Origin of the sequence: Singulisphaera sp. GP187, assembly GCF_900129635.1 — a bacterium.
GTDB lineage: Bacteria > Planctomycetota > Planctomycetia > Isosphaerales > Isosphaeraceae > Singulisphaera.
In genome coordinates, this window is record NZ_FSRB01000002.1 from 2,710,563 (window position 1) to 2,768,233 (window position 57,671).

Sequence of the window (57,671 nt, forward strand, 5' to 3'; positions counted from 1 at the left end):
CATGGCGTAGTTCCAGCCGTAGCGCAGTTGGTCTTCGTTCGCGCCGGCCGTGCCCTGGATGGTCAAGGCACTCGAGCCGCTGATGGCCGCGGCCAGGAGTTCGCCGATCATGCTCTTGGCGGTGCCCGGCTGCCCCACGAGCAGCAAGCCCCGCTCGCCGGCCAAAGTCACCACGCTACGTTCGATCAGCGCACGCCCGCCGACGAACTTCGGCTCGATGACCATGGACCTGGGTGCGCCGGCCGGCAATTCGGCCGAACTCGGTGCCCGGATCGCTTCCCCATGCGTGCCGCACAGGAAATCGACGACGAGGCCCGGAGACAGGAGCCAACCTTGCGGCCGCGAGGACGTATCGACCGCGCGGAGGAAGGCGAGTTGGTCGGCGTACCGTTCCTCTGCAGGGGGCTGCTGGACCTGCGCCGGCGGCCTGCCTTGCAGTCGAGGTGGCTGAGCTTCGATGCCTTCGCTGGTTTTTTTCTTGGCCATGGTTATTTCGACTTCGCCTTCCGTTTCACTTCCTCATAACGCGGCTCGTCGCCAGCGACGACGCGTTGCCAGGCCGCGGCGAACAGGTCCTCGAACGGCCTGAGCACTAACGGACCGCCGCCGGGACAAAGCTCGGGCAGGTCCATGTCGAGTTCCACAAGATGGGCGAGCTTCCAGCGTTCGATCGGCAGCCAAGGGGCCTTGAGCTCGACCCATTCGCCCGGGAGGAAGTGCGAGCGGCCGGCGCGGGCGCGCGAGGCTTCCAGGACCAGCTTGCGGCCGACGAGCTCCACCGCCGCTTTCTTGAACCGCCCGGCAGTCCAGCCGTTCCAGGCACAGACCTTCGCCGTGGTGGGATCGGGCAGGGTGAGCAACTGGGCGTAGAGCCCGGCCGCATCCTCGCCAAGCTTGTGCTTCTCCTGGATCCCCTGCACGACGTCCAGGGCCGTGTGACTCGGGTTCTGGGGCCATTGGCCCTGCGGGACGGCCTTGGCAAGGATCGCCTTGGCGAGTTTTTGGAACCCGGGGCTCTTGATGACGACGCGGGTCGGAAGCGTATCGTGGGGCACCTCGTAGCCTTCTCCGATTTTGATGGCAACGAGGCCGAGGAGGCGGGCCAGGTCGCCACCATCCTTAAGCTTGGCGGGTCGAAATGCAAGGAGAGCCTGATTCTGACCCTCGAGCGTCGCCGCGACGATCAGGCCGTCGTCGACGCCAACGGTCCCGGCTTTCGCGTCGGCCTTGGTCTTACCGACGTGCTTGTTGAGCCACTCGACCGGATTCAACGGCTTCTTGCTGCCGTCGTCGTAGAGGTGGATCTCGCGCAACTGGAGCAGCGTGCCCGGATGGTCGAGCAGCTTGGTCACCTGCTTGATCAGGGCCGGCATCTCGGCGCGCGACGGATGTCCCGCGGGGGTTTCCGCGAGGACCAGGGCGACCAACTGAACGAGGGACCGGAGAAAATCCCCTTCGACGAGTGGCTCCTTCTTCGGGGTGACCAGTTCCAGACTTGGGGAGTTCCGGTCCTTCGCGACGCCGATCCGGATCTCCCGCGGCTGGAGCAACGGATGCTTGGTCGGATCGGCGGCGACGGCAAGGAGCTCTCCATGTTCGACCCGTTGCCAGCGCGACGATCGGCCCAGCGTCGAGAGCCGTGCCTGCAGCGCCGCGTCGAGCTGCAAGCGTTTGGGCATCTTGGCGCGCCAGGCGGCTTCGAGGAGGCGCAGCACCGGTCCGCGATCGTCCGCGAACGGGGCCGCACACCCCTCGGCCACAACGGTTTCGCAGAGGTGCTCGAGAAGCGACGGATCGAGATTGCGCAAGGCCTGCCGACCGACGTTGGCGTCCGCGGCCTTCCAGCCCAGCTCGGTGCGCAATGCGGCGGGCAAGAAGTTGTGCTCATAGCTGTCGATGTTCAAGCCGCCCATCCAGACCAGGCCGATCTCCGCGGGAGCAACGGCGAGAGACTCGGCGGCCTCGTCCAGCTCCTGTTTCGAGGGCAGAGGTGGCTTGGTGCAAGACTCGGCCGCCGCGATGAACGCTGCAGACTCGGCGGGGTCGTGCTTCGCCTTGATCTTGCGGACTTTCTTGATCTGGTATCCGGGTGGCGTGCCGGGCGTCTTGGCCGTGGAATAACGGAGGAATTGATAGGGGAACTGATCCTGATGGTACGTCTCGTTCTCGACGACGATGAACCGATCCTCACCATTCTTGACGGCAAAGGACGTGCCGCCCTCGATCTCGACGTCGTATCCGCCCCAACTCCGCTTCTTGGCCCCCTCGGGGTATCCCTCCAGGATGTCGAATTGCCCGGGCAACGCGGCGATCCCCAGGTCATGCCACAGCTTCAGGAACTCGAGCCAGGGTGTTTCGCCCCCGTCCTTCTGGGACAACTTCGCCGCCAGGGTGCGCCAGTAGGTCTGCCAGCAACGCACTGGCAGCTTCTCGAGCATGGAGAACCAGTGGTATTTCGTCCTCGGGAGATGGCCGGGCTCGGAATCGCCTTTGAGGAACTCGGCCGCGGCTTGCAGGTGCTCACTGACGGACGTCGACCCGTCAGCACCGTACGTGCGGTATGCCGGCAGTCCCCAATGAGCGGCGGCGAGATCACTCTTGCGATTCAAGACGATCGCCGCACTCGTCGTTTCCTTGGTCGCGTCGGCGCTCGCTTTGTCCCTGAGGGCAGCGAATGCCGCGGCCCGCTGCTCGGCCTGTTCGATCGTGCGTGCGACTCCGATCACCAGACGCTCTGGGGCCGTGGGCAGCACTTGCTTGACGGCCGGGAGGAGGCTTGTCAGCGGATTCTCGGGCGGTTCCTTGCCGCCGCCGGCGCGGGGAGCCTTCTTGCGCGCTCGATCCTCGGACGCCGCGTTGAACAGAGTCGCGCAATCGTCCCGGCTGATCCCCCGCAACTGACGCGACGAGGCTTCATCGCGCACTTTCAGCAAGTGCCAGAAGAGGAGTGGCAGGACGGTCACCTGGCCATGCGCGTAGGCAGAGTCGAAGTTCTCCAAGGTGGCGACGACCACCGAGCCGCTCGGATCCCAGAGCCAGTAATTGTCCCCGCGACCGCCGGTGGTCGTCACTGGGAGGTACTCCTTCGTCGCCGGCTGACGCAGCAGGGCCACCGGGACCGCGTACGAGCCGTCTTGCTTCCGCAAGGGCCTGTCCCAACGACGGCCATCGATCCCGATCCCGAAGTAGCTGCCGTCACGGCGCTTGACGGCCTTCCAGCCGAGCATGCCGTCTTTCATGCCTAAAGGCGAATGCTCGGCGCCTGCCGGTGCCTGCATCAGCTCCGATGCACCCGGTTCGAGAGTGCCGCCTTCGGTCTCCTCGAACCAGGGCGGGATACTCTCGCGGACCTGCTTCCCGGTTCGCGGGTCCACTTCACCGATCTTCCAGCGGTAGTCACGGGCCACTTGATCGTACTCGTGACTCATCCGCCAGAACCGTGTCCCGTCGTGGACATACGTCTGTGTCTGAGGCAATAGCTTATCGCCGGGGCGGACGGCTTGCTGGCCCAGGAAGATGGTGCCATCCTCCAATGGGGTGGCCATCCGGTCGGCCGCGTGGAAGTGGTAGTAGAAATGGGAGGTGGCTTCATACTTCTGCGCCGGATTGCTGACCCAGAAGAAAAGGCCCTGATGCTTCTCGTCCCGATAGGCCACCGCCAGATCGTCGCCGATTGCGATGATGGTGCCGAGTTCGCACTTCTTCGGCAGGCGCAGTTCATGCTCCTTGACCGTACCGTCGCCGCTGATGGCATAAGCACGCACCTTGTCGGACACGACGATGCTCGGAAATGTTAAATGGAGATTTGAGCCAGAATAATCCCTCTGGGTCTTGATGTTGTGTTCAGCGACGACCTCCTCGAAGCTGAGGAGGCCGTATTCATCGAAGACGCCGGCTCGAAGTGTCCGTTGCAGCATGACCACGGGTTCGACGCCCCGGAGCCGTTCCGCAATATCCGGGAATAGCCGTAGCGTATCCGGCCAGAGAGTCGACTCGAGTCGCGCTTGCGCCATCTCGAAGCTGGCGAGTCCACTCTCCTCCAGGAAGGCGATAATTCTCGATGCGTGCCGGTGCCACAGCCCCTTGATCCCCGGGCGATCGCCCGCGGCCAGGGGGAACGCCCGCTGCTCGAGGCTGGATTGCCGATAACCACGCTCCATCGCACCGCCGCGACAGGTCAGTGCCTGATCCAGCGCCTGGGATATTGCGGACTGGAAGCGTTCGTCCTTGGCGGACTCGATGATGTCCTGGTTACGGAACGGATGGTCGGCGATCGCGGACAGCCAACCCGAGAACGTCACCGACGATTCCTGTGACGGATCCGCGACCTTGATCCCCAGGACGAGGCACGCTTCCAACACGTCGATGTCGATGTCCGTGGAGCGATATCGCTGGGCGATCGACAGCGCCAGCGGCACTCCCTCTTCCCGCAGTCGCGGCGCGAGCTTTCCGAGCATTAGCAAGGTGCGAGTCGGCGCCGGGACTTCATCGCGCACGACCCGGCCGAACCATTCTGCGATCGGTTCTCCCAGGGGTGGTGCTCCCCGATGCTCGTCTTCCCAGAGGTACTCGAAGACGCCCCACTCTTCGAGCAGTTCGAACCAAGGGCCGAGCTTACTTTCGCCGTAGAATCGTGGCTCGGGCCTGGTATGTCGCAAGAGTGCCACGGCGAAGGCCGGACTACGGGCCACGATCCGCTTGCAGTGGGCGCCGCACGTCTTCCAGAACTGGTGCGGCGGCCGGCCCATCGCGGGCGAGTCGATCACCTCCTCCAGCCACTTCTCGAGTTCTGCGTCGCCCTCAAGTCCTGCCGCTTTCGCCAGCTTGATGAAGTCTTTGGGCATCGTCGCCCAGGGCGCCATGCCGCCTCGCGTCCGGCGAGTGCATAAGTCGCGGAAGATCGCGAACGCGTCTTGCGGCGAATAGTGGCTCTGCAAATCGTTGCCGTATTCGGACAGCGCGTTGCCCGAGAGGCAACCCGAGAGCACGAACTCCAGGACGACATCGCGACGGCGTGCGCGGTCGGCCTGAAGCGCATGGACCCGCTCGGCTTCCAACGATTTAGTGAGCGCCCGACCGGCGTAGGTCGGATTGCCGAGATCCTTGAACGCCCGGCCCGCCTCCTCCCAGAATGGTGGCAAGAAGTGGGCCGCGGAGCGACCGAGGTCTTTGGCCATCTCCGTGTAGGCATCCCAGGCGTGGCCCGGCTTCGACCGGGCCTGGCGGGCCGCGGCCTTCATGCGCTTGACCAGCTCCAGCGCAAAGTGGGCGTTGCCCGGGTCGTTGATCAGGGCCCAGGCGGCGAAGCCCAGGCTGCGGCGTTGCTGCACCGCGATCGACTTCGAGACCACCGGCGGCTCGAAACCGAGGAATTCCATCGCCAGGTCTTCCGCCGCGCCCAGGCGATCCGAGGCCAGGCGAATCACCGGCCGCTCTCCCAGCGCCGGATGATGATAAGTCCGCGCGACGACCTGTTCGGTCGCGTCCGCGTCCACCCTCGTCTTGGAAAGGAGCAATCCGCCGGCATCAAGCTGGATCGTGGCCGTGCTCATGCGTCACCTCCGACCACTTCCTTCTCGACCTTGCGCTTTGCATAGATCCGCGAGGCCATCCGCACACCCTCGCTGAACGTCACGCGGCCCACCTCGGCGATCCGCAACGGCTTCTGGTCGCCCCCCACGAAGATCAGCTCTCCCGTGTACGTCTCCGACTCGGGGGAGTCGTCGCCGATCCAGTAACGAGCTTCCAGGGGAGTGGCGTCCTCCCAGATCTTGCTGCAGGCATAGCCGCCGCGCACCGGATAGCCGAGCTGACGGCAGGTCGAGCTCGCGAAGTTCAATTGCTCGAATCGGCCGCCGTTGAAATCCATGACTCGGGACAGATCGGCTTGCTCCTTGGTGGCTGCGAACGTCGGGCGGAAGAGTTGTTCGATCGCCTGGGAGAATCCCAGATCCGCGGCGATCTCGCGCAGCTCGACCAGGCCGTCAATCAGGATGGGATGGGGGATCAGGAGCTGCGCGTCCGCGATCCACTGCGTCTCGCCGTCCCGATCGACCACGCCGATTCCCTTTTTCGCGTCAATGTCGCGCAGGAGCCCCGTCCGCGTCGCGTCGCCCCTGCCCTGGGCATCGGCGGGCGTGACGACAAGGTTGCGGAGCATGTCGCTCCAGTCCGGATCGGGCCAGACCGCGCGCACGACATCGCAAGGCACCGGGAGCGACCGCAACATCCACAACTCGACGCGGCGCAGACACTCCGTCCGGTGGTCGGCCAGCCAATCGCAGAGCGCCTGAAGCTGATCGGCCAATTCGGACTCTTTGAGCTCCTTCGGGACCGAGGCCAGCTTATTGCCCGCGGGATTGCGGCACACCAACTTGCCGGCCTTGATCCCGAGGGCATAGTTCTTGCCCACGTCGATCCAGGGCATTTCCTCGGTTCCGGATCCGCCTGGCTGTTTCGCTGGTGGGGCGCCCATGGTCATGACTGACTCCATGTGATGCTTCACAAGTCTTGAAAAGGCACACGACTTCGAGGCGAGTGGTGCACCGATGAACCAGGTTTCCTTGACCGGGAGGGAGGTTTGGCTGATCGACTACCCTCCGGAGGCCCGATTGCACGGGCGATTCTATCAGGAGTCACCGACCCAGGCATTGAGTTTTTGCGATTGCGGTGGATTCGAGTCCGCGCCCCCCAATTCTACACTCGAGTGGGAACCTCGGCCCTTGACGGTCCCTCCTCTGGATCCGCAAAATTCAGTTATTAAAAACACTACAGCGACACATTACAATTATAATTCTTTATCTATCAGACAAGCATCTGTTCACAGACTGAGGGTGGCAACAGCATCGCGAGTTCGAGGCCAGGGCCGCGCCCCTCGTCTGCGGCAGAATGGCTGGCCTGCGAGGCGAAATCACCCAACTTGAGACGACGAGATGAATCGGGAAGAATCCGCAATCATCGCGGCGCCACCAAAGTCGATGGCTGCCGCGGCCGATCCGACCGAGGCAGCCTCGCTTGAAGTGGACTGTCGCTTCGAGAGCGCCCGGGTTAGCGACTCAAAGCACCAGCGATTAATCTCTGATTCATCGTTCACGCGAGGCGCACGAAGGAATACATCCGGTCCGTTCGGCCCCCCGTTGTCTCCGCATTGAACGCTCATTTTCTTGACCAAGACCCGGGACACGCCCAGGTAGAACGGCTTGGTGGCGAACTAGGGATCGTCGTCCAGCCGGCTCATCCGCGCGCTCCTCCCGGAAGAGTTCATCGCGCTGTTCCGAGTCGGCTGCCGCGCCGCCTTCCGTCGCGACTCATCGAGTTGATGCTCCAGCACGAACTCAGGGTGGCTCGCCGCCCAACGGTCCGGCAGGAACGCCTCCAGGTCGGTCTCGCACGGGCTCAGTCGCAGGAGCACCTCACGAACATAGGCCCACAGCTCCAGGCGATGACGCTTCGCTCCCGCCAGGATCGTGAACAGTGCCGCCGCACGAGGGCCTGCTGGAACTCCTCGGTCAGATCAGGTTAAATTAACATGGCGACGGATATTCCCATGCTTCCGATCGGACCTTGAACGAGAGTGCGGCCCGTGCAACGTCCACTCGAAAAACGCCGGTTTGGTCTGCGTCCCCTCTACCAATGCGGGCTGGCCGGGGTCTTGCTCTTCCTGGCAGTCAGCATGGTCCGTAGCTATTTCCGCCCCCCCGCCCCTCCGCCATTCACGCCGAGCAAGCCGACTCCACCGGTGCGGACGATCGCCGTCCAGATCACCGAAGGCCAGCCCATGACCATCAACCCGACCGAGTTGTCGCGTGCCGGCGAAGAGCGATCCGACAACGTGCTGGGGATGCGTCTCTGCTGGTGTCCTTCGGGGAGGTTCTTCATGGGAGGTGGGCCGAAGGGGCCTTCCGGGAGATACCTGGGCGGCGAACCATTCCCCGTGGTCATCGGTCGCGGGTTCTGGATCGGGAAGTTCGAAGTGACACAGGATGAGTGGCAGCAGGTCATGGGCAAGACGCTCCCGCAGCAGCGAGCCATGGACCCGCGGCAGCCCCGCCCCCTGGGCGACAACAGCCGTCGCGACCACGCCGGGATGGGTCAAGATCATCCCATCTACTTCACGAGCTATCGCGAGGCGGAGGAGTTCTGTTACCGGCTCAGCGAGATCGAACGGGACGCGGGCCGGCTCGAGCCCGGTTGGGTCTACCGGCTGCCGACCGAGGCGGAATGGGAGTTCGCCTGCCGCGCCGGGACGACGACCGCCACGGCGTTCGGCGACGAGCTCGGGAGCGCCCGGGCGAATTTCGACGGGACCGCCCCCCTCAACCACGCGCCTGCCGGCCCTTTCCTCCGCATGACGAAGCCCGTCGGCAGCTATCCCGCGAACGCGTGGGGCATCCACGACATGCACGGCAACGTCTGGGAGTGGTGCCGCAAGATCGATCGACCGGGGCTCGCCCGCAGACCCTTGGCTGCCATCAAGAAGTCGACCCCGGAGCAGTCAATCCGCGGCGGTTGCTGGTATGAACCGGGCCACCAGTGCCTGTCGACGACGCGCCTTCCGTTGCAGGTCAACGGCCGCGGCTCGGGCCTGGGCTTCCGCGTGGCGCTGGTCTCCACTGAGCTCTGGAAAGAGGCGGATCATTCGCGGTGACTTGGCGAGCGGCCGTCGAGCACGTCCGGCCGTCGCGGGGAATTCGCCGGCCGGAAGGCATCCTCCATGCTCCGCGAACGCCTGCGCGAACTCCGCGGAGCGCGCCCTTCACGGCGCCACGACACGCGGCCGACCTGGGCACTCGTCGACGGCCGCCCAAAGTGCTTCCACCCCCGTCTCCCTGGCCGAGCTGACGCGCACGACCGGGACCGACCGACAGCCGGGCATGTTGAGTCGCTCGCGGAGCTGCGACTCGACGCGCTCCGCGCCCGAGAGATCGGCCTTGTGGACCACCACGATGTCGGCGATTTCGAGCAGGCCGGCCTTCTCCCATTGCAGTTCGTCGCCGGTCTCCGGTTGGACCAGGACAATGACGACATCGGCCACATCACGGACAGCCGTGTCCCCTTGCCCGGCACCGACTGTCTCCACGATGACAGTGTCGAATCCGAAGCGGCCGAACAGCCCGATCATGAGTTCAACGTTCGGCGCGACCCCCGAACGACCGCCCGGCGTGGCCAAGCTTCGGATGAACACCGCATCGTCGGCTGGCCGATTCGGCATCCGGATGCGATCGCCGAGCAGCGCTCCGCCGGTGAGCGGACTCTGCGGATCGCACGCCAGGACCGCGACCGACCGCTGCGACCGCCGGATCACCTCGATAAGCTTCCCAATCAGCGTGCTCTTTCCTACGCCGCCGCTGCCCGTGACGGCAATCACCTGCGGCTGACCGCGCGCTCGGTCCGCGGCCTCGCCTTCTTTCTCCCCGCTCCCCGTCGCGAAGCAGGGCTGGGGGTGATCGCTCGCGGTGGGCCCCGCAAACCCGCCGCGGTTCGTCTGCGCGCCTTCCCCTCGCGCCGCCTGCGTGAGCAATCGGCTCAACGCCCGCCGATCGCACCACAGGGATCGCGCGAGGAGTTGTTCATGGCCTCCCGCGTCCTGCTCGCGGAGGAATGCTGCGATCTCGTGGATCACGGTGCCCGGACCAAACACCCGCCCCACGCCAAGCTGAAGCAGTTTCGGCACATCCGCTTCCGGAATGATCCCACCCACCAGCAGGCCGACGTCCCCCAGCCCGGCCTGCCCCATCATCGTCAACACACGCGGCACCAGCGTCATGTGCGCCCCGCTCAGGAGGCTCAAGCCTAACCAAGCCGCATCCTCATCAACCACCGCGCGCACGACCGCTTCGGGCGACTGCCAGAGCCCCGCGTAGATCACATGAAACCCCTCATCGCGCAGCCCTCGCGCCACGACTTTGATGCCGCGATCGTGGCCATCGAGGCCGACCTTGGCGAGGACGATACGCGCCGGCGTCGTCATGCCCATTGATGATTCCCCGCTCCCCGGAGGGCCCTCACGCGCCCTTCGGTTCGTACCGACCGAAAACGTCCGCCAAGGCGTCCATCATCTCTCCGACGCTGGCGCGGGCATGGGCGGCCTGGAGTAAGGGCCCGACCAGGTTTTGGCCCATGGCGGCCGCGCGACGAACTTCGTCCAGACATCGCCGCAGTTCGCCGGCTTCGACCCGGCCCCGAGTCGCTCGCAGCGTGGCGATCTGGTCGCTCTCCACCCGGTTGTCCACGGTGAGGGTCTCCATGGGCTTCTCTTCCGCCTCGACGAACGCATTCAGGCCCACGATCAGCTTCCGTTTCGCGTCCACCTCCCGTTGATAAGCGAACGCGGCATCGGCAATCTCGCGGCGGAAGAAGCCGGCTTCGATGGCGGAGATCATGCCGCCGACGGATGCGATGCGGTCAAAGTAACCCCGGGCGTCGTGTTGCATCGTGCGCGTGAGGGCTTCGACAAGGTCGCTGCCCCCGAGCGGGTCCGCGGTATGGGTGACCCCGGTTTCGTAGGCCAGGACCTGCTGGGTTCGCAAGGCCAGCGTGACGGCGTGTTCCGACGGCAGGGCCAGCGTCTCGTCCATGCTGTTGGTGTGTAACGACTGGCAGCCGCCGAGCACTGCGGCGAGCGCCTGGTACGCGACGCGGACCAGGTTCAGTTCCGGCTGTTGCGCCTGGAGCGAGCAGCCGGCGGTCTGGGCGTGGAACCGGAGTTTCCAGGACGCCTCGTCGGTCGCGCCGTAGCGATGGCGCATCGCCTCGGCCCAGAGCCCGCGGGCGGCGCGGTACTTGGCCACCTCCTCGAACAGGTCATTGTGCGCGTTGAAGAAGAACGACAGCCGCGGGGCGAAGGCGTCCACGGCCAGGCCGCGGGCCAGGCATTGCTCGACGTAGTGGTACCCGTCGGCCAGCGTGAAGGCCAACTCCTGGGCGGCGGTCGAACCCGCTTCCCGGATGTGGTAGCCGGAGATCGACACCGGGTTCCACTGCGGCACGTGCCCGGAACAGAACTCGATCACGTCGCACACCAACCGCACGCTCGGCTCCGGCGGGAACACGAACTCGTTCTGGGCATGGAACTCCTTGAGGATGTCATTCTGGATCGTCCCGCGGAGCTTTCGGGAGTCGAAGCCTCGTTCCTGAGCGGCGGCCAGGTAGAACGCCATGAGGACGATCGCCGGCGCGTTGATCGTCATCGACACCGAGGTCGATTCCAGGTCGATGCCGTCGAAGAGCACCATCATGTCGTCAAGCGTGTCCACCGCGACGCCGAGCCGACCGACTTCACCCGCCGCGCGCGGGTGGTCGCTATCGAGGCCCATGAGCGTGGGCAGGTCGAACGCGGTCGAGAGCCCGGTCTGCCCCTTTCCCAGGAGGAACTTGAACCGCTCGTTCGTCTGTCGGGCCGTACCAAACCCGGCGAACTGCCGCATCGTCCAGAGTCGCCCGCGGTACATGCTTGCGTGGATGCCGCGCGTGAACGGGTACTGGCCGGGAGATCGGTCGTCAGACGCGCCGCCGCGGCCGTTCCGATCGTTCGGAGGATCCCGTGGTTCGATCGGCCGACTACTCACCGTCGGGGGCGGCAGCTCGCGGCCCGGCGACTTGGCCGGCCCTTCTGCCCGGCGTTCCGACTCCGCGCGATCGGTCCTCAGCGACCGGCTCATGCTCGAATCCTTCCCCAGGGGATTGATTCAGCCGCAATCCCCCGAAAATGGTGAACCGCGCGGGTTTGGTCTCCCTGGCGCGCTCATCCGCAATATCGATCACGCCTTATGGCATAATACCACCGAGGGGAGCCGGCCCGACACGGCAGGAAGAAAAAAACTAACCCAGAGACGCGCGATTGCGAAATTGCAGCGCCTCACCGGGGCGTGGACAGCGAGGCGGGCCGGTCGCGTCGCCTTCCAATGGCTGCCGGCCGGTCCTGGCCGCGGAGCAATCGGCGGCCAGGCACGTATACTGGGCATAGCCGGGGTTCTAGGTCGTTCCTTGGAGACGGGAGCGTTGCAGTCGTTTCTCCTAAACCTCCCAAGGCATCCCTTTGAAGTGCCTGGCCATGACTCCCTGGAAAAACCGCCGTTTCCGTGATTGTGAAAACATAAGGAGGCGAAGCTGCAATCAAGCTGACATGGTGGGAAACGGTTCATCAGTAAAGGAAAACCGCTACAGCATACTGGAGGAAACTCCGGGAAACCTGGTGTCTGAGACGCAATTCTGTTAGTCGCGGAGAGCTCCGTGGGAATCCAGGCTAGTGAGTGAAGCGAGGGGCTTCGATGGAAGCCAGAGCATTTTGCACGCGAAGGCGGATTGAAGGTCACCCCCCCTCTTACTTTTCGACTCGCCTCGCGCTCCTCTATCCTGAGTAGCATTGCGTGCCGGTTCGGGCTTGGGACGGGGAACCACCTCAGCCTGAAGTTGACGCTGGACCACGCCTTCCGAATTCGCCTTCTCTCCACTAGCCAGTTTTGCGAGCGTACTGATTAAGGGCAGCTGACTAAGTATGATCCCGAGCCCAGCGAGCAAGCCTTTCTCAGAGATTACCCCGCTTCGAGACGCTTCCATGATGGCCACGCCGAGGACTATCAGCAAAGACATGACCGCTGCAATGGCGAAGGTATAAAAAGGGACAGTGTGTCCTACAAGCCCTAGGCCTGCAAAAACCACGACTAGACCTGAACCAAGCGTACTTGGTTGGGGATTTTGGCCGATTTTGCAGAAAAGCTCGAAAGCCTCCTTGTTTTCAGGGATAATGAAGTTGTCGAGACATCATAATTCCTGAGCGCAAAAGAGGCTTTCGAGTGACTCCTACTGTCCACACAGAAGTCCCAGCAACGCAAGCAGAGAATTCGCCGACGTCTCAAGAAGCGGGCGATCCCCGAGCTGGATCGACCGATGATGACGGCCACCAACATTCACTATGAACTGTCCGATCGTGTCTCGGGACTGGCTCCCGGCGGCATTGGAGCCATCCATCTGCTCGCGCACAGGACCGGCTTGATCCGCGACATCGACGCCCGGCTCCATCTCCTCAAAGTCCATCTCCCCTATCACGAATCCGACCATGTCCTGAACATCGCCTACAACATCCTCGCGGGCGGAAAACGGATCGAGCACCTCGAACTACGACGCAACGACGAGGTCTACCTCAATAGAGGCTCAGTAGCCATGTACTTCAGTAGGGAGACCTGGGGGGTTCAGTGAAGATGGATTGCCTCGATAAAGGCCGTGCTGTGAGGAAGGCCCCGGCATCTTCCTCCGAAATCTGAGGACGCGCCTCGTGCGGCGGGGCTTGCGGAGCGGGGACGAAGCGGTGGTGACAGCCGCCAGCGAGCGGGGCGGGAACTCGAAGAGGCCGTCGGCACGGCGTGCAGAGCGATCGACGGGGTCAGCAGGCGGCCGCACGGATCGCCGGGCGCGGCGGGGGCGACCGGAGCGAGGCCATCGGCGCGACGGCAAGGGACGGCTACGGAAACGGCCCAGGCGGGGGCGGTGAAGATCATCGAGGGTCGCTCGCCAGCGCGAGCCGTCCAGGCCCAGGTGGGCAAAGATCGACACGGCGTCGGCCGGCAGACTCGCCTTGCCATTGCGTTCGAGTCGACCCGCGGCGTCGACGAGTCGCAGGCAGCACGAGAGCGTGAAGCCGTGCACCAGGCCCACACGCCCAGGCTAGGCCTCGCGCCGGTCGTTCACCAGGGCGAGCCAGAGCCCCTCCTCCTGTCCGGGGTCGTCGGTCCGGGTCGACAAGTCGTCGCGGAGCGTCGATGAGGCACCATGAACTTGGACGTGGTCGAGCCGCTCGCGGAGCGAGGTGGATTCCGAAGGCCATTGCCACGCTCTTCAATGGGACAGTCTGGGAGATTTAGGCTGAGCTTCGGGCTAGCTCGCACTGTCGATGGGTTACCTAAGACCCCTAACTTGCTCAGCTTGGGTGCCTGGCCACTGTTGCCCGGCCACTGTTGCCCGAGGAGTGTTGGGTCGTCGCGGCAGCGGTCACAGGGCGGGCTGGTACATCTGGTCAACGGATGCCGCGGCGACGCCGAGTTCGGTGGTGACCGCGTCGACCGCTTGCTGGGCGACGTTGAGGTCTACCCGACCGTCGGAGGTGAAGTATGGGCCGATGTAACGCTCGTAGTATCGCTGAACTTCATCACGGGTCAGCCGGCCGAGGAACGAGGCGATGTAGTCGACGGCCAACTGGGGTTGTTCGGCGATCGTGAGAAGGGCTCGCTGGTTGGCCCGCACCAGCGCCTGCAGCGCGGGGTTGTCGAGCGGGATACGAGTGGGATCCACGGCGATTCCCACCGTGGGGATCTGGAAGTGGTCGCCGACCCAGGAGAGGACTGAAAAGCCCTCCTCGCCGGCGACCTGTTCGGGCGCTAATGTGCTGCCCACGTAGGCCGCATCGATCGAACCGTCGCGAAGGTGCCGCAGATCCATCTGGTAGTCACCCGGGGCTCGTACGACGCACTGCAGGTCGCGATCGGGGTCGAGACCGTGCTTGCGCAGCACGATCCGCGCGAAACAGCCGGGTGCGGTGTGGGGTGGGTGGATCGCCAGTCGGCGTCCGCGAAGATCATCCATGGATTTCACCTCGCCACGCCCGAGGAACCAGAACAGCGGACGATGGGTGTTGACGGCCAGCACATTCCATTGGATGCCCTCGGTCAGCCGCGACAACAAGACTCGGCCCAAACCGATGGTTGCGCCACCGCGCAGGCGCTCGGTCTTCCACCTGATTCCGTCGCGGACGGCGACGTGGACACCCTCATCCTCGAAATACCCCTCCTGATCGGCCACGTACGCGATCAGTTCTTCGTGGATACCACGCCCGACGTAGGTCAGATCAATCGTGTGCATTGGCATAGCCTTTCTCCCACTCTCGGACAGTGCGCTCGCGCTCGTTGCGTTCAGTCCATTTCAAGGCCCCCGTTGACCGGAAGGTAGTGGCCGGTGGTGAAACCGGAATCCTCACTTGCCAAGAACGCCACCGTCTTGGCGACATCGTCGGGACGGGCCAGCCGTCGCATCGGCGCGGCCGCGGCCAACTCGCGCAATCGCTCGGCTGTGACTTGCTCGGCTACCTTGGTTCCCTCCACAGTGGCCGGTGCGACGAGGTTGGCGGTGATCCCGTGCGGTGCCAGCTCCAAAGCGACGTACCGCACGAACTGGTCCAGGGCCGCCTTAGCGGTGCCCAGCGTGATCATCCCCTCACGCGCACGACGCGACAGCCCGGTACTGAGATAGATCAGCCGACCGTATCCGCGCGAAACCATTCCCGGCACAACGGCCTTCGTTGTCAGGAACGCGGCACGCAGCTCGCTGTCCAGCTTGCCGCCGAGCTGCTCCCAGCTCAACTCGGCGAACGAGGTGATGGCAAACGGCGTCAACGCGTTGTGCACGAGCACGTCCGTCCCACCCCACCGCTGATCGATTTCATCAACCATGGCGGTGACGTCGTTAGGCACGGTGACGTCGGCTTTAATCGCCACGGCTTCGCCGCCGGCTGCGGCGATGGTCGCCACCACCTCCTCGGCCTGTGGTGCACTGGCGCGGTGGTTCACGACCACCCGGTACCCGTGTTCGGCCAGTACCAATGCGGTTGCCGCACCGATTCCCCGGCTCGCTCCCGTGATTAGGGCGACTCGTACCATCGTTCTTACCTCCACATAGGGCTGGCCTCCGTTCTGTCGGGGCCGCGCGGGCTTGCTGGCCGTATGATGTGCATCCGGAACGTGTTTGAGTGAATCGCAGCAAATCAGACGCCAGACTGCAAATACGGAGGCCTCAGACGAGTCTGATCGCTGTAACTCATTTTGAATCAGTAACTTATCGAGTTCAAATCCAGTTGCCATTTTCGCCGCAGTCGGTTGACGAACGGCGCGCAAAATGCGGTTTAGTACTTCGGTCATAGGACTTGTCATTCAGGACCGTCAAAAGCCAGGAGATTTACCATGAAGCTCGTCGTGATCGGCGGCACCGGGCTCATCGGGAAAAAGGTCGTGATGAACCTTCGTCAGCACGGCCATGAGGTGGTGGTGGCATCACGCTCAACGGGTGTCAACACCGTCACTGGCGAGGGACTGTCGCAAGCGCTCGCCGGCGCTCAGGTGGTCGTCGATGTCGCGAATGCGCCCTCGTGGGAGGACAACGCAGTCCTGGCGTTTTTCGAGACATCAGGTCGCAACCTCCTCGCCGCGGAAGCTGCCGCGGGCGTCGGCCATCATGTCGCGTTGTCGGTCGTCGGCACCGACCGCCTGCTCGCGAGTGGTTACTTCCGCGCGAAGATGGCCCAGGAAAAACTAATCAAGACTTCCCCGATTCCTTACACGATCGTGCGTGCCACGCAGTTCTTCGAGTTCGTCGGCGGAATGGCCCAATCGGCGACCGAAGGGCAGACGGTCCGGGTTCCACCGGTTCTGATGCAGCCCATTGTGTCGGATGACGTCGCCGCCGTCGTGGCCGATGTGGCCCTCGCTGAGCCGTTGAACGGCACGTTCGATCTGGCCGGTCCCGAACCGATCCGGCAAGATGACCTCGTGCGGCAATTCCTGAATGCAACCGGGGACGCACGGACGGTAATCACCGATCCCAAGGCGCTTTACTACGGCATCACGGTGAATGATCAAAGCCTCACCCCAGGCGATCACCCGCGCCTCGGCACGACACGTTTCGAGGACTGGCTGTCTTCTCGGTCGATGGCGGTGGCCCGCTGAAGCCCACAAAATCGCTCCGCCCGCAGCACGAAGGACATCGATCAGCCCTTTGGCCGGTCGCCTTGTTTCTCCGGGAAAAGTCGTCGCATCCCCGATTCCCAGCCCCGAACGCCGGCCAGAAAAAGTTCAATAGACGTCTTGTCGCCCCGACTTTTTTCAGAAATCTGCCCTTCGGCGAGAACGTTGAACGGCTTGTTTCTGTGATTTCTGATCGTGTCTCTACATTTGTGCTCGGATCAAAGGGAATCCCGTTTTACCAGAGTTTTTTTCGGCAATTCACGCATTCCTTTGGCTGATAGAGTATTCGACGGTTCAAACCTACACATACATCGCCGCGGCAATCGAGTCAAAGATCTCCGTGCCATCCGGCGCGGCTGGGGCATGGGGGACGCCGCAGTGCTCGCAGGCATCGCGGGTGACCACGCGGGGCTTGCCGCACTTGGGGCAGGCGACCCGCGCGGGCCACTCCTCCACGGCCAGCATGAGCAGCAGGCCGGCCGGCCCGAACAGCAAGCCGCACAGCGTCCAGACGAGGCGACCGGCGCGGGAGGAAGAAGCGCGGCGTGCCAGCAGGAAGCAGACCAGGGCACAGGCCAGTGCGGACAGCAGGATCAGACCCCGGTAGGCGAGAATCGTGCCGCTGCCCGGCGCCACGCCGGCGCCCAAGGGGTTAAACCACTGTCCCAGTACGACGAGAAGGAACAGAAGAGGCTGGACCTCTCTGCCGCCGTTTTGCCGGGCGGAGTCGATGGAGTGTTCCGTCGCCCAGGTGAGAAGGGCGGCCTCGGCCGGCGGTGTGATCAGGCCGAGCAGCGCCTGGGCGTCAGACGGTTCGTGCATGGGGGTGGGCGGCAGGGGCCCGCGAGCCACCTCGCGGCCGGCGGGGTCGTACTCCACCAGCTGGCCCGAGGTTATGTTTCCCAATTCGCTGAACATGAACCAGGAAGGCTCATACCGGACCACCCACCGCTCCGGGTTCTCGAGCTGGGCTACTCGCGCGACCCCGTAGTTGTCCGGGTCCACGGCAAAAGGTGCCGAGAATAGCGTTGTGCCCGAGCGATGGATCACGCGGGCCGACTTGTCCGTCAGTACGAACGTCCGCCCCTCCCCCACCGCCGACGCCGCCCCCAGCACGGTTTCTCCTTCCGCGGGGCTATAGAACTTCCGCACGGTGCGGCTCCCAAAATCCACCAGGTACACGCCCTCCGGAAAACTCAGCCGCTCGGCCGCCTTGGTCTGCAACAAAAAGCTGTGCTGGTACGGCTCGCCTTCGAACCGCGCCGCCGGCTGCTTGCCGGCCGGGACGAAGCCGTCCGGGCCGCAGGTGCCGATCACGTGCGAAGACCGCACGTCGTAGCCCACGAGGAGCCTCTGGTCGGAGACGTAGAACCAGCGCTCGCCGTCCCGGCTCGTGTTGTTTTCGCAACCCATGTAGAACCGTCCGGCGTTGCGGTAACTCTGGAACCCGGGACTGACATCTGCAGAGAATGGGGCGCACATATCTTGGAGCGCATAGAAACTCAGGGGTTTGCCCTTGAGCAACGGTGGCTCTCGTCCTTCCAGATCGGTCAGGCTTTCGATCTCGCCTTGCCGGAAACGCACGATCAGCACGCGGCCTTCGCGGTCTAGTTTGTAGCGAGTCATGTTGGCACGGGGCGTTGGTAGTCCGATGAAGCGCATGGGGAGCCAGACAAACGGCTTGACGACCACGCCCAGAGCCAACAGAGCGGTAACGCATGTGACCGCCAGCGCGACCTTGCTGAGCCGTGGCAGGGGCGCGAACGCGCCGCCTGTAAGGAAGCTGCCCCACACCGCCACTGCCAGGGGGGCGCCCAGGATCACGATGGCCAGGACAGCTTGCCAGAACTCGGGCAGCACCCAGACGAAGAACGAACACAGAAGGGCCGCGACCAGGGGGAGGCAGCGGCTGGCGTACCAGCGCGCCTCCCGTAACGCAATGAGCATGCCCGCGAAGTAGTAGGCCACGCCCGTGAGGATGTCGGCCAGGCCGGGAAGTGCCATCTGCCAGCGGAATGGCTCGGCGACGTGGCCCGGCGTCGCCACCCATGCCACGTAGGAGGCGAACGGGATTCCCATCGCCAGCAGGTACAGCCCCACGCCCGCGACCGCTTTGCCCAGAAAAATCCGCGAAGGGCTCATCGGCCGATGCAGCAGCAGAGAACGTTTGTCGCCGTCCGACTCATAGTACACCTGGAGGAAGCCCAGCACCGCGCCGGACACGGCGGCGATGGGGCTTAGGAACAGGAGCAGCGCGGGGTTCATGAGGGTAGGGCGTCCCACGAATATGAGTCCGCCGAGCCCCAGGGCGGCGAGGGTGGCCCACTTGAGGTTCTCGTGGCATTCTTTCCAGATCAGCGATTTCATGATGCGTCTCTCGAAGCGTTCAACAGGAAGGTCTTTTCGCCGCTACGGCCGACGTAGGCGATCAGGGCGTCTTCCAGGCCGATGGGCTGCTCGTCCACCGACAGGGCCCCGAGAGCTTCCAAGTCCCGTTCGGTCCGGCCGTTCAGATTGGCCACGACGAGGGTAAGTTCGTTCTCGGCCCGGGTCACGCGCAGCAGGCCGGGAACGGGGGGCAGTTCGCGGGGCGGATCGCCGGGGAAGCGCGCGACAAGCCGGCGCACCCGCTCGCAGAACGTCTCGACGCTGCAACAGGCGCGCAGGACGCTGTAATCCATGACTGCGACGTAGTCGGCGACGCGTTCCACGTCGTCCAGCAGGTGGGTGGAAAAGAAGATCGTGCGCTCGCGATCCCGCGTGAAATAGACCATCGCCTCCAGAAGCGACCGGCGGGCGGCGGGGTCCAGCCCCGTGGCCGGATCGTCGAGCATCAGCACTTCCGGCTCGATCGCCAGCGTCATGGCCAGATGGAGGCCAGCCCGCTGGCCATGCGACAGGTGGGCGGCCCTGGTGCGCGGGTTGATGGCGAAGTAGTCGATGACGGCGGCGTATATTTCCTGATTCCAGTGATGGTAGAAACCGCGTTGAAAGACCGCATATTGGCCGACGCGCATCCAGCCGTAAACGGGATGCCCCTCGGCCATGTAGCCGATGCGGGCGCGAACTTCGGGGGGCAGGCCGGCGCTGTCGTGGCCGAGGATCGTGGAGGAACCGCGCGTCGGCTCCAACAGGCCGAGGATCATGCGGATGGTTGTGGTCTTGCCGCCGCCGTTGCGGCCGACGAAGGCGAAGACGCTGCCGCGCGGCACGCGGAACGAGACGTCGTCCACTGCGCACCGGTGGCCGAAGTACCGCGTCAGCCTGCGTGTCTGGATGGCTGTGTCGCGCAGGGCTGGTTCGCGATCGTCCGAGAAGGTCATACGTTCACTCCGGCGGGTTTGGATTGCAGGTCGAGGTCGGCCAGCTTCTCATTCACGGCCCTGCGGATCTCATCGGCGGTGAAATCGAGGCAGACGGCCTCGTGGACAAAGGTGTCCAGGGCCTGGCGAAAGCGCCGCAGCCGCTCGGCCCGGCTATAGACGTGGCGTTTCCGGGCGACAAAGAAACCTTTGCCGTGGTGAGACTCGAGCACGCCGTCGCGCACCAGCTCGGCGTAAGCCTTGGCCACGGTATTGGCGTTCACGACTTGCTGCTCGGCCAGGGCCCGCACACTGGGCAGAGCGTCGCCGGGGGCCAGCACCCCGGTCGCGACGCCTAATCGCACCTGGTCAGTGATCTGCCGGTAGATCGGTGTACCGGAGCCAGTTGAGACCGTCATGTGGAAGCCAGCCATAACACTCCTGTCTGTACTAGGTGTTATAGTACAGTATAGCGATGCGGATTTGGCCGTCAAGTTCCGTGGGGAGCTTTTCCTGCTACGGCACGCTGCTACCGTACTAAAGCCGCGACGAAGGTCGAGGACCGCTTGGAAGCGGCCTGGCGAACTACGATCCCGAATCCGATGTTTACCGGAACACCTGGTAAGAGGCGACCGGTTAGATCACAAGCATCGATTCTGCTTCGACTTACCGTCGTCCAGCCACCGCTGCAACGTGGTATCCCAACTTGCAATGCTTCGGAGAAAAAGTCTAACGGGCCTATTATCGCCAGGCACTTCAATTGGGCAGCCTGGGAGCTTTAGGGGAGATTTGGTCCGACTTGCACTCTCGATGGGCTATCCAAGACACCTGACTTGCTCAGCATAGGTGCCTGGCCGCTGTTGCCTTGATCGGGCACCGATCGGGTCCGGTCGCCGCTCATGATGGGTCGGCCCTGGCGGTGGCTATGTGACCTGGTAGGATGTTCGGTCGTCGACGGGTGTCGGAGGGGCGGATCGAATCGAGGTGGGATCAGGATGGGATCGGATCGCGATGGAGCGGACGGGATGGCGATTCGGGCGGTCGACGTTCGCAAGGCGTACGGGGCGAAGGACGCCCGGGTCGAGGTGCTGCGGGACGTCTCGATCGAGGTCGCGGACGGCGAACGGGTGGCCCTGCTGGGCAAGTCGGGGTCGGGGAAATCGACGTTCTTGAACCTCCTGGGCGGTCTCGACTGGCCCAGCTCGGGCAGCTTGCAGGTTGGCGGGCGGGACCTCGACCGACTCTCGGGGCAAGAGATGGCCCGGTTCCGGTCGACGACCGTCGGGATCATCTTCCAGTCGTTCAACCTGATCGCCTCGAGGTCGGCCGTCGAGAACGTCGAGCTGCCGATGGTCTTCGCCGGCCGATCGCCGCGCGACCGGCTGGCCGCCGCCCGGCGGGCACTGGAAGCGGTCGGGCTCGGGGCCAGGCTGGATCACAGGCCGGATGAGATGAGCGGCGGCGAGAGCCAGCGGGTCGCCGTGGCGCGGGCGCTGGTCAACCGGCCCCGGGTCATCCTGGCCGACGAGCCGACGGGCAACCTCGACAGCCAGACGGCGCGGCAGGTCATGGCCCTGATCCTCGACCATGTCCGCGAGCACGACGCCACCCTCGTCCTCGTCACGCACGACGAAGAGCTCGCCGCGAGCTGCACAGACCGAATCGTCCGACTGGTCGATGGCCGGATCGTGGCCGGGGACCTTTGATCGAGAGTGGATGGAGGATCAACGAGTGCGCTGGATCGACCTGCTCCGCTTCCCCCTCGATTCGTTCGGCCATCAGAAGATGCGTACCTGCCTGACGACACTGGGTGTCATCTTCGGCGCGTTCGTACTCGCCGCGAGTTTGTCGATCAACGAGGGAGTCCAGCGGACGATCGAGCGAGAGTCGAGCAAGGGAGACATCTCGCGAAAAGTGACGGTCTATCCCAGGCCGCGGGCGGTCGAGTCCAAGGCGGCGGAGGACGTGAAGGTCGCCGGGCGGATGTCGCCGAGCCGCCACGAGCGAATCCACAAGGTCCTCGCCCAGCAAGCCCGACAGGGCAATTCCGTCTGGGAGCAGGTCAACCTGACCCAGGAACGGCTGAAAGCACTCTCACGAATCCCCCATGTCGTGCGGATGGTCCCGATCGTCGGCAGCAGGGTCGTCACGACCATGGGCAACCGACCCGAGGAGGCGAGCGTCTCGTCAGGCGCCGGCGAGACTCCCGAGTTCCGCAAGCGGGTCACCGTCGGCCGATCGTTCGACTCGGACGACGAGCGATCGGTCCTGCTCTCCGAGATGTTCGCGTACCGGATCGGCCTGATCGACGACGCGGACCTGGACCAGGCCATTGGCAAACCGCTGCGGGTCGAGCTCCCGGCCCAAGAGGATGACGGGCCGAGCTTCAACGTCTCGCTGGCCGGCCGGTCGAAAGCCCGCGGCGGCCGGGACGAGCAGATGGCCCTCCGCCAGCTCGCCTGGCAGCTCCCGGGCGCGCTCGACCGACTCAGCCTGACCGGCGAGGAGATCGCAGCCCTGCGGGAGGCGATCCGGCAGGAATCGGAGGGGGTCGCCCCGGGCGTCGTCGAGGACAACTTCCGGGTCGTCGGGATCTTCCGCGAGATGACCGAGGAGGAGGAGAAGGAAGCCTGGAGCCAGCTCCCTGCCGACACGGACCTGGTCATGCCCCGGCGGACGGCGGTTGACCTGACCTTCCGCGACCCGGCCCGTCGCGATCAGGGGATCGCCCGGGCGATCCTCTACGTCGACGACATCAGGAACGTCCAGGAGGTCGTCGACAAGGTCGAAGCCCTCGGCCTGGGAAGTCAGTCGATCGTCGAGATGATTGAGCGCGAGCGGCTGACCTACCTGCTCATCTTCGGCGGGATGACGTGCGTGGCCGGTGTGGCCCTCCTCGTCTCGTCGCTCGGGATCGCCAACACGATGCTGATGAGCATCCTCGAACGGCGCCGCGAGATCGGCATCATGAAGGCCGTCGGCGCGGCGAACTGGCACCTCCAGGCCATTTTCCTCATCGAGGCGAGCGTGATCGGCCTCGTTGGCGGGTCGCTCGGCCTGCTCCTGGCATGGTCGATCTCGTTCCCGGGCAACGCATGGGTCCGTTCGATGGTCCACAGCGACATGAAGGTCCACCTTTCGGGCTCGATCTTCGCCTTCCCCGCCTGGATCGGCGTGACGGTCGTCCTCTTCACCGTCGGCGTGACGATCGTCGCGGCGCTCTACCCGGCCTGGCGCGCCGCGAAGGTTGAAACAGTGTCGGCGCTCCGGCACGAATGATCGGCCCGACCCGATTCGAACCGGCCCGGCCCGGCTCAGGGCAGCCGAATCAGGCTGTTGTGGAAGAAGCCGGCCGAATCGGGGTTGCCCGGGTCGTGGCGGAAGGTCTCCCCGTCGATGAGGAACTTGTACTCGTGCGCCCCGGGGCCGAGCACGATCGTCGTCGAGTAGCTCCCCTGCGCGTCCGGCCCCGTCATGGCGAGGGGCCGTTTCTTCCAATCGGTGAACGTGCCGACGAGGGCGACCGACTTCGCGGGCCCGGCCGGGCGGTGGAGGAATGTGACCTCGTACTGGCCGCTCGCGAGCCGCTTCGAGGTGGGCATGCCGAGGGCGAGGTCCTGGTCGGCGAGGGCGAAGTTGAGATATCCGACGTGCATCTCGTCCCGCGTCTGCTCGCCGAAGGTGACGGCACGCCTCGGATCCGGATTGTTCGGGTTCTCGGCCGAGTTGTCGAAGTGGGCCTCGGTGTGGAGGATCGTCCCCTCGGGCATCGGCTTGGGTTGGTCGAGGACGTAGAGGTTCTGCCAGTCGAACTCATACCGGGGGACGTCGAGGATGACCTCGCGGCGGCCGTCCGGGTACTCGGCGACGAACTTCATCGACTTGCCCCGCAGGTGCATGTGCGGCATCAGCGAGAGGAGCAGCGAGGGCCGCGAGAACCGGAAATCGGCCCGCGAGACGTAGTCGCGCGTCCCGGGCGGGATCTGGAGGCGGAAGTTGAGCGCCATGCCCGACATCAGTTCTTTGTGGACCGATGCCGGATCGGCGAAGACGAGGCCGATCCGGCTCCGGTCGACCTGCTTCGTCCCCCGGGGAGTGTAGTGGAGTTGGAGGACGATCCTCGATCCGGCCACGATACGCTTCGCCACGCCGTCGCGCATTTCGCGGGGCGGCATCCCCGGGGCGTAGGCCGCGAGAAAGTCGCCGCCGGCCTCGTCGATCGTCTCGACACCGGGCGGCAGGACGAGGGCGACCACGTGGTGGACGACCGCCGGGTTCCCCGGCCGGACCTGGGAGGCCCGGACCCAGACGTCGCGGGTCAACTTCGGGTCGATCGTGACGAGCTCGTAAGGCATCGACCCCTCGGCCGGGATCTCGACCGCGCGGGGCATCTCCAGGACGAGGTCGGGCCGGGGGATCTGCCATCCCTCGACGAATGGGGCCGGCGCGGGCAGGTCGGCCGGGTCTCCCTCGGGCGCGCCGGCGGCGACCCAGTCGTGGATCACCTTTTTTTCGGAGGCCGAGAGCCGGGCGTCGTTGGCGAACTTGCCGTGCTCGGGCGAGGCGTGCCAGGGGGGCATCCGACCCTCATCAACGACCTCGGCAATCATGCTCGACCATCCGGCCGCCTGGCGGTAGTCGGTCAGGGAGAACGGGGCGATCTCGCCCGGTCGGTGGCATGCGACGCAGCGTGACTGGAGGATGCGAGAGACCTCCCTGGCGTACGTCACGGCGCCCCCCTCGGCCGACTTCGTGGCCCGGCCGATCGTGCAGCCGACCGCGTTGGTCCTCGGCGTCGCGACCGGTCGCCCGGCGACGACCGCCTCGAGGGCGTCGACCAGATCGTGCCGAGTGGGCGAGGGTCGATGGATACCGATGGCGTACTGGTCGTCGACCCGGCCCCGGTAGACGACGGCCCGCGACCCATCAAGCACGAAAACCTCGGGCGTCCGCTCGGCCCCGAGGCGGTCGGCCAGGCCGTTGCCGACGTCCTTGAGGATCGGGAACGGCAGGCCGTGCTTGTCGACGAACCGGCCGATCGCGACCGGCCCGTCCTGCTGGTTGGCGTCGACGCCGAAGAAGCCGACGCCTCGCTTCTCGAAATTGCGGGCGATCTCGGCCAGCCTCGGGGCATAGGCCTCGGCCAAGGGGCACTCGGTACCGAGGAAGGCCAGCACGACGACCTTCCCGGCAAGGGCCTCGTCGAGCGTGTGCCAGGCTCCCCGGTGGTCCTGAAGTCGGAAGTCGACCGTCGCCTTCACCGGTCCGCCCGACCCGACCAAAACCAGCGCCATGACCCCGACCAACACGGTAGCGCCCATCGTCCAGACCCCTGTATTCCAAGCCCGAACCCTCAACTCCGGATCGACCATACCACAGATGTCTGAGGGCTGCCATGGATCAGGCCATGCCGCCGCCGGTCGGCGGCGACGTACTTGGCGATATCGTCGGCCCGTTGCCGAAGGATGGCCGGGTCGAGCCGGACAGGGCTCACGGGTAGCAGGACGAGCAAGGACCGAGGACGCAGCTTGGGAGCCGAAACGAGGTCAGGAACCAATAAGGTTCGTAGTAACGAAGTTTGGAGACCGTAAAAATAAAATTCACTCGCGATTTTTCGTATGCGGCATTCGTTCGGGCAGTGGAGGCGGGGGGAATTGCACTCGCTGCCTGAATGATGCAACTCATTTGAATACATTTTTTTTGCGGAAATCGTGGGTGCGTGTGGCCGGAAATGGGCCGGGAGGCAGCGGCACAGACCCCAGAATTACTGGAGGTCATTGGCAGATTGCCGATTCTGCCGCCGCACATCGTGCAGTCGATCCTCGCCCTGGTGCGGACGGTGCAACTGGAGGGGAGGCGAACCGCCTCCAATCCGCGTCGTGAGATTGGTGGTCTATCCGATCCGTGGAAACGATCGCTACGCGGGGTCACGCTTAAAGGCATCCCGCGCCGTCTCGACCGGCAGGATCAGGTGCAAATCCCCGTCTTGCAAAGGCACGAACCCGTACTTGGCGTAGAACGCAGCCGCCTGGGAATCGATGGCGTCTACTTGGATCGCGTGGATGCCTACCTCATCGGCCAGTGCCAGGCAGCGTTCGAGGGCATCCATCAGCAATGCCGCGCCCAATCCCTGCCTTGGCGCGGTCTTATCGACCGCCAGGCGGGCGATAAGGACCACCGGCACCGGATGCCGGGGCAGTTTCCTGGCCGAGGTTTCCGGCAGGTTCTGGAAGGCGACGCTGCCCGATGCCAGCGTGTAATAGCCGGCTACCGTCTTCCCGCCGGGGCGAACGGCGAGATAGGTGCGACCGAGGTTTCGTTTCTCATACTGGCTGACCAGGCGCAGGAGGAATTCGTCCAGCGGCGGCTTGCCGCAGGAGAACGATGCCCGGTCATGCGAACGGTCCAGCCGCTCGACCTGCCAGTCAGCCATGACGTGCGGCGTGCTGCTGTGCCGCTTTTTTCAGGGCGTCGTTGGCCGCTGGGGGATTGTCGAGCAAATTCAAAAAGCGGTCACGGTCGCGGTCGCCCAGTGGTGAAGCCGTTTCTTCATAAAAGCGGACCTCGTCCTCCGGGATGACCACCGCCTTGCGGATGCGCAGCTCGGTATCGCTTACCTGCTCGATGATCACCGTGGCATTGGCGAACGCCTTGGGGAGGCTTAACCTGCCTTTAGCGTCGGTTGATCGCGTTTCCATGCCCAGACTGCCCCCTGCTCAGCGAGGATTTCGCCTGATGTCACTGTAGGTCATTGGGGGGAATGTGGTCAAGCGGGATCATCCCACCAGGCAGGCCGACCTGGTCCAGCCGAGTCGGGAGGAAGTGGGTGCTGGATTACGGAAGCAATTCTGGCAATGCCGTCACGGATGGCATGATAAGGGCATGCATGCGTAGAAGAGAATTTGACCAATCCGTCATCAAACCTTGTTTTTTGGGGTAGCGTTGTTTCAGTTTCGTGCGAGTGTCATCAATGCGGAATTGCCAATCGAAGCCGCGTTGTTTGACGTTGGGAGCCGGTGAGCAGAAAATGGGACGGACGGAATTCTCAATGGAAATGGGTCCTGAAGAGCGAATTACGAGAATTCCCTCCGTCCCATTTTCTGACTCTAAGTTCAAGTTTCGCACTTCTCCCAAATGTCAAATTCCGACTTGTAGATTCAATAGGGCTCCAAAAAAAAACGTCGGCGTCTCTGTCAGTTTTTGGCAAATTGTTTGGGCCTTACACCGAACAATTTCCCCTGACACAGGACGCCGACCCATGGAACTTACACCCTCCTTCCTCCTCTTGCTACAGCAATTCACACCCGTCTTCACCAATCCCTCCTTCCACACCTTCACCTTGATCGCCTCCGGCTGGATCCTCTCGAATCGCCACCGCTATATTACCGAACTCATCTTCTCCAGCGGCCAGGTTGGCATCGGACATTGGTCACGCTTCCATCGCTTCTTCAGCCATGCCGCTTGGGACCTCGATCACTTCTCGATGTCCCTGGCCAAGCTTGTCGTCTCCATCCTCGCACCGGGCGCCACTTTTTACTGGGCCGTCGACGACACCCTCTGCCGAAAACGCGGACTCACCCTCTACGGCGCCGGCATGCACTACGACCCACTCATCTCCAGTCGAGCCAAAGCTCTCGTCAGTTGGGGACACGACTGGGTCGTCCTCTGCCTGATCGTCGTCCACCCGTTCTGGGCACCGACCAAAGTCTTTGCCTTGCCCATCGCCATGCGGCTCTATGTCAACCGCCAAGGCTTAACCAAGGGCAAAAAGAACCAGAAAAAGAAAAAGGCAAAGCCCGATCCCAATCATCGCACCCGCCCCGAACTCGCGATGGAATTGATCCACTTGGCGGCGGACTGGTTCCCCGACGACGAGATCGTCATCACCGGCGACAGCGCCTATGGGGGCCAGAGCATCCTCGGCCAACTTCCGCCCACGGTCCATCTCATTAGCCATGTCCATCCCAAGGGGGCCCTCTATGAGCCAGCGCCTCCCAAGGAGGAGAAATCCAAAGGGGCGCCCCGCAAGAAAGGCCAGCGCCTCCCCGGCATGAAGGAGTGGGCCGAGGATGCGAATCAACCCTGGACCCCACACGACTTTGACCAGTTCGGGCTCCATGCCAGCTTGGCGGTCAAGACGATCCAGGCCCTCTACTACAAGGCCGGCAAGGACCGACTCCTGACGATCGTCTTGGTGCGTGACCTCCAGGGGAAACGTCCCGATCAGATGTTCTACTGCACCAAGCTCGATTGGACCGTCCCGCAGATTCTCTCGGCCTACTCGTACCGTTGGGCAATCGAATGTACTTTTGAAAATACCAAGCAACTTCTCGGCCTCGAGGATCCCGCCAATCGCCTCCCCAAGGCCATCGAGCGAACCGCGCCGATGGCGTTGTTTCTCTACAGCTTGGTGGTGGTTTGGTTCCACCAGACCGGTCATCGATTTCTTCGTTTTCCGGTCCGCCCGTGGTATCCGAAGAAGCAAGAGGCCTCGTTTGCCGACCTGCTGACGACCTTGAGGCGGGTCAGCTATGAGGAGAAAACCGAGGGAGCGCTATCCAACCGGTATGACCTAAAAGCCTGGATTGCGCAGCTCACCGAGTTTCTCAGCCGCGCGGGCTGAGCCGACATCGGCCGGAGATTTCGGCCCTCACTCGCACTTGATCAAGGGGTCGCCGGGGTCGATAACAGGCCTCGGGCCGCTCCCGATCCGTCCCTGTTTATGCGAAACTTGAACTAAGTTGTCGCCAACAGCAGCTCCTCCGCATTCTTGGGCGGGTGAAGGCCATCCGTCCGACCGACGAAATAGCGTTGGGTCAGCGTCGCTGCCGACACGTGCTGGACATCTCTAAATCCGGCTTCGCGCGCTATGGTCAGCATCTCAGGCGGCGTGAAGAAGCAGAGGAACGGCGTCCCGCTCTCTCGCGCCCCCTTCTCCGCCATCTCGAGCCCGATTCGCACCTCTGGGTCCGCCAGCTCCAGCGGAAGCAGGAACGTCATGGCGAGCGTCGATCCCGGGGCGAGCGCCGCGACCTGGCGCAGCGTGGCTGCGTTCGCATCCTTGGTGAGATACATGCTGACGCCCGTGGAAACCACGATTGCCGGCTTGCTGTCATCGAAGCCGGCAGCCACGAGCCCGTCCCGCCAGGACCCGCCCGCCTGGAAATCGACCGGCACGAAGCGTAGCCAGTCCGGGACACCGAAGCCGATCTTGAGCAGACGCTGGCGCTTCCAAACCTGTGGACCTGGCTGGTCGATCTCAAACACCCTGAGCCGGGACGCGATCTCCGGCCTCCGCTGTGCGAAGCTGTCGAGACCGGCGCCGAGGATGACATACTGACTGAGCCCGCGGCCGGCCTGTTCCACAACCAGGTCCTCGATGAAGCGAGCACGGGCTATGATCGAGGCGCGGAAGGGCCGCGTGAACTGCGGGTCCATGTCTCCGCGGTGGTGCCAGCCCTGGTCCGGGGCCAGCAGCTTAAGGCCGATCTCGTCTTCCAGCACATGCGGAGGCGGATCGATCTTGACATGCAAGGCACGCCACAAGGCGACCCGCGCTGCCGTGCTGTCCGGCGCTACATCTGGCTTGTTGCTCATGATCGTGAACTCACTTGTTCGCCATGGCCGGGGCCTGAAGCCGCCAGATGCGCCCGTCGGGATCACGGACGGTCATTTCCCTTGTTCCCCAATGGGTGTCCTCGAATGGCGTGACCACATCGACGATGGCCTCAGGTTGGCAGGCGGCTTCGTCGGGCACCTTGAGCACGAGATGCGCCTCGGGCTTCTGGCTTGCCGGGACCTCCGCGATGAAGAGATGGGGACCGTCACCGGTGCGGAACTGGCCCGAATTGTGGTCGGTCTCGAACTCAAGAGTAAAGCCCAACGCTTGGAAGAACTTGGCCGCCTTGCCCCAGTTGTGGGTTGTCAGGAACACGGCCTCTATCCGTTCAGTTTTCATATCTTTTCTCCTTTCGGCTTTGATGACACATCTCGTTCTTTCGACGATCGCCGCTCGGGCTTGCGCGCATCGAGGTAGGCCCGCAGCGCTTCCGCAACGAGGGCCGAGAGCGACAATTCCGCTTCGATGGCGTGATGCTTGACCTGCCTAATCAACTCGATCGGCAGGTACACGTTGAATTGTTTGATGTCTTCGCTGGCCATGCTGCTAGTATGCTAGCAACCTAGCAAGTTAGTCAATCCCGAACGATCGGCTACCGCTCGGGTGTGAAAAGGGGGGGACGGAGGCAATAGTGTTCGGCACCCCGTTTGCTCGGCGGGTTTCGGCTCGAGCGAGGACACGTCGGCGGCGTGGGGAACTCCCCCTCAGTGACCTGGGGCGAGCTGCCGACTCCGGAGAATCATTGCAAACCACCGCGCAGCAGCGAACACCGCGGGTTCGGAAGGCGAACCACAGGCGTTACACATCCGCAGGCTTTACTTTGCTAATATGGTCAAAAAGCTCCCCTAGGCTCGCCCAGCCCGCGAAATCCAGGCAGATCATCTCGTAAGACCGGAGCGTCGGCTTGCGGCCCGTCCACTGGCTGATCAGGAGGCACGCACTGATCGCACAGCTACGCCTGGATCTCGATCCCCTCGGGATACGTACTGAGCAGGTGCCGACAGCCAAGCATGTGCTTCAAAATAATGCAAATGTGTCCACTAATGCATTTGTGTCGATCGATGTCGGCGAGTAGCTCGGCGGGCACCTCGATCCTCTGAGGGGCCTCGCCAATTTATATGAGGCGATTGTAACGGCTCCGCGCCGGATGCGGAACCCACTCGGGCTGATGTCCTCGGGTTGTTGGTCAAGATCCTCGGTCACTCGGTCGGCGGGATCGCTTATCACCAGTACGCACACTGCGCCCCACGGCCAACAGGGAGACTGTGATCCTGCCGCAGCCGACCGCGTTCTCGGCCGTCCTGAGAGGAAGGGACGGCGAGTGTCCGTGCTGCCGGAGAAGGTTCGCCGACGCCGGATGATGCGATCGATCTGACCGACGTGCGGAATGAATCGTTGGCAGGCGCTGGTGGGCCTGCCGTTGTCCCGGTGTAGTGTTCCAACCACCCGCCAGGTCGTTGAATTGCTTCCGGCCCGGCACTTCGCGTGTCTTAGTCGGCCGGCTGGGACGTCGCGGTCAGATTCCGCACGACAACCAGCACCGGGTTCGACGGCCGGATGTTGCCCTTGTTGTCCGTGCCGAGGATCGAGAATGCGTGGTAGCCCGGCTGTTGGTCATGGACGGTGAACTCAGCGGGGCCTTTCGTCAACTCGGACACCTTCTTCGCGCCGTCGAAGAGTTCCAGCTTCTTCCAGCCGGCGAACTTGGAGTCATCAATACTGATGACGACGCTGGAGCCTGCGTCCCACACCTCGCCCTGGGCGCTCATGGGGTGGGGCGAAGTGATCTTCAGCGGGCGGTCGTAGGTCGAGTAAGCTCGATAGATAAAGGCAAGGTCCTGATTCAGCAGCCAGCTTGACTTCATGACAGCGCCTTTGAAATCGCTGGCCGCGGCGATGTCCGTCAGGCCGCTCCTCCAGGTCGTATTGTCGGCGACCCAGCCCGACTGCGGGGCGATCGACTTCAGCTTCAGCGGTCCCTTACAAACATCTCCATCAGCGGGGTAGCGGAGCCGGACGGCAGCATCCAATAGGGGCATGGCCAGAACTTCTTGTCCGTTGAATTCGTGACCGCCGCCGGGGACTGCCATCCATCCCCAGCGCGCCCCATTCGGGCGGTGTTCGGCCAGCACGGGCTCCACGACCGCCGCCATGCCGCCCTGCTCGTTTTCGCCGTGTTCGTTTTCGCCGTTAATGATGCATGCCGGCGTGTCCAGATGAGCGGCCGTGGGTTTGATATCGGTCAGCTTCAGGCGAGAGCCGACGATGACCGACGCGATGACCCTGCCGGGAGCCTCGACCAGAAGCCTGCTGGCGAAGCCACCGCCTGCCGAGAAGCCCGTAGCGGCATACGGCGCGTTGACGAGCTCCGGGTGCTTCGAGTCCGCGGCGAGTTGCTTGAGGGCGTGCTGCATCGTCTTGAAGTTCTCGGCGTGCGAACTGGAGGGCCAGTGCGCGCCCAGGAAAGCGAAGCCGTGCAGGTGCATGAATTCGCGGTACCAGACCTGTTGGTAGTAGTCTCTCGAGTCGGCACGGGCATACGGCCCGACCACCAGGATACCCCGCACAACCGCCAGGTCCGCCGGGATGATGAGGCGCAACGTACGGCCCGCTTCGGTGTATTCGTACGACTTGTACCGATGCGGATCGGGCCGCGCCGAGGGGCCGGTCTCGGCCAGTCGGGACGAGACGGTGATGCCGTCGATGATGATCCCCGCGACACCGTTGACGGTGCCCCGCGTCCCTTTCACGAGATATGTGCCAGTGTCCCCCTTCGAGAACTCCGCCAGTCGCTTCGCCACCGAGCGATCGGCATTGTCTGAGGCCTTCAGCTCATAACGCTTGCCGTCAACGAGCAACTGCGGCCGCTTGTAAGTGCCCGACGCCGCTGCGGCGCCCGCAAAAGTCTCACTCTCGGCCGCAGACAACCCGACCGTCGAACCGACCAGGACCAGCTGCGCGATGGAAACGAAAAAGCACCTCTTCATGCTGTCGGATCTTTCTTCGTTATTGTTCAAGAGCTCGATACTACGGGTTCACCTTGCGTCGGAATGCAACCCAAGCCGTGCACCACTGGCGATCGACCGTGCTGTTCGCGTATTCCTGGCAGGTCCAGAGCAAGGTCGGGTCCGACGGGTCGACGCACGTCGTCGAGTAATTGCCCCACCCGATACCGAAGCGGCTTGGTGCATTGATCCGGTAATGGGTCGTTCCGGGTACCGCCAGGACAGGGGCTCCCATCGAACCCGCCGGATCGCCCGCCGCGTGCATCATGACATAGACGGACGGGAACTCCTTCTCCGACGTCCTTGTACAGCCCAGGCCGACGTTGCCGTCGCGGTCCACGGCGAGCGAGGGGTTGAGGTAATCGCAGGTCGGGTCGTCGACCAGGCCCTCCTGGAGCAAGGCCCCGTCGCTCACCCGCAACTCGTACCAGAGGATGCCGGGGCGCGACTTGAGGGTGCGCTTCGCGCCATTGCAACCGAACACGCTGCCCCCGTGCGCGAAGACGCAGTCCGTGCGTCGGGGTTCGTCCGCCCTCAGCTTACCCCCCGGTGCGGGCTGGACCGCCCGTCCCTCCTCCACAGAGGCGTTCGGAGTTGAGTAGGTCGTGCTCAGGGGGATGGTCTGAACGTCAGAGATGCTCGCCTTTGTACCCGACCATTTGATCTTGTACAGGTACAGCTTTCCGGCGGCATTTCCGAACTCTTTGTTCAGGAGCACCTCCGGAGCATCAGGCGACTTGTCGGGGTTCAGGTCCGTTGCCGGGAAGGATTCGATTTCCAGGTTGGGGAACGCCTGGAGGTGAGACAGGTCCGGCCCGTTCGGAGCGATGAGGTCGGCCTTCGGAATCGCGTAACAGGTGTGGGCCTTGTGCGTGTCGTTGTTCCCGTTATGAAGCGTGAGGTAGAACCCGTTCTTATCGAGACCGGCCTTCGCGCCGTAGTTATGTGGGGGGATCGGGAACTTCACCCCTTTCCAGGGCCCGGTGGGATCCGACGTCGTGGACACGGCGAGATAGCCGTTCATCGGGTCGATGCCCTGGACCCATGCGATCCAATGGCCGGAGAGCGGGTCGTACAGAATGCGGGGGTCGTTTGCCTGGAGGTCGAGTGTGTTTACCGACTGCACTCCGAGCCAAAAGTCGTGCTGGCTGAGATCCTTGACCACTTGCCCGGTCGCCTTGTCCACGGCCACGAACGCGCGGTCATCCAGCGCGACCGCGTGACGTTGTCCTACGGCCCCCGCCGCGTCGGGAGCGGGCTTCCGATACCCTGGCCCCCTGTCTGCCGGGAAGGTGCTCTCAATGGTCACGTCAGCGGCACGAACCACGGGCATCAGAGCGAGTAGGAGGGCGACGAAGGGGAGCGCTGCGCGCCTCATGTCTCGTTTTCCTTGGGATCGGGGTTCGCTTCAAATTTCTCAGGGTATGGAGCGTCGGTTCGGGATGCAATCGGCGACCGGCAACTCCGCGGTTCATGGCTGAACCCTCGGTCGTTCTGATTGACGTGAAAGTGGCTACAGCATCGCGTCCGGGGTCCGTTGAGCGACTGCTCGACGAGTGGAAATTCCTCGGCATTCCAGCGCTCCACTGGCGCGCGGCGGTCCGACACACCGAACTCACTTGGAGCAAACCATCGGACGAGCCATCAATTGACAGCGCATCTACCGCCCGCCAGCAGCTTGACGTTGGGTGACTGAATTGGCTACGGTGAAGATCATCAAGGGTCGCTCGCCAGCGCGAGCCGTCCAGGCCCAGTTGGGCAAAGATCGACTCGGCGTCGGCCGGCAGACTCGCCTTGCCATTGCGTTCGAGTCGACCCGCGGCGTCGACGAGTCGCAGGCAGCACGAGAGCGTGAAGCCGGACACCAGGCCCACACGCCCAGGCTGGGCCTCACGCCGGTCGTTCTCCGGAGCGAGCCAGAGTCCCTCCTCCTGTCCGGGGTCGTCGATCCGGGTCGACAAGTCGTCGCGGAGCGTCGATGAGGTACCATAAACTTGGGCGTGGTCGAGCCGCTCGCGGAGCGCGGTGGATTCCGGAGGCCTATCGCCACACACTTCAATGGTACAATCTGGGAGATTCAGGCAGAGCTTCGGTCTAGCTCGCACTCTCGATGGGCCACCTAAGACCCCCTAACTTGCTCGGATTGGGTGCCTGGCCACGGACGACCGGACGGCAAGCCGCTCGATGTCCCCGGAAGCCATGGAACTTCTCAGCGGGATGAAGCGTCAAATTAGGGACAGAGGGCCAGACCTGGTCAAGGACTTCCGTGATCGGATTCGGGTGGGAAGTCGCGTACCGCGCTGGGCGGTGGGACACCGAGATGAACGGCGCCTTTGATCGGGTGACCTTGGGACTGAATATCTACCCTCCAGACATTCGAGGAAGAGCGCGGTGGTAGCAGCGACCGATCCAGGGGGGCGAGGAGAGGCGGAACCACGAGCCGATGCGCCTCGAGCGTCGTCGCCTTGGTCGATACCGGAGATCCGGGTCGTCAAGGACGATCAGGGACGTTTGCGGATCGACCAAGCCGACCCCGCCACGTACGGCGCGTATGCCGCCCGTCAATTGCTGGCGACCGCCGAAGCCGACCCGAGGTACAGGGATGGAATGACCAAACGTGTCTCGGCGTCCTCGATCAAGATCACCTATGTCAACGACGTCGGCGAGCCTCAGAAGATCGGCGTCCGAGAGATCTTCTGCCGGATGGACGGGGATGCGCTCGTCCTGACCCGATTCGAGAATTCAGACGGCGAGAAGGTCAAGGACCTGCCCATTGCAGTCCCCCTGCTCGGCGAGCTGGACGACGATGTGGACGACGCCGATCGGCTCCACGAGCTCGCCCTGGCCGAGCTCGGTGACGTGCCGTTACCACCCGCCGAGCTTGAACCGGAGCCTGAGGAGGCCCGGCCGGCGCCGGCTCGAGAGCGGCGGCTCCCGACGGGGCCACTTCGGAAATATGACGAGGCCACTGACCCGGCTCCGGCAGCGGACACGCTCAAGACCCCACCGGCCCCTGAGCCGGCGCCGCTCAGCCCAGCGGTGATGCCGCCTGTCACAAAGGCGACGACGGCAACCATCGGCCCCCCGGCCGGTTTGACCGTACGGGCGCTCGATGACGGCGAGTCAGCCTCACTGCGTGCGCTGATCGAAGCCAAGGCGGGACAGACGCGGTGGGCCAACGGGCTCCTCATCCAGGCAGCGGAACGCCATCCGAACGATCGAAGGCTGCAAAACGAGCACCTCGCGAACCTCCTGCGGGTCTCTCTCGATCCGTCACGGGCCGAGTCCCGGACGCCGCTCGCCACTGCATTACGCGGCATCATCGAGGAGGTGCATGCCCACAAAGCAGGCGTGTTGGATCGCGATCCCCTCAAAGCGGAGAAGGTCGCACTCCAGCCCTTCGCGCGTACGGCGCTCGGACCAACGTCGGCGGACGACGGCCAGGTGAAGACGGTTTCCGGCTCGGCTCAGCGAACTCCAGCTCAGATTCTGGCCAAGCTCGAAGATCCGAAGCTCGCACGGGCCACCCGCGTGAAGCTTCTCCTCGAAGCCGTCCCCGAGCTGATCGAGTCCTGGCGACCGGACAAGGAGAGCGGCCGCAGCGAGGCGGGCAACGAAAACAGCCCCGCGATCGTGCGCAGGCTGTTCACGGTGGCGAACGAGCAGCGTCAGCAGCGAAGGTTCATCGACAACGGCTCAGCCTTCAAGAAGGCGGGGGAGAGGTACGCGGGCCTCGAAGGTAAGTTACCGAAGTCCCCGGCCGCAGGCGACCCGTAGGACGCTTCGAAACGTAAGGCGCGTCGGTCCGCGATAGCGAAGCAGCTGAGTTCGGCGATCTCGGAAAACTGCCAGCGCCTCGTGACGATTGATCTGCCTCCGAGAAAGACTGCAGGCTCACCGCGTACGGCCTCCCCGAAACACTCGGTGGGACGCAGTACGAGGCGTCCCCCAGTCACGCGAATCTCTGGTTCATAGGATTCGCCGTCGCGTCGCTCGTCATCGCTTTCATGCTGAAGAAAAGGGCCGGAGCCTGAGCGAGGGAATGGCCCGATGGCTCCGCACGTTCGCTCCGGTTTCACGGGCTGAGGTGCGGAGACGACCAGCGTGTCGAGGCTTGATCGACGGTGGCTTCCGGCCTTGGCATATCGCGAGACAGCGGGTTTTGTCGACGGCCGCGCAGGGTGACCTTGAGGACGATGCGGCCGGACGGCTGGACTTTCCCTCACTCCGGTCAGGCTTTCCTCGACAGGGGCTCGAGCTTACACTGGAATCGCTTCGACGGCAGTTCACTTGAAGGCACCCTCAAGAACAAGGGGCGCGCGATGCGGGCCGTGATACTGGGGTTGCTGCTGGGTGTGCCGGTGTTCGTCGCTCGGGGAGAGGAACAAACGCCCGCGGAGGAGTACCGGGCCTTGGTGCAGGGGTTCGCGGCAGCCGTGAAGGTGCCGACCAAGGCATATGATCTCGCGAGGACTCCCGAGGAGCGATTGAAGGCGTCGGAACGGTGGCCCTGGGTAGTGTTCGCCCCGCGGTTTCTGGAACTGGCCGAGGCGCATCCCGACGACCCGGCCGCTCTCGACACCCTCATCTGGGTGGTGGCGAACGCCCCGACGGGAACCGCGACGAACCGAGCCGTCGAGATCCTCACCCGCGACCACATCCAGAGCGACCGGTTGGCTACGGCCTTCGCGCAGCGGCTGTTCCGCGGCGGACCGGCCGTCATGACGCTGTACCGGAGGACGATCGAGAAGAGTCCCCACCGCGCGGCGCGGGCGCTGGCGACTTTGAGGCTCGCCGACCTGCTTTCTGATATCTCGTACCTGGCGAAGGGACTGCGGCAGAACACCCTTCCCGAGGCCGCTCTCCGCTACTGGAACGACACGGTGCTCCGGGAGTTCCTCGACCTGGCCCGCCGCGGCGATCCGGATGCGCTCACCGATGAGGCTGTGACCCTCTACAATTGCGTCATCGCGGATTTCGCCGACGTCAAAGGCCAGGGCGGTAAGACCCTTGGGGAGATCGCCGAGGGGAACCTATCCGAGCTTCGCGACCTTGCGATCGGCCATGAGGCCCCGGACATCGAAGGACGGGACATCGACGGCAACGCGATGAGGCTCGCTGACTTCCGGGGCAAGGTGGTGGTCGTCAACTTCTGGTCGACCTCCTGTGGTGCCTGCATGGAGATGATCCCGCACGAGCGCTCACTCGTCAAACGGCTGGAAGGCAAGCCGTTCGTCCTCCTCGGGGTCAACGATGACGAGGATCGGAATCTGGCCGTGCAGGCAGTGAAGAGCAAGAACATCACCTGGAGGTCGTGGTGGGACGGCGGTATCGAAGGACCGATCGTGCTCCGGTGGAACGTCCGCGGATGGCCGACCACGTATGTCCTCGACGACCGCGGGGTGATCCGCTTCAAGAACCTCCGCGGCCAGGACCTGGATCGGGCGGTCGATCGGCTTGTGAACGAGGCCGAATCGCGTGGGCGCGGCGGTGCATCCTAAGCGGGTTATTTGGCTTGTTTGTTGCCATTCCCGAGGCAGGAGACCGAAGGATTACCTCGGAATTCATGGGAGATTCAGTGATTATGATATGGCCCCTGGCAAGCCAGGCGACCCGCTAACGGATACAGTAGAATCAGCCACGAGTGAGTTGAACTCGCGGCCTCCCTTTTTTCGCATGGACGGTCGCGACGAAACCGACCAACAGCAGGGCCCACCAGGGCCGGTCGCCGATCCCGTGGGTATAAGCACTGCGATAGGTGAGTGGGGTCACTTGCGCCGTCGCGGTCCCCTCGACGAAGGGAGGGATGGAGACGATGGTCCGGCCGAGCGGGTCGACGACGCCGCTCAGGCCGGTGTTCGTGGCTCGGATCAGGAACCGCCGATTCTCGATCGCCCGGAAGGCGGCGATCAGGTGGTGCTGGTGGGGAGCCAGCGTGCGGCCGAACCAGGAGTCGGACGTGATATTGACCAGGAGCTCCGCCCCCTTCCGTGTCGCCTCGCGGGCCAGGGCAGGGACTGTGTCCTCATAGCAGATCAAAGGCGAGACCTTCAGGGTCGACGCCGTCCCGTCCGGCCGTCGCAACGGGTAGAAGAAGACCTGGCTCTCCGTTCCGGCGCTGAAAACCCCGGCCTTGGCGTTCAACCCCTTGAGCCAGGGGAAGTACGAGGCCAAGGGCATGGATTCGCCGAAGGGGATCAAGATTCGCTTGAAGTAAGGCCACGGTATCGTGCCATCCGGGTAGACCGCGAAGGCGGCATTGTACCGTCGGCGATCCGGCAGGAAGGAATAGGCGCCGACGAGGAGGGCGGTATCGTCTCCGATCCAGGGCAGGACCGGTGGGCGGCCCACCCGGCCAATGCCGGCGGAGATGTAGGCGGGTACCGAACCCTCGGGCCAGACAACCAGGGAGCCGGGATGGGCGACCTGGCGGGTCAGCTCGTAGATCCGGGCAAGATTCTTCCGGGCCGAGTCCATGTCGCGTTTCTCGGCAAGGGAGGCGTTGCCCTGCACCACGACGACTTCCTGCGGGAGGCCCTGCGGCGCGGTGAAGGTACGCATCATCGCGACCCCATAGCCGATCGCCAACACGAAGAGGAGCACGGGCACGAGAAATGTCCTTCGCCGCTCGCGGAAGACGACGATGCGGACGCTGACCTCCGCCAGCCAGAACATCAGGAACGAAACGGCCATCGCGCCACCGATGCCGGCAATCTGCACGAACGGAGTGAACGCGAGCTGAGTATGCCCGAAGTGCCAAGGGAAGAGGCGAATCGTCAAAAGCTCGGCCATCACGACCGCGGTCGCCGAGCGCAAAGCCAGGGCGTCGAAAGCGGCGGGGAGCTGGTGATGAACCAGGGCGAAGACCAGGAAGAGGAGCGCGCCGAGGGCCACGAATAGGGTAAATATCAGCGCCGAGGCCAGCGGACCGAAACCTCCGAAGACGGAGACCGTGCCGGCGACCCAGTAGAAGCCAATCAGGTGGCCGACGATTCCGGCGGCAAACGCCGGCAGGTAGGCTCGCCGCGCACGAACCGTGTAGACCAAGAGCAGCGCGGCGATCCACCCGAGCACCGCGCTGAACCCGGTCCCCGGCACCAACCATGCGGACGCGTTGACAGCCCCCGCCAGGACCGCGGCGAGATAGACCCGCAACGCGGAGGCCTCGCCCACGCCTTGGGATTGCGGGACGACCGAGGCCGAGGGTCTCGGTCGACCGGCGCGGCGGTCTCGCGACCGTGCCGACGAATCCGTCCGCCCGGGCAGGACCAGCGCCAAGAGCCGCGGCGCGAGATGCATGGACCACCTCCATCGAGGGTCGGGGGACACGGCGACGGCACGCGAGGCGAGTACATCCACGGCGGGTGGGCGGGATCATAGGACTTGCCCGGCCGGGAGTCAATCTCGGTCGCGCTCCAACCGGTCGAGCATCCTCTCCCACCACGGTCCCGTCGGGGTCGGTCAGTGCTACCGGCCGGCCACAAGATCAATGGTGCAGGTGCAGGTCCCGAACCCCTTCACCGTCGAGGGCGAGGTGGGCCGGTACCGGTTGCCACCGATGACCGTGGCATACCCTGGTATTTGCTTGCATCTTAATTAATAACACATTCGGACCGTTCACGCATACCATTACGCTAAACGGTCGATGCGTGCAAATGCATGGAGGGCCACGAGTCCGAGGGAGAAGAACGCGGCGAGCACGACCAGGGCGACGCCGGCGAGGTGGCTCTCCACACCGGTATGGAGCAGGCTCCAGATCTCGATCGAGATTAGACCGGTGCCCGGCGGTGCCACCAGGTTTGCCGCCGGGAGCTCGCCAATCGCCAGCACAAATGCAACGCACCAGGCGGCAAGCAACGCCCCCCGCGACGACGGCAGCGCGACGCGCCAGATTGTCCCCCAGGCCCCTGTTCCCTCAATGGCCGCGACTTCGAGATGCTCCCGCGGGAGCGCGCGGACCGCCGGCCAAAGCACGAGTAACGCATAGGGAAACGTCCGCAGGACGAAGACGAAAATCAGGATCAACGGTGAATCATAAACCAATGGGTATTCGCGGTAAGCGAGTACGAGTGCCATCCCGGCGACCGGTCCGGGGGTCGCCAACGCCAGGGCGACGCTCGCCGCGCAGACCCAGCGCCAGGGCCCGGGCTGGCGGCTCAGCCAGGCCAGGCTCCACGCCACGGCCACGGCGGCCGACGCGCCCAAGGCGCCCCAGAGCATGCTCTCGAGAAGCGGGCTGCCAAGCGGATTTCCAAACCAACGACCTGGTTGACGGAGCGCGCTCCCGACCCCCGTCTCCAACGCTTGCTCCAGCGGTCCCGTCAGGAACGAACCGCCGACGTCGAGTACGGCCCGGCGGATCGTCCCCAGGAAGCCTGGGAACGACCACTCGGGAGACCGGCCGGCGGCCGCGACGCCTCCGACCCGACCGGCCCGCCACACGAGGGTGAGGAGCGGCAAGAACAGCACGCTTCCCGCGGTGGCCGCGACCAGCAGGCCGATCGGAACTCGCCAGGCGCCGAGGGCCCAGAGTTTGCCGCGTCGGGCTACCGACGCGAGCCGGACGGGATCGGCCTTCAGCAACGCGCGGGCTGTGACCAGGATCAGGGCACCCAGGACGGCGAGGGGCGGGAGCGCCACCGCGGCGGCGGCCGCCGGTCCATGGCCGAGTTGAAACTGAATATAAGCTTCCTCCGCATAGCTACGAACTTGCAAGAGGTCCGTGACCGTCATATCGCCCGCCGTGAGTACGGCGACCGCGAGGGCCGCCCCCGCCAGGGCCCCGACGCTCCGGCGCACCGTCACGAACGTCACGACGCGCCACGCAGGCATTTCCAGAAGGGCGGACTCCTCGAGCTCGGGCTCGACGGTCCGCAGACCCACGCCCGCGAGTAGCACGATCCAGGGGAGCGCCGCCATGGCGTGGACGAACGCCGAGCCAGTCAGGCCGACGATCAGGGGCGTCGCCCCGAACGCCTGCATCCGACCCGCGTTGCCGAATCCCCCGATCCAGCTCGTGGCATGCAGGGGCATCGGGACCAGGGCCGCGATTCCGAGCAACCCGAGCATGAACCGCCTTCCCCAGGCGTCGGTCCGAAACAGGATCAGGGCCAAGGGGAGGCCGATCGGAAGCGCAATCGCCTCGGTCAACAAGACGAGCTGGACGGACGTGCCCGCCAGTTCCAGCGGCCTCAGGACCCGACCGGCCGAAAGGTCGGCGGGCGTCGCGACGATCAAGCCCCCGCCGCCGCCAGCCTCGTCGGACTCACGCCCCCGCATGGCCGCCAGGAACGTCGCGAGCGCCGGCCAACCGAGCACCGCGATCAGGACCAAGGCGAGTAGAATTTGGCTGACTCGCGACCTCATGAGGGGAACCCGGCCGGGTGGTTGTCGCCCGGCAACCGTGTTGAGGTCATGATCGGAGGCCCGCGTTCCGCATCAGTGCGGCGGTCGTCTCATAGGCTTCCGTCACCCACTCGACGATCAACTCGGGTTGCGGCGAATACTCGAGTTCCACCGAGATGGTCAGGTCGTCAATTCCGAGGTTCTTGATCGCCTGCATGTAAGGGACGAAATCAACCACTCCCCGGCCCGGCGGGAGATCGCCATGAACCTTGCCATCGCAATCCGAGATATGGACGTGCGCCACCTGCCCTCGAAGCTGCTCGACCAAGGACGCTGACTGCTGAGCGAGGACCAGGTGCGAGATATCGAGGTTGGCTTTCACGGCCGGATGATCGACGTCGGTCAGGAATCGCGACATGCTCTCAACGTCGTTGAGCAAGGAGAGGTGGAACGGTTCGAGCTCCAGGGCGATCTCGAGCCCGAGGTCGGAGGCATATTCACCCAAGGCCCTGACGTTGGCGACCCCGGTCGCCCACTGCTCGGCGGGAGGGATCACTTCACGTTGCCAGATGTATTCACCAAGTACAAGCAGGAGGTTTTTGGCCTCGAACGCTTGCGCCATCTCGAGATAGGCGCGAACGCGATCGAAGTGAAAGCGTTGAACACTGGGATTGAAGTCGATCAGTCCGACGGCCACGCACGCGACACTGATAATCGGCAGTCCCGCCTGGTCGCAGTCGACCTTGATCTGGTTCCGTTCCTTGGGACCGAGATCCAGCGGGTCGGCGAAGATATCAATGGAGTCGAAGCCGATTTCCTTGGTCTTGCGAATCCCGAAACTGGTCTCACGGCCCGTCTGGGCCCACGCGGAATTGATCAGGCCAAGTTTCATCGCGTTTCCCGATACGATAAAAGTGAAAGCTTGTCGATTAAACGGCCAACGATTCCGAGTCCAACCCGGCGTTCGGCTCCCCCGGTCGGTTGACGACCTCCTCAAAATCCACGACACGATGTTCGGTCGCCGCCGAATAGACCGCCTCGCAGAGCGCGATCGTCCTGAGGTTGTCACGCCCAGAGATATCGGGGTCGGAACCCGATTCGAGTGCTCCGAGCAGGCCGGCCATCGTCCCCGCGAACGCGTCGGGGAACCAGGCCTGGGACCAGCGGGGACGATGCCAGACGCCCGGCTCGTGGACCGTCGTGTAGTCGATCGTGCTGGGCACGCGTTCGGGCCAACCCGGCCAGCCGATGGTGCCAAGGGCAAACCCTTCCGTCCCCTCGAACCGCCAGCGGATTCCAATGTCCGAGGCCGCCCCTTCACGGACGGGGCCACTCCAGACATCATCCCAGGCCGACGCCCGCGCACCGGTCGCGAACTCGAGAATCGTCAGGTTGATCCCGTCAATGTGGGGGAACTGGGTCCGCGGGTCGGGACGCGTGCTGGCGAGGACCCTGAGCGGGTTGCCCAGCCAGTATCGGAACGTGTCGAGATGGTGAATACTCATCACGAACGTCGAGAGCGACCGCTCCTCTCGAGCCCAGGGCATCCAGTGGGGAATCGCCCGCATCTCGATCGTCGCCAGGACCGGATCGCCCAGGTCGCCGCGATCGAGCAGCGCCTTGAGTGCGCGGACCGAGTGGTCGTACCGCATGTTCTGGTTGACCTGCAAGCGGATTCCAGCGCCCTCGCAGGCCTCGACCAACCCTCGCGCCTCCGCGAGACTCATCGCCAGCGGCTTCTGGGCGAGAATCCCGCGAACTTTCCCAGGCCGCGCGACGATCCGACGAATGATCTCCGGCTGCTCGCGCGGTGGCACGGCAATATCGACGACTTCGACTTCGGGGTCGTCGAGCATCGCCTCGAGGCTGTCGAAGACGCGGGGCACGCCGCGAAGCTTGGCGACGTCCTCGGCGGTCGCGCGGGTTCGCGAGGTCAGGCCCACAACCCGGAAGCCTGCGTCCCGGTACGCCACCAGATGACTGTCACGGACAATAAACCCAGCGCCCACCACGCCGATCCCCGTGTCGAGTCGTTGGGGGAGCACAGGAAGATGGGCGAGGCCGAGAGGGTCGAGTCGGCGCATCGACAATTTTTCCGCGTAGGGAGGGGTCGAGGAACGTGTTCAGCCCTTTATCCTACGCGCTGGCGCTCGGCTGTCCAGGGTTCGGAGTCCCTCTCCTCATTCTCTACCGCGGGGCGAGGCCAGGGTTGGAACCAGACTTGAAACTCCGCTTCCGTGGAGCCGCCGGCGATTGCCTTCGCAACCCGTCCGCAGGCGAGGAGCGGAGCGAGGAAAGCCATGAACCCCACGCTTCCACTCCAGGCTATGATCCAGAGCCGAGTGGAAACCAGTGACAGAACCGAAAGAACGAGGAGCCCGACCAAGACGACATGCGGCTCGCACAGTTTGTAGGCGGGCCAGGTCAGCGCCGCGCGGCCGCGGCGCGGCCACGATGCCGGGGGTGAGGGACGTCCCCCTCGGCCGCCATCGACCTTGTACGATCCATCCACGCGTTTCAGTTGTTGGAAAAAGGCTTTGTATCGGCAGTCGTTGTGCAAGCTGAGGAGCGCCCAGCCCAACGCGATCGCGAACCCGGCGACGGACCAAGCCGGTTCGCCAGTTCGAAAAGCAAGGCCGTGACCAAGCGCGAAACCGAGGGCCAGGTTCGCGGTGTGGTGCATCAAGTAGTCGAAATAGACGCCGTCGAGGTTGGCCGTCCCATGCCAACGCGCGAGCTGACCGTCCACCCGATCGAGCCAGAACGACAGGAATGCCAGTAGCGTGCCCCAGACAAAGCCCGCCTGGGTGCCCGTCGCAATCCCGGCCGCGGCCGCGACAGCGGCCACTAACGCGGCGCTCGTCACTTGATTGGCAGAGAGTCCCAGCCGTACCGCGAGCCAGGTCCCATAGACCGCCGACGGACGGGCAATTTTTCGCGCCAGCCAATTACCGATCTCTTGATGCCGTTGCTTATGCACCCGTTTGCGGAGTTGGGCCAGCGTGGGGTGAGCCGTCATCGGCGGGCCATTCCGGCCCCAACGGGGCGGCTCGCCGTCGAGCCATCGAGCGCATAGATGGAGTAGCGTCTGACGACGTGGTCAGCATCGGCGATCGCCTCGCGGTAGATCGGCTGCCGCGGTTTGACCCAATCCGCGAGCAATCGGCTCAGAGTCGGGTCGAACTCGACAGCACGCTCGGGGACAGGCGGACAAAACATCACGTGAGTGAACCCTCGCCTCTTCAGCGCTCCCACGATCGTGTCCGCGGAGTCGCCCTGGCGCCCCAGCCCGGTTCTTCGGCGATGAGCCAGTTCCATCGTATAGTCGCAGGGGAGATAGTAGCCGCGGTGATCTTGCCCGACGATCCGCGTGGTTGCCGGTAGGTTCGCGGCGATCCACTGGCCGACGCGATAGGTGGGCTCGCGACGCATCAAGTAATGCTCGGAGGTCTCGCGTCCCAGCACAACATTCAAACCGTGGCGGGCCCGCGCGGCGGCAAGGCTGGCTTCGAAGCCGACGATCAGCAACAAGACCAGCAACAGGACCCGGCAAGGAAGGGTTCGCCGCTCGTACCAGGTGGATACGAGCCAGGCCACCCCCACCGCCATCGGGCCGATCGCGGTCAGAACGAACCGCATGCTTTGACGCTGGGTCAGACAGATCATCAGGAAGGCGAGGCCGAGTGCCACGATGGCGAGGACCCGGCGCGGCGCCTTTTCCAGCAAGAGTGCGGGGAGAAAGAGTAAGAAGGCCGGCCCGAACTGGTGGGAAAAGCTATCGAACCGGTCGGGGTGAAGCGTCAGCGGCACCAGGGCCGTGATCAAGGTCCACGGAGTCACCGCCATCGGACGCTTGATCGGGTCGAGGACTTCATCGAGGCCCGCTCCCCCGAAGTAGTGGCGGAAAAAGGGATAAACCGGATTCCCTGTATCCATCCAGGCGCGAAGATACCACGAGCCGCCGACGAGCAGGGCGATAAGGCCAAACAGGGCCAATCCCGAACCGGCCAGCCAAAGCCTCGAGGACCAAGTTCGCGGGCGATCTCCCGTCGGGGACGGATCGGCTTCGGAGCCGAGCCGCCGCGCCGCGATGGCCAGGCCGAGGAGCCCGACCAGCACGAGCGCGGGATATTTCACCCCCATCGCCAGCCCCGCGAGCAAACCGACCAGGATCAAGGATTGGGCACGGGGTCGATCGTAATCGCGTGCCAGGGCCACCATCGCGGCCGTCCCGAAGGCCGCCAGGGCTACATCATTGAGCGGGGCGCCCATGCCGTTGGAGACCGCGGGAACGAGCAGCGCGATCGCTCCCGCCCACCAGGCCCGGGCTCCCAGGCTCGGACGCGCCAAGGCCGTGACATTGGCCGCAAACACGAGGCCAAGGAGCCATTGCACCAGCCGGCAGGCGACCGGGCCTCGGAACGCCAGACCGACGGCGTAGAGCATTTCCGTCAGCAGTGGATAGACGGTTTCGTGGAGGTCGGGATCGAAAAAGATTCCCCCACGCACAAGAAAGAGCTTAGGAACTTGGAGGTGATAACAGAGCGCATCGCCATCGGTGACCGGAGCGAGCGCGGTCAAGAATGTGCCGAGGGTGGTGACGACAACGCCAATGAACAGGCTGATATCGAGGGCTGTTCGACCTGGGATCGGACTGGCCGAGCTTCGAATCAGCCTACCCACATCGCTCCAGGTATGACGGCCGACCAGCAGCGCTGTCACCGTGAACAGAACCGAGAGCCCGCTTGGGCGCAGGACTCCACAAGCCCCGAGTGCCAGGGTCGCGAGTGCGACCACTCCCAGCCCCAGCGGAATCGCCAAGGCCAGGGTATCGAACTCTTGGTCCAACCGCGCATCGAGCGCATCGAGCAGTCGGAGCCCGACCGCGGCCGCGAGCAGACCGAGGCCGAGGATGAAGAGACAGTCGAGCATCGATCCCTCAATGTCCGGATGTCCGCCGACGACGCGATCGTCGCGGTCTCGTTTGGTTTCAGCCCAACGGTTTCGGATGGCGAAGGGTCATGCCTCCCCATCCGTGCCGATGTCCCCACAACCAGAGTGCCGGCAAGATCCAGGCGGAAAGGAAGAGGCAACGCGCCGGCAACCGGGACCAGGCGGGGAGGGAGCTGACACTCAGATGGGCCGCGAGTAGCGCCCCCGCCGTATACCAGGCCAGGGTCCGAACGAGTCGCCCTTGATGGTCGGACCAGACACGCCAGCCGAGCGCGGGCACTTGCGCCGTGGCGCTCGTGAGTAGCGAGACCGTCGAGTAACCGAACGTCATGCCCCAGGCCACGCCGACGATCCCGGCGCGATCCGCCCCCAGAGTCCCCGCAATCGCGGTCAGGGCCAGACCAAGCAGGGTCGCCAGGAACAGGCGGACCGGACGGTCCAAAGTGATCAAGGCTTGCCGGGCGGGCCAGGCGAGTCCCAGCATGAAGGTCCCGAGCAAGAGGGGCCGCAACGCCGGAAGGCCGTCGGCGTAGCGTGGGATCACGGTCCCCAGAAACGCAGGGCCGACCAGATAGGCCACCGCGCTGCCGGCCGCGAGCAAAGGGGCTTGTGCCTCGGTCGCCCGCATCGCTTGCAAGGCAACTTCGCGCGGGTCTCGGGTACGTCCCAAGGTGGTCTGAAACGCCGTGTACATCACGAGCACGATCCGACCCGCGAGGTCGAGACTCCAGCTCGTCCCCATGATCGCGATCGTGTAGAGCCCCACGGCCCGCGCACCATCAGGGACCCTCCAGAGGATCAGCACCCGATCGATGCTCAGGACGGCACCGAAGACCGCGGTGTTGGCCAGAATCGGCAAGCCGACACGCATCAGGCGTTTGGCGGTCGGCCAATGCCAGTCCCACCGGAACCGGAGCGGATGCCGTGCGTGCAGGTAGAGGATCTTGAAAGCGATGAGCGCACCAACGCCCGTCAGAAGGCCCCAGAACCCGGCGAGCCAGAGTCCGGCCGAGACCGCAACGGCCGAGACGAGCGACTCGACGATGTCGAGCTCCGTGGTCAGACTGAACTCGCGGTGGGCGCGAAGCACCGCCACGAGAAAGCTCTCGTAACGCTTGAGGACCGCCAGGCCGGCCACCACCACCAGGCCCCAGGTCCATTCGCGTGCCAGGGGATCGCTGGCCAGCAGCGGTGCACGCACCCAGGCCCAGAGCAGGAGGGCCGCGATGTAGACCGCGCAGGTCAGCGTGTTCGTCGTGTAGGCCACGTCGGCCACGCGCTGGGCCTCGACCTCTTCGCCGGCGGCGCGGAGGATGGGAATCTCTTGCACGGCGCCCAGGCTGATTCCCAAGCTGGAGCGGTTCGTCTGGTCGAGGTAGAGGCGGAGCCCGGTGTAGACTCCCAGGAGCGCGGGGTCCAGACCCCAACGCAGAGCCAGGGCCGTGAGCGTGCCGAGGACCCGGTCGAGCTGGCCGCCGACGGTGACGACGAAGCTATCGCGGACGTTCCTCCGCCGTTCCGCGACGGCCTGCCCCGAATCCATCGGGAGCGTCGTGGTTATCGTCGCCATGGCTCGGCCACACAGAATTGCGTCGGAGCGGAATCGAGCTCGGCTGGGATCGGCCCGCACTCGGCAAGCGGGATACCGGCGGCGCGGTACCAGGCGGCCGTATCGTAGCCGTAACGATTGTAGCTGAAGTCGGTATCCTCGTTGTGCGCGGCGAAGCGGCGCGAGACCCGGATCACCTCACGGCGGATTTGCTCGGCGATCGGCGGCGGATTATGGAGGATGACGGCCGAGGTCAGAACCAGGTCGAACGAGTGGTCGGCAAACGGCAGCAACGCCCCGGTGCCCAGGACCAGGTCAATCCGGTCGAGCCCGTCAAGGTAGACGCGAGCTTGCCCCAGTTGAGTCGGGCTGAAGTCGAGACCGACCATCGGCACGTCCAGACGTCGGCGGATCGCACCCAACTGTTTGCCGTAGCCGCAACCGATCTCAAGGATCGAGCGGGGGCGATACTCCGCGACCCGCCCGGCGATCCATTCCGAACGCTCGGTCCGGGTCGGATGGTCTTCCTGTTCGCGAAAATAATCCAGGCCGCCGCGCAGGGTCCAGTATTCGCGAGGGTCGGCATAGAGCAGACGACGCTTCCAGTCCGGCCAGCGGCCAAGCGTCCGTCTGAGGAGTTTGTGCCAGGCGTAGCGCGGTCCTCGGTCCCTCCAGGCGGACCAGGCACGTACCGGTAACGGGAGCGGGACTGAGCGTTCCATCGCACGACTCCGCCGGGCAACTCTCACCGCCCGAACGACCGGGTTCAAGGCCGAGAATCCTCAAGGAGAGTTGACAGGTGTTCTCCTTGGGCCCGGTCCAGTCGGGGAGGAGTGTACGAGCCTTCGGATCCGCGGTCAAGGCAGCCTACGCGGGGGGAGAACCTGCCGGATGGAGCGTTCGTAGAAGTTGTGCCGGCGTGATTTGCGGGGGAAGAAACCGCGATATAGAATGAGTTTGAAGATCTCTGTGTCGTGCGAGACCCCCTTTTTTTGGGGATCGGTCTGGCGTCGGAAGGAGTGACGGGCATGGGGGTGAGTTTCGGGCGTTCTCGGGTCGCCGACCTGGCGTTCCAGGTCTTCGGCAAAGCGATCCATCCCGACTGGTTCGCGGTCCGGGCTCATCGCAGGATCACGCAAAACTTCTGGGAGGCCGACATTCGGATCATTGAGGGGGGGCATTCGGTGATCTTCCGCTCGGGGGAGGTCCGAGTGGCCGAGGTGCTCGCGGGCCCCGAGACGAGTCTTCCCGAACCCGGCTTGCTCTTTCACTCGCCCGTTCGCCACGAGCGGTCCGCTTCGCTCCATCCCGGGGCCGGCCTGGTTTACCAGACCTGCTTTGAGGTCGAGCGGGTCGACCCCGAGGTCTTCACGCATCTTTGCGAAGAAATCACGCTCGACGCCCGCCGCGGCCCGCTCTTCCACAGCTTCCGTCCCGTCGATCGGATGGCCCCCGCCCCACTCACTCATCTCCACATCGAAGCTCAAGTCAAAGGCCTGTCGATCCAGTCGTTCCACACCTTCCCCGCCGAATGCGCGATCGTCCGAACCCAATCTCTGTTTGAGCCGCAGATCGCCCGAACCACCTGAAAAAAGTTGGCCTTCGCTCTAGGTTCCGCGCGGCTGCCAATTTCCCTCCTCGTCGGGAGCTTCCTGCTGGCGCGGGCTCCCGCCCAGCCGGACGATTGCTCGTATCGGTCGCTGATGGATGGGAGCAGGCTCGCTGACAAATTTGGGGCGAAAGAGTGGCATTTTTCCTGGATTCGGCGTTTAATGTCCTGTCTACCCTCTCCGGCCGACAACCCTGCGAACCGGCTGATTTTCAGCCTGGTTCTTCAAGGCGTCTTCGGTAAGTTCAGCAGGGCCAACTTGACCCGGTTTCAAGCATCACGCCGTTGCGCTCGGTTGCGCGACGAGTGACCTGATGAGGAATCGGATTCGCACTGACCGGGGTTGCTCTCGGCGGCCCGAGAGCGCCGATAGTATCCTCCGAGGAAGGCCCCGTTGGGACGGTTCAGACTGAATTCCTGAACAGACCAGCGGCGCGACGGGCCGCGGATCCGCGGGATAGTCACGCCGCTTATCCTATTCATCTGACCATCAAAGTTCGCGAGAGTATGAGAGGGAGCCGCACGATGCTTGCGACCTGGCGGGGGAAAAACGTGCGGGGCGGGAAAAAAAACCGACGGGGCCCCGATGCTTCGTAAGTAGAGCGTGGGACTCGCGTCCGTGTTGCCATGCCGGCGTCGCAAATGCCCCGATGGCCCGCCCTCGAGTAAAATTCCGTTGGCGTGGTTCGACCACGTGGTTACAGTTCGTTGCGTCCCGACGAGAAGGGGTCCGGCAGGGCATTTTGCCAATCGGCCCGAGATCCGAAGGAGCTTGTTTCGATGCCCCAATTGCCCCCGCTCGACCGTGCCCGGGGATGTCTGCTCGGGTTGGCCATCGGTGATGCCCTGGGGGCTCCGCTGGAAGGTCTTAGCGCCCAACAAATTCGCGCCCATTACGGCGTGGTTGTTGACTATGTCGACGGCGCTCGAGCCTGGAAGAAGAAGCCCTACCGCTGGCGAATGCCCGGTTTGTACTCAGACGACACCCAGCAGGCGCTGGCGCTCTGTGACGTCCTGATCGAGCGGAACCGAATCGAGGCCGATCCGCTGGCCGAGCTCTATCTTCGGCTCGCGACGCCCAAGGGATCGTACGTCGGCGCCCATCGCGGGGTCGGTCGGAGCTTCCGGCAAGTGCTCAGCGAGTTGGAGCGTGGCGTGTCCCCTCGTCAGACGGGGCAAGCCTCGGCCGGCATCGGCGCGGCGATGCGGATCGCGCCACTCGGGATCTATTTCGGCAACGACGATTCCGAAGAGATGTTCGACTCGATCATGGCGGCCAGCCTGATCACCCACCGCGATATCCGTAGCCTCGCCGGCGCCATGGCGGTCGCTCACGCCGTCCGCCGGATGGCCAACGGTGAGCCGCGAAATCCCTCGTTGCTGCTCTGGGTGGCCGCCGACGTTGCTCGCAGCGAGGACAAGATCGCCGCCCTCCACGGCGATGTCGTGACCTCGCTCGCCAACCATCCTCGAAGCATGTCCCGGTCGATCGCCCATGCCGAGTCGCTCCTGGATCTGCCCCGTGATCGCGCCTTGGCCGCCCTCGTCGAAGAAGCCAACAAGCACGGTGCCGAGCCAACCTGCAAACGGGCGACGATGGGCTTCCCCCCCGCCTGTATCCCGACCTGCCTCTACCTCTTGCTGACCACCGATAGCTTCGAGGAAGCGATCGTCGAGGTGATCAACCTCGGGGGCGATGCCGACACCACGGGCGCAATCCTGGGGGCGCTGCTCGGTGCCCACTACGGGGTCGACGCAATCCCGGAACGGTGGTTGACTCAACTCAAGAATCGCGACGGAATCGAACTCCGCGCCGAGGCCCTGGTGCGCCGCTCGGCCGAAGGCCTCGAGATCCCTGATCTCGTCGGCAAGGAGCACGAACTCAGCGCCTTGGAAGGTGACTGCCGCGAACGACTCCTCACCCACTCCCAGAATGGCGGCGACCTCGGCGCCAATCGTCGCCTTTGACCGACCCGCGCGACCGTCGACGGCTCGAAGGAAGAGACGACCAGTCTCTTCCTTACCCCTCTATGATCGGTTAAACTATCGCAACGGTTATCTAGGTAGGCTCGTCGACCTTCGAGGGAGTGAAGGGATCGGGTTGGACGTTTCTGGCTTGAGGGGAGACGGCGGGGCGATGAGCCGGATCATCCGCGACCCAATTAAACGGCAACTCGACGAGGCAGAGGGCTACTTGATGCTCAATCTGCCTCGCAAAGCCATTGAAATTCTCGAACGCCGGGCGGACTGGGCGACGATGCAGTTCGAGGCCAGTTTCTTGAGCGGCGAGGCCCTCCGCTCCCTCGAGCGTTATCGCGAAGCCCTCAAACCGCTCGAAGTGGCCGCGGCCCTGCGGCCGGCCGATATCGGCGTCGCCATCGCACTCGGCTGGTGCTACAAACGCACCCAACGTCTCGCCCAGGCGATCGACTCCCTGGAGCGAGCCGCTCGGCACAATGCCAAGACGCCTCAACCGCTCCTCCACTATAACCTGGCGTGCTACTGGAGCCTGGCCGGCAATACGGCCAAAGCGCTCGACGAGCTGACCGTGGCTCTCAAACTCGGGCCCGAGCTCCGCTCGCTCGTTCCGGGCGAACGTGATTTCGACAAACTCCGAGGTAACCCGGAGTTTGATCAACTCACCAACGATCCCGCCCCCCTGACCTGATTGATCCCTGGTCGAGCTTCGCCAAACTCGTTCTCCTCAACTTCGGCGAAGTCGTGGGACGACGATTCCCATAGGGTGGGCACGGCCCACCATTACCGCGAATCGGCCGTGATTTGATGAGGGGGCTCGGCGAGGTTATCGATCCGAGATCCTTGCGCAGGATTGGCGTGAGCCTGGGGTGGTTACTTCGTCGTTTTTCCATCGGCGTGAGCGAGTTGAGGTTGGAACGGTTGGCCCAGCATCGCCTTCCAGCGCAGCTTTTGCGCGTCAGTCAGCGTCGCGAGCGTCCGCTGGGCCAATTCGCGATCGAAATGGCTCGCGTTGGAATCCTGACTTCGGCGACGGATCGACTCGTCGACGGCTTTCTTCAGGGTGGTCAACTGCTCGGGCGTCAATTCCAGGAATTCCGCCACCGCCGGCCGGCTGATCAGCGCGGACGGCCCTTCCCACTGGAGGTCGATCTGGACGATCCGCTTCCGTTGTGTTTCGGAGAGCCTGTTCTCAAACCAGAGGCGCTGCTCCTCGTCGATCGCGCGACGCTCAGTGATCGCCTTCTCACCTTTGAGGCCGCGTAGTCCGTTTGCCTTGACGTAGAGTTCACGAATCGCCGTCTCGGCGTCATCCACCTGAGTACGACTCAGTTGGAGGTCGGCCTGGACATCGTGGCGACTCAGCAAGAGCAGTGGCGCCGTTCGAACCCCGAGGCGGCTGTCGGGGAGCGACGTGGTGCCCTCAGCGCCCGCGCAGCAAGGCGAATAGGCGAGTGCCATGCTCCATAGAAGCGCAGACGCAACGGCTGTCGTTCCCTGACGCATGAGCGGTATCCCTCCCGCAAACCCCGATCGATCCTTCGCGACCTTCGCGTCGCCGTTATACGAGGATCGAGCCAAGGGGGGAAGATCAGACTCGAGCCTGACGGATCGCCCGAATGTTCCGGCAATTGCATAGTCAGGCGCAAACAAAGAAGCCCGACCTCCGATCGGAGAAGGTCGGGCTTCCAGGTCGATGACGTTGCGCTCCGAGCCAAGTTGGACTCAGGCGTTCCGTTTGGACTTGGCCGAAGTCTTCTTTTTTGAGGAAGAACCCTTCTTGCTGTTGGCGGCTTCCTTGGCGGCTTCGGCCTCCTCTTTCTTTTTCGCCTCGGCGGCGACGGGATCGTAGTTGCGATCCAGCTTCGCCAGATCGAACGGGGGGCCTTGCATCTTCTGGAAGTTTTGGTGCTGCTTCTTGGAGAGCGTCTTGCCAATCATGGCGATCGTCTGATCCTGAAGTTGCGCACTCTGCTTCGTCATGGCCTCACGACTCTTATCCATCTGGGCTTTGAATTGAGGATCCTGCTGGATCTTGGCCTGGAAGGCTCGAAAGTCGAATCTTCCATCCGCGGACTGGAAGCCCGCCATCTGTTCTCGCCCCTGGTTGAACAGGTCGGTCCGCGCCGTATCCCGCTCCTCGACGATCATCGCGATTTGCTCGATCTGCGTCGGGCTCATGTTCAACTTCGTCTGCAACTCGGGCTTGGTGACCGCCATCGGGCCTTCTTGTTGCAGCTGGATCTGGACGATCCGCTCGCGCTGGGGCTTGGTCAAAATCTTGGCGAGCGCAGCGTCGGTATCCGCCTGCTGCCGCTGGAACTGTGCCCGAAAGTCCGTACCACCGCCGTTGGTTCCGGGGCCATTGCCATTGTTCCCGCCACGCGGGCCTTGAGCGGCTCCGCCGTTGGGATCGGCGCTTTTCGCAACGGCACCATTCTTGGTCGCATCGCCATTTTTAGTCGCATCACCATTCTTGGTGGAAGCACCACGTGTGCGACCGGTTCGACCTTTGGTCGAGGCAGCGTCCGTCTTCGTGGCATCGGTGCTGGGCGGGTTCGCGCCCACACCATTCGCGGCGGGATTGTTTCCTCCAGCGCGGCGCTGTTCGAAGGCCTTGCGCTGGGCATCGCGTTGTGCCTGAATCTCGTCGGAGAGTGCCTTGACCTGCTCCTTCTGGGAGTCGGTCAATTTGAGATCTTCTTGCACATATTTATTGGAGGCCAAAGACAACGGCGACGAAATCCGATTTCGACCACCAAAGCCACCACCAGGACCGCCTCGGGCGCCCCGACCTCCACCACCACCCGGAGCCTGAGCCTGGCTCACGGACTGCGCGAGTAGGACGGCAATGACCAGACCCATGCTGAGCAGGAACGCGCGAATTCGGGACATCTCTGCCTCCTAGGGGATTGACGCCTGGTTGTAACCAATGCGCAGAAGGGAGCCGCTATCGAATAATGGATGTAGCGCCATCCCTGATCCATGCGTCCCAGAATCCTTGGCGGAATCTCGAACGTCCTCTCCCCGCAGACGATACAGAAAATGAGGCGAGCGACCAGGACAGTCGATCCCCCCATTGATCGGGCAAACCCCGCTTCGCGACCGAGGCGGGGATCACCTTCGTCAGACCGACATGTGAATCTCAGACGGGCGGAGGTACCTCATCTCGCTCCTGCCCAGTGGGATCAGGCGCGTTGCTGCACCAGCCAGACGGCGAGGGTCGCCGCCGCGCCAATCGATGCCAGCCGGACCATCCAGCGGTAGGAGGTAAAGCGGCGGCGGACGTTGCGTTCAAGGTCGTCCGCGGCCTCCGCGGCGAGGGAGTGGCGTTGGAGGCTCGCCAGCGTGTTCATCCCCACGAGATAGACAAGCCAGAGGATCAAGAAGCCGACCCCCTGTTCGAGCCACGCGTGCCAAGGGATCGGCGGCAAGTGTGGCGCCCATTTCGAAGGCGTTGTCAGCGGTCGATCGGATTCGTAGACCACGAGCCGCGCGGCCTGGCTCGTCCGATCCATCCCATCGGTCGCGCGGAGCAGGAGTGCAGCCGGTTCCGGCGTCCCGACCCGAGGCGTGCCGCGAACCTGAGCGGTGGCAGGGTCAAACGTCAGGCCGTCGGGAAGCTTACCGTCAATCGCCCAACGAATCGGTCCACTGCCCCCCGTCGCGGCCAGGGCGACAACATAGGGACGGCCCGCGATCGCCTCGGGGAGCGTTTCCGGTGTGGCGATGGCGAGTGGAATCGGGTCGTCCTTATCCTCACCCCCCTCGGACGAGGGGAGGTCAATGGCCTTGGGCAAAAGCGCCATGATCACCATGGTCAGCAGTAATATGAACAGAAGTGCGCCGGTGAGCTTGGTGACGACGACCGCGACGAACGAATCTTCGCCCGAACCGCCGAACTCCATGCCGCCATGGCCGCCTCGCCGTGATCGACGCATGTCTCCTCCTTCAAGCGGCCCGGAACGTGTCGTGCCCCTGATCCTGAACCTAATCCTAACCGACGGCCCGCTCGCGAATGATCCGTCGAATCAGGCGCAAGGGCCGTTTCCTTGCCAGTACTCAAACGTCCACGAGAATGAAGCTGCCGACCTTCTGGAAAAACTCAACCCTTGCTCATTTATGCGGCATCATCACTTCTCACAGAAAGCCCCTTACTGCTGGAATCGAACATCTTCTTGACGATGTTGCGATAGAGGGCGTTGCCTTGTTCCATGCTGACGTTCAGCAGGTCGATCGCGTCCTTAAGGCTGTTCAAGGTCCGCGCCAGTTGATCTTGCGTGCTCCGGCTCGAGCGCTCATAGGCGAGGGCCCACGAGTTCGACATGGCCTCGATCGCCGCGCAGGTGCGGTCGATCCCGCGCTTGATCTCATCGAGTTGGTCGGCCGAGCCCGCCTGGTCCGTGAGCGTGGTCTCGATTCGCCCGAGGGCGGCAACGCCCCGACGGAGCGTGTCGCCGGCCGCGCCCAAGGCCTCGAGCTCGGCCCCGATCCGGCCGATCGACTCGGCCCCGCGCTGGAACCCAGACATCGAATTGGGCAAGTGGTCGATCGAGCGGGCGAACTGTTCGATCTGGGTTCCGAGCCGCTCGCTCCACCGCGCGGCCAATGAGTCCGACCCGCCCGCGGTCTGCGGTTCGGCGGCTCCCACGCGTGGTAGCACGAACTCGACGACCCAACGATCGACGCGTGCGAGCAGGTCTTCGGATCGGCGGAAGACCAGGGTCTGGACGAGCATCAAGGCCGCGCTCAGGAAGAGGGCGAGCAACGTGCTGTCGAATGCGATCTGAAGGGCCGAGGTCACCCCGGTCAGATTGTTCATGAAGCCGTCGAGGTCCTTGACCATCGGCAAGACCTTGCTGATGTTCATCAAGGCCTTTGAGATGCCCTCGACGGTCCCGATGAACCCGATCACCGGCAAGAGATAGAGAATGTAGCGTGTGAGCGTGAACCGACCCGCGGACTGCTCTTGATCGAGGGCCGAGGCCTCGCGATTCAACTCCATCATCTGCGAGACGGAAGGCGTGCCGGTCTCTTCGAGGTAAGTCGTGAGCTGCCGCACTCGGGTTGGCAGGATCCTCGCTTCCTCGAGCGGGATCGCGGTCGATGTCGCTCCCGCTTCGTCGCTCGAGCCGCACGCGACCTTGACGGTGTGGAGGAGCGCGGGAACTTCGTCGAACGCCTTCTCGTTGGCCCAGAGCTTGGCCAGCTCGCGGGTCAGGGCAATCACTGCCCAAAAGTAGATCGCGGTTCCAACGTACTGTTCCCAACCCCGCTCAAACATGAGCGTTGGGTTGAAAATCATCAGGCCGATCGGGAAAGCCAAGGCCAGACCCAGCATCGCAAGCGTGCCGGAGTAAGACATCTTGGAGGTGCCGTGAGCTCCGCTCGGCATGGGAAAGCCCCTTCCTGTGTGGGCCAATCAGACCTGTCGAGCGTGGCCGCTCGTCGTCCTGACGAAGTTCGGTCAGCCCACCCTACCATCGCGTTAATCGGCAAATTGTCCAGCCGACTTGAGGATCAAAGGGCCTGGTCCTGCGTCAGCTCGCTCGTTGTCTCCCGGTCGTTCGAAACGTCCGAGCCCT

45 protein-coding genes (2 of these 45 cut by a window edge) are annotated in these 57,671 nt (G+C 64.1%); 13 read left to right on the top strand and 32 right to left on the bottom strand.

The genetic code is table 11. From position 1 onward, the window contains the following. The 4 genes from BUS42_RS34840 to BUS42_RS44505 form a co-directional block, all read right to left on the bottom strand. On the bottom strand, positions 1 to 486 hold the start of the coding sequence (locus BUS42_RS34840; RefSeq protein WP_083670998.1) for an ATP-binding protein. 732 nt of this gene lie to the left of the window's left edge; only the first 486 of its 1,218 coding nucleotides appear in the window; it begins with the start codon at positions 484 to 486; the stop codon falls past the left edge of the window. Positions 487 to 488: 2 nt separating this feature from the next. After that, complete coding sequence (locus BUS42_RS34845; protein ID WP_074314837.1) at positions 489 to 5,552, bottom strand: hypothetical protein; 5,064 nt, start codon at positions 5,550 to 5,552, stop codon at positions 489 to 491. After that, complete coding sequence (locus tag BUS42_RS34850; protein WP_216821113.1) at positions 5,549 to 6,481, bottom strand: DUF4132 domain-containing protein; 933 nt, start codon at positions 6,479 to 6,481, stop codon at positions 5,549 to 5,551. The genes BUS42_RS34845 and BUS42_RS34850 overlap by 4 nt, the downstream gene beginning before the upstream one ends. 729 nt (positions 6,482 to 7,210) lie before the next feature. Next, the gene (locus tag BUS42_RS44505) at positions 7,211 to 7,411 is read right to left on the bottom strand and encodes a hypothetical protein (RefSeq protein ID WP_216821114.1); all 201 of its coding nucleotides are present in this window, start codon (positions 7,409 to 7,411) and stop codon (positions 7,211 to 7,213) included. Positions 7,412 to 7,582: 171 nt separating this feature from the next. On the opposite strand from BUS42_RS44505, the gene BUS42_RS34860 reads away from it, so the two are divergent. After that, the gene (locus BUS42_RS34860; RefSeq protein ID WP_074314844.1) at positions 7,583 to 8,647 is read left to right on the top strand and encodes a formylglycine-generating enzyme family protein; all 1,065 of its coding nucleotides are present in this window, start codon (positions 7,583 to 7,585) and stop codon (positions 8,645 to 8,647) included. 108 nt (positions 8,648 to 8,755) lie between these two features. Here the strand turns inward: BUS42_RS34860 and BUS42_RS34865 are convergent, their stop codons facing one another. After that, a complete protein-coding gene (locus BUS42_RS34865; RefSeq protein ID WP_074314846.1) occupies positions 8,756 to 9,976 on the bottom strand; it encodes a cobalamin-dependent protein in 1,221 nt (406 codons plus the stop codon). 28 nt (positions 9,977 to 10,004) lie between these two features. Then, the gene (locus BUS42_RS34870) at positions 10,005 to 11,660 is read right to left on the bottom strand and encodes an acyl-CoA mutase large subunit family protein (RefSeq protein ID WP_074314849.1); all 1,656 of its coding nucleotides are present in this window, start codon (positions 11,658 to 11,660) and stop codon (positions 10,005 to 10,007) included. A 1,228-nt stretch (positions 11,661 to 12,888) separates the two neighbouring features. Here BUS42_RS34870 and BUS42_RS34875 point away from each other — a divergent pair. Further along, on the top strand, positions 12,889 to 13,197 hold the full coding sequence (locus BUS42_RS34875; RefSeq protein WP_074314851.1) for a hypothetical protein: 309 nt from the start codon (positions 12,889 to 12,891) through the stop codon (positions 13,195 to 13,197). Positions 13,198 to 13,485: 288 nt separating this feature from the next. After that, positions 13,486 to 13,761 (top strand): hypothetical protein, encoded by a 276-nt coding sequence (locus BUS42_RS34880; protein ID WP_074314853.1) that lies wholly within the window; start codon positions 13,486 to 13,488, stop codon positions 13,759 to 13,761. A gap of 225 nt (positions 13,762 to 13,986) precedes the next feature. Here BUS42_RS34880 and BUS42_RS34885 read toward each other — a convergent pair whose 3' ends face one another. Both BUS42_RS34885 and BUS42_RS34890 read right to left on the bottom strand, forming a co-directional pair. Continuing rightward, complete coding sequence (locus BUS42_RS34885; protein WP_074314855.1) at positions 13,987 to 14,853, bottom strand: ABC transporter substrate-binding protein; 867 nt, start codon at positions 14,851 to 14,853, stop codon at positions 13,987 to 13,989. Between the two features lie 50 nt (positions 14,854 to 14,903). After that, on the bottom strand, positions 14,904 to 15,647 hold the full coding sequence (locus BUS42_RS34890; protein WP_074314857.1) for an SDR family oxidoreductase: 744 nt from the start codon (positions 15,645 to 15,647) through the stop codon (positions 14,904 to 14,906). Positions 15,648 to 15,947: 300 nt separating this feature from the next. Here BUS42_RS34890 and BUS42_RS34895 point away from each other — a divergent pair, with 300 nt between their 5' ends. Next, the gene (locus tag BUS42_RS34895; protein WP_074314869.1) at positions 15,948 to 16,709 is read left to right on the top strand and encodes an SDR family oxidoreductase; all 762 of its coding nucleotides are present in this window, start codon (positions 15,948 to 15,950) and stop codon (positions 16,707 to 16,709) included. A gap of 318 nt (positions 16,710 to 17,027) precedes the next feature. On the opposite strand, the gene BUS42_RS34900 is transcribed toward BUS42_RS34895, so the two are convergent. From BUS42_RS34900 to BUS42_RS34910, 3 genes are read right to left on the bottom strand one after another with little or no spacing between them, the layout of a single operon-like run. Further along, positions 17,028 to 19,094, bottom strand: coding sequence for a hypothetical protein (locus tag BUS42_RS34900; protein WP_074314871.1), 2,067 nt, complete (start codon positions 19,092 to 19,094; stop codon positions 17,028 to 17,030). Further along, positions 19,091 to 20,050: an ABC transporter ATP-binding protein gene (locus BUS42_RS34905; RefSeq protein WP_074314873.1), complete on the bottom strand. Its 960-nt coding sequence runs from the start codon at positions 20,048 to 20,050 to the stop codon at positions 19,091 to 19,093. The genes BUS42_RS34900 and BUS42_RS34905 overlap by 4 nt, the downstream gene beginning before the upstream one ends. Continuing rightward, positions 20,047 to 20,463: a GntR family transcriptional regulator gene (locus BUS42_RS34910; protein ID WP_074314875.1), complete on the bottom strand. Its 417-nt coding sequence runs from the start codon at positions 20,461 to 20,463 to the stop codon at positions 20,047 to 20,049. Before BUS42_RS34910 ends, BUS42_RS34905 begins: the two co-directional genes overlap by 4 nt. A gap of 591 nt (positions 20,464 to 21,054) precedes the next feature. On the opposite strand from BUS42_RS34910, the gene BUS42_RS34915 reads away from it, so the two are divergent. Then, complete coding sequence (locus BUS42_RS34915; RefSeq protein ID WP_074315726.1) at positions 21,055 to 21,735, top strand: ABC transporter ATP-binding protein; 681 nt, start codon at positions 21,055 to 21,057, stop codon at positions 21,733 to 21,735. A gap of 10 nt (positions 21,736 to 21,745) precedes the next feature. Further along, positions 21,746 to 23,308, top strand: coding sequence for an ABC transporter permease (locus tag BUS42_RS34920; protein ID WP_074314877.1), 1,563 nt, complete (start codon positions 21,746 to 21,748; stop codon positions 23,306 to 23,308). A gap of 35 nt (positions 23,309 to 23,343) precedes the next feature. Here the strand turns inward: BUS42_RS34920 and BUS42_RS34925 are convergent, their stop codons facing one another. The 3 genes from BUS42_RS34925 to BUS42_RS34940 form a co-directional block, all read right to left on the bottom strand. Beyond that, on the bottom strand, positions 23,344 to 25,350 hold the full coding sequence (locus BUS42_RS34925; protein WP_159452332.1) for a redoxin domain-containing protein: 2,007 nt from the start codon (positions 25,348 to 25,350) through the stop codon (positions 23,344 to 23,346). Between the two features lie 596 nt (positions 25,351 to 25,946). Then, positions 25,947 to 26,462, bottom strand: coding sequence for a GNAT family N-acetyltransferase (locus BUS42_RS34935; RefSeq protein WP_074314885.1), 516 nt, complete (start codon positions 26,460 to 26,462; stop codon positions 25,947 to 25,949). Continuing rightward, entirely contained in the window at positions 26,455 to 26,727 is a 273-nt protein-coding gene (locus tag BUS42_RS34940; RefSeq protein ID WP_074314888.1) for a type II toxin -antitoxin system TacA 1-like antitoxin, read from the bottom strand. The genes BUS42_RS34935 and BUS42_RS34940 overlap by 8 nt, the downstream gene beginning before the upstream one ends. Positions 26,728 to 27,287: 560 nt before the next feature. On the opposite strand from BUS42_RS34940, the gene BUS42_RS34945 reads away from it, so the two are divergent. Further along, the gene (locus tag BUS42_RS34945; RefSeq protein ID WP_074304624.1) at positions 27,288 to 28,652 is read left to right on the top strand and encodes an IS701 family transposase; all 1,365 of its coding nucleotides are present in this window, start codon (positions 27,288 to 27,290) and stop codon (positions 28,650 to 28,652) included. 113 nt (positions 28,653 to 28,765) lie between these two features. Here the strand turns inward: BUS42_RS34945 and BUS42_RS34950 are convergent, their stop codons facing one another. The 5 genes from BUS42_RS34950 to BUS42_RS34975 all read right to left on the bottom strand — a co-directional run bounded on the left by BUS42_RS34950 (position 28,766) and on the right by BUS42_RS34975 (position 34,031). Next, positions 28,766 to 29,626 carry a class I SAM-dependent methyltransferase gene (locus tag BUS42_RS34950; RefSeq protein WP_074314891.1) on the bottom strand — a complete coding sequence of 287 codons (861 nt, stop codon included), beginning with the start codon at positions 29,624 to 29,626 and terminating at the stop codon, positions 28,766 to 28,768. 10 nt (positions 29,627 to 29,636) lie between these two features. Further along, on the bottom strand, positions 29,637 to 29,987 hold the full coding sequence (locus tag BUS42_RS34955; protein WP_074314894.1) for a VOC family protein: 351 nt from the start codon (positions 29,985 to 29,987) through the stop codon (positions 29,637 to 29,639). After that, on the bottom strand, positions 29,984 to 30,190 hold the full coding sequence (locus BUS42_RS34960) for a ribbon-helix-helix protein, CopG family (protein WP_074314896.1): 207 nt from the start codon (positions 30,188 to 30,190) through the stop codon (positions 29,984 to 29,986). The genes BUS42_RS34955 and BUS42_RS34960 overlap by 4 nt, the downstream gene beginning before the upstream one ends. Before the next feature lie 948 nt (positions 30,191 to 31,138). Then, positions 31,139 to 32,665: a dienelactone hydrolase family protein gene (locus BUS42_RS45670; protein WP_254053990.1), complete on the bottom strand. Its 1,527-nt coding sequence runs from the start codon at positions 32,663 to 32,665 to the stop codon at positions 31,139 to 31,141. Between the two features lie 10 nt (positions 32,666 to 32,675). Next, positions 32,676 to 34,031 carry a hypothetical protein gene (locus BUS42_RS34975; protein ID WP_074314898.1) on the bottom strand — a complete coding sequence of 452 codons (1,356 nt, stop codon included), beginning with the start codon at positions 34,029 to 34,031 and terminating at the stop codon, positions 32,676 to 32,678. Positions 34,032 to 34,359: 328 nt separating this feature from the next. Between BUS42_RS34975 and BUS42_RS34985 the strand changes: the two genes are divergently transcribed. From BUS42_RS34985 to BUS42_RS42240, 3 genes are all read left to right on the top strand, one after another. Beyond that, the gene (locus tag BUS42_RS34985; protein ID WP_074314904.1) at positions 34,360 to 34,635 is read left to right on the top strand and encodes a hypothetical protein; all 276 of its coding nucleotides are present in this window, start codon (positions 34,360 to 34,362) and stop codon (positions 34,633 to 34,635) included. A 409-nt stretch (positions 34,636 to 35,044) separates the two neighbouring features. Next, positions 35,045 to 36,430, top strand: coding sequence for a hypothetical protein (locus BUS42_RS34990; protein ID WP_143206613.1), 1,386 nt, complete (start codon positions 35,045 to 35,047; stop codon positions 36,428 to 36,430). A gap of 545 nt (positions 36,431 to 36,975) precedes the next feature. Continuing rightward, the gene (locus tag BUS42_RS42240; RefSeq protein WP_159452333.1) at positions 36,976 to 38,154 is read left to right on the top strand and encodes a TlpA family protein disulfide reductase; all 1,179 of its coding nucleotides are present in this window, start codon (positions 36,976 to 36,978) and stop codon (positions 38,152 to 38,154) included. A 133-nt stretch (positions 38,155 to 38,287) separates the two neighbouring features. Here the strand turns inward: BUS42_RS42240 and lnt are convergent, their stop codons facing one another. The 8 genes from lnt to BUS42_RS35035 all read right to left on the bottom strand — a co-directional run bounded on the left by lnt (position 38,288) and on the right by BUS42_RS35035 (position 49,222). Next, on the bottom strand, positions 38,288 to 39,952 hold the full coding sequence (lnt, locus tag BUS42_RS35000) for an apolipoprotein N-acyltransferase (protein ID WP_074314910.1): 1,665 nt from the start codon (positions 39,950 to 39,952) through the stop codon (positions 38,288 to 38,290). A 330-nt stretch (positions 39,953 to 40,282) separates the two neighbouring features. Continuing rightward, on the bottom strand, positions 40,283 to 42,019 hold the full coding sequence (locus BUS42_RS35005; protein ID WP_074314913.1) for an ABC transporter permease: 1,737 nt from the start codon (positions 42,017 to 42,019) through the stop codon (positions 40,283 to 40,285). A gap of 46 nt (positions 42,020 to 42,065) precedes the next feature. Continuing rightward, positions 42,066 to 42,890, bottom strand: a complete 825-nt coding sequence (locus BUS42_RS35010; protein ID WP_074314916.1) for a sugar phosphate isomerase/epimerase family protein — start codon at positions 42,888 to 42,890, stop codon at positions 42,066 to 42,068. Positions 42,891 to 42,927: 37 nt separating this feature from the next. After that, positions 42,928 to 44,082, bottom strand: a complete 1,155-nt coding sequence (locus BUS42_RS35015) for a Gfo/Idh/MocA family protein (RefSeq protein WP_074314918.1) — start codon at positions 44,080 to 44,082, stop codon at positions 42,928 to 42,930. A gap of 47 nt (positions 44,083 to 44,129) precedes the next feature. Beyond that, on the bottom strand, positions 44,130 to 45,017 hold the full coding sequence (locus BUS42_RS35020; RefSeq protein WP_074314921.1) for a CDP-alcohol phosphatidyltransferase family protein: 888 nt from the start codon (positions 45,015 to 45,017) through the stop codon (positions 44,130 to 44,132). Continuing rightward, positions 45,014 to 46,930 (bottom strand): ArnT family glycosyltransferase, encoded by a 1,917-nt coding sequence (locus tag BUS42_RS35025; RefSeq protein WP_074314924.1) that lies wholly within the window; start codon positions 46,928 to 46,930, stop codon positions 45,014 to 45,016. The genes BUS42_RS35020 and BUS42_RS35025 overlap by 4 nt, the downstream gene beginning before the upstream one ends. Positions 46,931 to 46,988: 58 nt before the next feature. Then, entirely contained in the window at positions 46,989 to 48,521 is a 1,533-nt protein-coding gene (locus tag BUS42_RS35030) for a lipopolysaccharide biosynthesis protein (protein ID WP_254053991.1), read from the bottom strand. Then, on the bottom strand, positions 48,509 to 49,222 hold the full coding sequence (locus BUS42_RS35035; protein WP_074314927.1) for a class I SAM-dependent methyltransferase: 714 nt from the start codon (positions 49,220 to 49,222) through the stop codon (positions 48,509 to 48,511). Before BUS42_RS35035 ends, BUS42_RS35030 begins: the two co-directional genes overlap by 13 nt. Positions 49,223 to 49,528: 306 nt before the next feature. Between BUS42_RS35035 and BUS42_RS35040 the strand changes: the two genes are divergently transcribed. The 3 genes from BUS42_RS35040 (at position 49,529) to BUS42_RS35050 (ending at position 52,777) form a co-directional block, all read left to right on the top strand. Next, positions 49,529 to 50,089: a DUF2617 family protein gene (locus BUS42_RS35040; RefSeq protein WP_074314929.1), complete on the top strand. Its 561-nt coding sequence runs from the start codon at positions 49,529 to 49,531 to the stop codon at positions 50,087 to 50,089. A gap of 800 nt (positions 50,090 to 50,889) precedes the next feature. Continuing rightward, positions 50,890 to 52,077 carry an ADP-ribosylglycohydrolase family protein gene (locus BUS42_RS35045; RefSeq protein WP_074314932.1) on the top strand — a complete coding sequence of 396 codons (1,188 nt, stop codon included), beginning with the start codon at positions 50,890 to 50,892 and terminating at the stop codon, positions 52,075 to 52,077. A gap of 169 nt (positions 52,078 to 52,246) precedes the next feature. Further along, positions 52,247 to 52,777, top strand: a complete 531-nt coding sequence (locus BUS42_RS35050; RefSeq protein ID WP_074314934.1) for a TPR end-of-group domain-containing protein — start codon at positions 52,247 to 52,249, stop codon at positions 52,775 to 52,777. A 182-nt stretch (positions 52,778 to 52,959) separates the two neighbouring features. On the opposite strand, the gene BUS42_RS35055 is transcribed toward BUS42_RS35050, so the two are convergent. The 5 genes from BUS42_RS35055 to BUS42_RS35075 all read right to left on the bottom strand — a co-directional run. After that, entirely contained in the window at positions 52,960 to 53,592 is a 633-nt protein-coding gene (locus tag BUS42_RS35055) for a hypothetical protein (protein ID WP_074314937.1), read from the bottom strand. A gap of 219 nt (positions 53,593 to 53,811) precedes the next feature. Next, positions 53,812 to 54,981, bottom strand: a complete 1,170-nt coding sequence (locus tag BUS42_RS35060; RefSeq protein ID WP_074314939.1) for a Spy/CpxP family protein refolding chaperone — start codon at positions 54,979 to 54,981, stop codon at positions 53,812 to 53,814. Positions 54,982 to 55,274: 293 nt separating this feature from the next. Further along, positions 55,275 to 56,027, bottom strand: a complete 753-nt coding sequence (locus tag BUS42_RS35065) for an Ig domain-containing protein (RefSeq protein WP_074314942.1) — start codon at positions 56,025 to 56,027, stop codon at positions 55,275 to 55,277. 179 nt (positions 56,028 to 56,206) lie between these two features. After that, complete coding sequence (locus BUS42_RS35070) at positions 56,207 to 57,481, bottom strand: MotA/TolQ/ExbB proton channel family protein (RefSeq protein WP_074314945.1); 1,275 nt, start codon at positions 57,479 to 57,481, stop codon at positions 56,207 to 56,209. Positions 57,482 to 57,606: 125 nt separating this feature from the next. Then, positions 57,607 to 57,671: the final stretch of an L-2-amino-thiazoline-4-carboxylic acid hydrolase gene (locus BUS42_RS35075; protein WP_074314948.1), read on the bottom strand. Its footprint extends 478 nt past the window's final position; the window shows 65 of its 543 coding nt (coding positions 479–543); the start codon falls outside the window, past its right edge; it ends in the stop codon at positions 57,607 to 57,609.

Bases quoted from the DNA above. Each gene is read 5' to 3' on its own strand.
- BUS42_RS34895 (WP_074314869.1), top strand. From the start codon at position 15,948: ATGAAGCTCGTCGTGATCGGCGGCACCGGGCTCATCGGGAAAAAGGTC.
- BUS42_RS35060 (WP_074314939.1), bottom strand. From the start codon at position 54,981: ATGTCCCGAATTCGCGCGTTCCTGCTCAGCATGGGTCTGGTCATTGCC.
- BUS42_RS34960 (WP_074314896.1), bottom strand. From the start codon at position 30,190: ATGGCCAGCGAAGACATCAAACAATTCAACGTGTACCTGCCGATCGAG.
- BUS42_RS35035 (WP_074314927.1), bottom strand. From the start codon at position 49,222: ATGGAACGCTCAGTCCCGCTCCCGTTACCGGTACGTGCCTGGTCCGCC.
- BUS42_RS34935 (WP_074314885.1), bottom strand. From the start codon at position 26,462: ATGGCTGACTGGCAGGTCGAGCGGCTGGACCGTTCGCATGACCGGGCA.
- BUS42_RS34975 (WP_074314898.1), bottom strand. From the start codon at position 34,031: ATGAGGCGCGCAGCGCTCCCCTTCGTCGCCCTCCTACTCGCTCTGATG.
- BUS42_RS34900 (WP_074314871.1), bottom strand. From the start codon at position 19,094: ATGAAATCGCTGATCTGGAAAGAATGCCACGAGAACCTCAAGTGGGCC.
- BUS42_RS35045 (WP_074314932.1), top strand. From the start codon at position 50,890: ATGCCCCAATTGCCCCCGCTCGACCGTGCCCGGGGATGTCTGCTCGGG.
- BUS42_RS35070 (WP_074314945.1), bottom strand. From the start codon at position 57,481: ATGCCGAGCGGAGCTCACGGCACCTCCAAGATGTCTTACTCCGGCACG.
- BUS42_RS35065 (WP_074314942.1), bottom strand. From the start codon at position 56,027: ATGCGTCGATCACGGCGAGGCGGCCATGGCGGCATGGAGTTCGGCGGT.
- lnt (WP_074314910.1), bottom strand. From the start codon at position 39,952: ATGCATCTCGCGCCGCGGCTCTTGGCGCTGGTCCTGCCCGGGCGGACG.
- BUS42_RS34885 (WP_074314855.1), bottom strand. From the start codon at position 14,853: ATGCACACGATTGATCTGACCTACGTCGGGCGTGGTATCCACGAAGAA.
- BUS42_RS35005 (WP_074314913.1), bottom strand. From the start codon at position 42,019: ATGAGGTCGCGAGTCAGCCAAATTCTACTCGCCTTGGTCCTGATCGCG.
- BUS42_RS35020 (WP_074314921.1), bottom strand. From the start codon at position 45,017: ATGACGGCTCACCCCACGCTGGCCCAACTCCGCAAACGGGTGCATAAG.
- BUS42_RS34945 (WP_074304624.1), top strand. From the start codon at position 27,288: ATGGAACTTACACCCTCCTTCCTCCTCTTGCTACAGCAATTCACACCC.
- BUS42_RS34850 (WP_216821113.1), bottom strand. From the start codon at position 6,481: ATGACCATGGGCGCCCCACCAGCGAAACAGCCAGGCGGATCCGGAACC.
- BUS42_RS35015 (WP_074314918.1), bottom strand. From the start codon at position 44,082: ATGCGCCGACTCGACCCTCTCGGCCTCGCCCATCTTCCTGTGCTCCCC.
- BUS42_RS34910 (WP_074314875.1), bottom strand. From the start codon at position 20,463: ATGGCTGGCTTCCACATGACGGTCTCAACTGGCTCCGGTACACCGATC.
- BUS42_RS34925 (WP_159452332.1), bottom strand. From the start codon at position 25,350: ATGGGCGCTACCGTGTTGGTCGGGGTCATGGCGCTGGTTTTGGTCGGG.
- BUS42_RS35050 (WP_074314934.1), top strand. From the start codon at position 52,247: ATGAGCCGGATCATCCGCGACCCAATTAAACGGCAACTCGACGAGGCA.
- BUS42_RS35030 (WP_254053991.1), bottom strand. From the start codon at position 48,521: ATGGCGACGATAACCACGACGCTCCCGATGGATTCGGGGCAGGCCGTC.
- BUS42_RS34865 (WP_074314846.1), bottom strand. From the start codon at position 9,976: ATGGGCATGACGACGCCGGCGCGTATCGTCCTCGCCAAGGTCGGCCTC.
- BUS42_RS34915 (WP_074315726.1), top strand. From the start codon at position 21,055: ATGGCGATTCGGGCGGTCGACGTTCGCAAGGCGTACGGGGCGAAGGAC.
- BUS42_RS34940 (WP_074314888.1), bottom strand. From the start codon at position 26,727: ATGGAAACGCGATCAACCGACGCTAAAGGCAGGTTAAGCCTCCCCAAG.
- BUS42_RS34875 (WP_074314851.1), top strand. From the start codon at position 12,889: ATGATGACGGCCACCAACATTCACTATGAACTGTCCGATCGTGTCTCG.
- BUS42_RS35025 (WP_074314924.1), bottom strand. From the start codon at position 46,930: ATGCTCGACTGTCTCTTCATCCTCGGCCTCGGTCTGCTCGCGGCCGCG.
- BUS42_RS35010 (WP_074314916.1), bottom strand. From the start codon at position 42,890: ATGAAACTTGGCCTGATCAATTCCGCGTGGGCCCAGACGGGCCGTGAG.
- BUS42_RS34920 (WP_074314877.1), top strand. From the start codon at position 21,746: ATGGAGGATCAACGAGTGCGCTGGATCGACCTGCTCCGCTTCCCCCTC.
- BUS42_RS34845 (WP_074314837.1), bottom strand. From the start codon at position 5,552: ATGAGCACGGCCACGATCCAGCTTGATGCCGGCGGATTGCTCCTTTCC.
- BUS42_RS34955 (WP_074314894.1), bottom strand. From the start codon at position 29,987: ATGAAAACTGAACGGATAGAGGCCGTGTTCCTGACAACCCACAACTGG.
- BUS42_RS35055 (WP_074314937.1), bottom strand. From the start codon at position 53,592: ATGCGTCAGGGAACGACAGCCGTTGCGTCTGCGCTTCTATGGAGCATG.
- BUS42_RS34890 (WP_074314857.1), bottom strand. From the start codon at position 15,647: ATGGTACGAGTCGCCCTAATCACGGGAGCGAGCCGGGGAATCGGTGCG.
- BUS42_RS34870 (WP_074314849.1), bottom strand. From the start codon at position 11,660: ATGAGCCGGTCGCTGAGGACCGATCGCGCGGAGTCGGAACGCCGGGCA.
- BUS42_RS42240 (WP_159452333.1), top strand. From the start codon at position 36,976: ATGCGGGCCGTGATACTGGGGTTGCTGCTGGGTGTGCCGGTGTTCGTC.
- BUS42_RS34905 (WP_074314873.1), bottom strand. From the start codon at position 20,050: ATGACCTTCTCGGACGATCGCGAACCAGCCCTGCGCGACACAGCCATC.
- BUS42_RS35040 (WP_074314929.1), top strand. From the start codon at position 49,529: ATGGGGGTGAGTTTCGGGCGTTCTCGGGTCGCCGACCTGGCGTTCCAG.
- BUS42_RS34950 (WP_074314891.1), bottom strand. From the start codon at position 29,626: ATGAGCAACAAGCCAGATGTAGCGCCGGACAGCACGGCAGCGCGGGTC.